Origin of the sequence: Phytoactinopolyspora mesophila, from assembly GCF_010122465.1 — a bacterium.
GTDB classification, from domain to species: Bacteria; Actinomycetota; Actinomycetes; order Jiangellales; family Jiangellaceae; genus Phytoactinopolyspora; species Phytoactinopolyspora mesophila.
In genome coordinates, this window is sequence record NZ_WLZY01000003.1 from 115,343 (window position 1) to 173,013 (window position 57,671).

50 protein-coding genes and 1 pseudogene (2 of these 51 running past the window's edge) are annotated in these 57,671 nt (G+C 68.0%); 25 read left to right on the forward strand and 26 right to left on the reverse strand.

Annotation, left to right across the window (positions count from 1 at the left end; genetic code table 11):
- A protein-coding gene (locus tag F7O44_RS10340; RefSeq protein ID WP_162450177.1) for a class I SAM-dependent methyltransferase crosses the window boundary here: on the reverse strand, window positions 1-577 show its 5' portion. The gene continues 86 nt to the left of window position 1, outside the view; only the first 577 of its 663 coding nucleotides appear in the window; it begins with the start codon at window positions 575-577; the stop codon falls past the left edge of the window.
- A gap of 1,016 nt (window positions 578-1,593) precedes the next feature.
- Between F7O44_RS10340 and F7O44_RS31725 the strand changes: the two are divergent.
- Window positions 1,594-2,028: pseudogene (locus tag F7O44_RS31725) on the forward strand (MFS transporter); the annotation flags it as partial.
- Between the two features lie 10 nt (window positions 2,029-2,038).
- Here F7O44_RS31725 and F7O44_RS31730 read toward each other — a convergent pair.
- The 4 genes from F7O44_RS31730 to F7O44_RS10365 form a co-directional block, all read right to left on the reverse strand.
- On the reverse strand, window positions 2,039-3,313 hold the full coding sequence (locus F7O44_RS31730) for an RNA polymerase sigma factor (RefSeq protein ID WP_343073858.1): 1,275 nt from the start codon (window positions 3,311-3,313) through the stop codon (window positions 2,039-2,041).
- A gap of 85 nt (window positions 3,314-3,398) precedes the next feature.
- Window positions 3,399-3,818 carry a YciI family protein gene (locus tag F7O44_RS10355; protein ID WP_162450179.1) on the reverse strand — a complete coding sequence of 140 codons (420 nt, stop codon included), beginning with the start codon at window positions 3,816-3,818 and terminating at the stop codon, window positions 3,399-3,401.
- Between the two features lie 22 nt (window positions 3,819-3,840).
- On the reverse strand, window positions 3,841-4,587 hold the full coding sequence (locus tag F7O44_RS10360; protein ID WP_162450180.1) for an SDR family NAD(P)-dependent oxidoreductase: 747 nt from the start codon (window positions 4,585-4,587) through the stop codon (window positions 3,841-3,843).
- Window positions 4,588-4,741: 154 nt separating this feature from the next.
- Window positions 4,742-5,068: an ArsR/SmtB family transcription factor gene (locus F7O44_RS10365; protein WP_162450181.1), complete on the reverse strand. Its 327-nt coding sequence runs from the start codon at window positions 5,066-5,068 to the stop codon at window positions 4,742-4,744.
- A 94-nt stretch (window positions 5,069-5,162) separates the two neighbouring features.
- Here F7O44_RS10365 and F7O44_RS10370 point away from each other — a divergent pair, with 94 nt between their 5' ends.
- Window positions 5,163-6,242 carry a flavin-containing monooxygenase gene (locus tag F7O44_RS10370; RefSeq protein WP_222851243.1) on the forward strand — a complete coding sequence of 360 codons (1,080 nt, stop codon included), beginning with the start codon at window positions 5,163-5,165 and terminating at the stop codon, window positions 6,240-6,242.
- Window positions 6,243-6,337: 95 nt separating this feature from the next.
- Entirely contained in the window at window positions 6,338-7,633 is a 1,296-nt protein-coding gene (locus tag F7O44_RS10375) for an MFS transporter (protein ID WP_162450505.1), read from the forward strand.
- Between the two features lie 42 nt (window positions 7,634-7,675).
- On the opposite strand, the gene F7O44_RS10380 is transcribed toward F7O44_RS10375, so the two are convergent.
- Window positions 7,676-8,470 (reverse strand): IclR family transcriptional regulator, encoded by a 795-nt coding sequence (locus tag F7O44_RS10380; RefSeq protein ID WP_162450183.1) that lies wholly within the window; start codon window positions 8,468-8,470, stop codon window positions 7,676-7,678.
- 94 nt (window positions 8,471-8,564) lie between these two features.
- Between F7O44_RS10380 and hutH the strand changes: the two genes are divergently transcribed.
- The 5 genes from hutH to hutI all read left to right on the forward strand — a co-directional run bounded on the left by hutH (window position 8,565) and on the right by hutI (window position 15,938).
- A complete protein-coding gene (gene hutH, locus F7O44_RS10385) occupies window positions 8,565-10,118 on the forward strand; it encodes a histidine ammonia-lyase (protein ID WP_162450184.1) in 1,554 nt (517 codons plus the stop codon).
- 232 nt (window positions 10,119-10,350) lie between these two features.
- A complete protein-coding gene (locus F7O44_RS10390) occupies window positions 10,351-12,003 on the forward strand; it encodes a urocanate hydratase (protein WP_162450185.1) in 1,653 nt (550 codons plus the stop codon).
- Window positions 12,000-13,208 carry an allantoate amidohydrolase gene (locus tag F7O44_RS10395; RefSeq protein ID WP_162450186.1) on the forward strand — a complete coding sequence of 403 codons (1,209 nt, stop codon included), beginning with the start codon at window positions 12,000-12,002 and terminating at the stop codon, window positions 13,206-13,208. Before F7O44_RS10390 ends, F7O44_RS10395 begins: the two co-directional genes overlap by 4 nt.
- Before the next feature lie 143 nt (window positions 13,209-13,351).
- Window positions 13,352-14,755 (forward strand): formimidoylglutamate deiminase, encoded by a 1,404-nt coding sequence (locus F7O44_RS10400; RefSeq protein WP_222851245.1) that lies wholly within the window; start codon window positions 13,352-13,354, stop codon window positions 14,753-14,755.
- Window positions 14,756-14,768: 13 nt separating this feature from the next.
- A complete protein-coding gene (hutI, locus tag F7O44_RS10405) occupies window positions 14,769-15,938 on the forward strand; it encodes an imidazolonepropionase (RefSeq protein ID WP_162450188.1) in 1,170 nt (389 codons plus the stop codon).
- Between the two features lie 102 nt (window positions 15,939-16,040).
- Here hutI and F7O44_RS31735 read toward each other — a convergent pair whose 3' ends face one another.
- Window positions 16,041-16,565: a CGNR zinc finger domain-containing protein gene (locus F7O44_RS31735; RefSeq protein ID WP_222851246.1), complete on the reverse strand. Its 525-nt coding sequence runs from the start codon at window positions 16,563-16,565 to the stop codon at window positions 16,041-16,043.
- Between the two features lie 29 nt (window positions 16,566-16,594).
- Here F7O44_RS31735 and F7O44_RS10415 point away from each other — a divergent pair, with 29 nt between their 5' ends.
- From F7O44_RS10415 to F7O44_RS10425, 3 genes are read left to right on the forward strand one after another with little or no spacing between them, the layout of a single operon-like run.
- On the forward strand, window positions 16,595-17,845 hold the full coding sequence (locus tag F7O44_RS10415) for an MFS transporter (RefSeq protein ID WP_162450189.1): 1,251 nt from the start codon (window positions 16,595-16,597) through the stop codon (window positions 17,843-17,845).
- On the forward strand, window positions 17,842-18,270 hold the full coding sequence (locus F7O44_RS10420; RefSeq protein ID WP_162450190.1) for a CoA-binding protein: 429 nt from the start codon (window positions 17,842-17,844) through the stop codon (window positions 18,268-18,270). Before F7O44_RS10415 ends, F7O44_RS10420 begins: the two co-directional genes overlap by 4 nt.
- 6 nt (window positions 18,271-18,276) lie before the next feature.
- Window positions 18,277-19,242, forward strand: a complete 966-nt coding sequence (locus F7O44_RS10425) for a DUF2332 domain-containing protein (protein WP_162450191.1) — start codon at window positions 18,277-18,279, stop codon at window positions 19,240-19,242.
- A gap of 28 nt (window positions 19,243-19,270) precedes the next feature.
- On the opposite strand, the gene F7O44_RS10430 is transcribed toward F7O44_RS10425, so the two are convergent.
- The 5 genes from F7O44_RS10430 to F7O44_RS10450 all read right to left on the reverse strand — a co-directional run bounded on the left by F7O44_RS10430 (window position 19,271) and on the right by F7O44_RS10450 (window position 24,980).
- On the reverse strand, window positions 19,271-21,343 hold the full coding sequence (locus tag F7O44_RS10430; protein ID WP_162450192.1) for an iron chelate uptake ABC transporter family permease subunit: 2,073 nt from the start codon (window positions 21,341-21,343) through the stop codon (window positions 19,271-19,273).
- A gap of 23 nt (window positions 21,344-21,366) precedes the next feature.
- Complete coding sequence (locus F7O44_RS10435; RefSeq protein WP_162450193.1) at window positions 21,367-22,413, reverse strand: ABC transporter substrate-binding protein; 1,047 nt, start codon at window positions 22,411-22,413, stop codon at window positions 21,367-21,369.
- Between the two features lie 14 nt (window positions 22,414-22,427).
- A complete protein-coding gene (locus F7O44_RS10440; RefSeq protein WP_162450194.1) occupies window positions 22,428-23,228 on the reverse strand; it encodes an ATP-binding cassette domain-containing protein in 801 nt (266 codons plus the stop codon).
- A 110-nt stretch (window positions 23,229-23,338) separates the two neighbouring features.
- Window positions 23,339-23,863 (reverse strand): 5-(carboxyamino)imidazole ribonucleotide mutase, encoded by a 525-nt coding sequence (purE, locus tag F7O44_RS10445; RefSeq protein ID WP_162450195.1) that lies wholly within the window; start codon window positions 23,861-23,863, stop codon window positions 23,339-23,341.
- Window positions 23,856-24,980: a 5-(carboxyamino)imidazole ribonucleotide synthase gene (locus tag F7O44_RS10450; protein WP_343073866.1), complete on the reverse strand. Its 1,125-nt coding sequence runs from the start codon at window positions 24,978-24,980 to the stop codon at window positions 23,856-23,858. The genes purE and F7O44_RS10450 overlap by 8 nt, the downstream gene beginning before the upstream one ends.
- Window positions 24,981-25,209: 229 nt before the next feature.
- Here F7O44_RS10450 and F7O44_RS10455 point away from each other — a divergent pair, with 229 nt between their 5' ends.
- Window positions 25,210-25,713 carry a GtrA family protein gene (locus tag F7O44_RS10455; RefSeq protein ID WP_162450196.1) on the forward strand — a complete coding sequence of 168 codons (504 nt, stop codon included), beginning with the start codon at window positions 25,210-25,212 and terminating at the stop codon, window positions 25,711-25,713.
- Between the two features lie 352 nt (window positions 25,714-26,065).
- Here F7O44_RS10455 and F7O44_RS10460 read toward each other — a convergent pair whose 3' ends face one another.
- The 4 genes from F7O44_RS10460 to guaB form a co-directional block, all read right to left on the reverse strand.
- Window positions 26,066-26,971: a hydroxymethylglutaryl-CoA lyase gene (locus F7O44_RS10460; RefSeq protein ID WP_174255908.1), complete on the reverse strand. Its 906-nt coding sequence runs from the start codon at window positions 26,969-26,971 to the stop codon at window positions 26,066-26,068.
- 77 nt (window positions 26,972-27,048) lie between these two features.
- Window positions 27,049-27,831 carry an enoyl-CoA hydratase/isomerase family protein gene (locus tag F7O44_RS10465; RefSeq protein ID WP_162450198.1) on the reverse strand — a complete coding sequence of 261 codons (783 nt, stop codon included), beginning with the start codon at window positions 27,829-27,831 and terminating at the stop codon, window positions 27,049-27,051.
- A gap of 138 nt (window positions 27,832-27,969) precedes the next feature.
- Entirely contained in the window at window positions 27,970-29,079 is a 1,110-nt protein-coding gene (locus F7O44_RS10470; protein WP_162450199.1) for a GuaB3 family IMP dehydrogenase-related protein, read from the reverse strand.
- 134 nt (window positions 29,080-29,213) lie between these two features.
- A complete protein-coding gene (guaB, locus tag F7O44_RS10475; protein ID WP_162450200.1) occupies window positions 29,214-30,737 on the reverse strand; it encodes an IMP dehydrogenase in 1,524 nt (507 codons plus the stop codon).
- A gap of 210 nt (window positions 30,738-30,947) precedes the next feature.
- Here guaB and F7O44_RS10480 point away from each other — a divergent pair, with 210 nt between their 5' ends.
- The 3 genes from F7O44_RS10480 (at window position 30,948) to F7O44_RS10490 (ending at window position 35,079) form a co-directional block, all read left to right on the forward strand.
- A complete protein-coding gene (locus F7O44_RS10480; RefSeq protein WP_162450201.1) occupies window positions 30,948-33,689 on the forward strand; it encodes an AAA family ATPase in 2,742 nt (913 codons plus the stop codon).
- Between the two features lie 92 nt (window positions 33,690-33,781).
- Window positions 33,782-34,396 carry a hypothetical protein gene (locus F7O44_RS10485; protein ID WP_162450202.1) on the forward strand — a complete coding sequence of 205 codons (615 nt, stop codon included), beginning with the start codon at window positions 33,782-33,784 and terminating at the stop codon, window positions 34,394-34,396.
- Between the two features lie 140 nt (window positions 34,397-34,536).
- On the forward strand, window positions 34,537-35,079 hold the full coding sequence (locus F7O44_RS10490; RefSeq protein WP_162450203.1) for a pyridoxamine 5'-phosphate oxidase family protein: 543 nt from the start codon (window positions 34,537-34,539) through the stop codon (window positions 35,077-35,079).
- A 27-nt stretch (window positions 35,080-35,106) separates the two neighbouring features.
- Here F7O44_RS10490 and F7O44_RS10495 read toward each other — a convergent pair whose 3' ends face one another.
- Window positions 35,107-36,309, reverse strand: coding sequence for a pyridoxal phosphate-dependent aminotransferase (locus F7O44_RS10495; protein WP_162450204.1), 1,203 nt, complete (start codon window positions 36,307-36,309; stop codon window positions 35,107-35,109).
- 268 nt (window positions 36,310-36,577) lie between these two features.
- On the opposite strand from F7O44_RS10495, the gene F7O44_RS10500 reads away from it, so the two are divergent.
- Genes F7O44_RS10500 through F7O44_RS10515 form a run of 4 tightly spaced genes read left to right on the forward strand, consistent with a single transcriptional unit; the run spans window position 36,578 to window position 40,600 of the window.
- Window positions 36,578-37,630 carry a putative F420-0 ABC transporter substrate-binding protein gene (locus F7O44_RS10500; protein ID WP_222851248.1) on the forward strand — a complete coding sequence of 351 codons (1,053 nt, stop codon included), beginning with the start codon at window positions 36,578-36,580 and terminating at the stop codon, window positions 37,628-37,630.
- Window positions 37,631-37,637: 7 nt separating this feature from the next.
- Complete coding sequence (locus F7O44_RS10505; RefSeq protein WP_162450205.1) at window positions 37,638-38,768, forward strand: putative F420-0 ABC transporter permease subunit; 1,131 nt, start codon at window positions 37,638-37,640, stop codon at window positions 38,766-38,768.
- Entirely contained in the window at window positions 38,765-39,598 is an 834-nt protein-coding gene (locus F7O44_RS10510) for an ABC transporter ATP-binding protein (protein ID WP_222851249.1), read from the forward strand. The genes F7O44_RS10505 and F7O44_RS10510 overlap by 4 nt, the downstream gene beginning before the upstream one ends.
- Before the next feature lie 12 nt (window positions 39,599-39,610).
- The gene (locus F7O44_RS10515; protein WP_162450206.1) at window positions 39,611-40,600 is read left to right on the forward strand and encodes a M28 family metallopeptidase; all 990 of its coding nucleotides are present in this window, start codon (window positions 39,611-39,613) and stop codon (window positions 40,598-40,600) included.
- Between the two features lie 18 nt (window positions 40,601-40,618).
- On the opposite strand, the gene F7O44_RS10520 is transcribed toward F7O44_RS10515, so the two are convergent.
- The 5 genes from F7O44_RS10520 to groES all read right to left on the reverse strand — a co-directional run bounded on the left by F7O44_RS10520 (window position 40,619) and on the right by groES (window position 46,359).
- Window positions 40,619-41,803: a CapA family protein gene (locus F7O44_RS10520; protein ID WP_162450207.1), complete on the reverse strand. Its 1,185-nt coding sequence runs from the start codon at window positions 41,801-41,803 to the stop codon at window positions 40,619-40,621.
- A gap of 72 nt (window positions 41,804-41,875) precedes the next feature.
- Window positions 41,876-42,871, reverse strand: a complete 996-nt coding sequence (locus tag F7O44_RS10525) for a TIGR03557 family F420-dependent LLM class oxidoreductase (RefSeq protein WP_162450208.1) — start codon at window positions 42,869-42,871, stop codon at window positions 41,876-41,878.
- Between the two features lie 184 nt (window positions 42,872-43,055).
- A complete protein-coding gene (locus F7O44_RS10530; protein WP_162450209.1) occupies window positions 43,056-44,162 on the reverse strand; it encodes a DUF2891 domain-containing protein in 1,107 nt (368 codons plus the stop codon).
- A gap of 145 nt (window positions 44,163-44,307) precedes the next feature.
- Window positions 44,308-45,930 carry a chaperonin GroEL gene (groL, locus tag F7O44_RS10535; RefSeq protein ID WP_162450210.1) on the reverse strand — a complete coding sequence of 541 codons (1,623 nt, stop codon included), beginning with the start codon at window positions 45,928-45,930 and terminating at the stop codon, window positions 44,308-44,310.
- A gap of 129 nt (window positions 45,931-46,059) precedes the next feature.
- Window positions 46,060-46,359, reverse strand: a complete 300-nt coding sequence (gene groES / locus F7O44_RS10540) for a co-chaperone GroES (protein ID WP_162450211.1) — start codon at window positions 46,357-46,359, stop codon at window positions 46,060-46,062.
- A gap of 246 nt (window positions 46,360-46,605) precedes the next feature.
- On the opposite strand from groES, the gene F7O44_RS10545 reads away from it, so the two are divergent.
- Window positions 46,606-47,052, forward strand: a complete 447-nt coding sequence (locus F7O44_RS10545) for a hypothetical protein (RefSeq protein WP_162450212.1) — start codon at window positions 46,606-46,608, stop codon at window positions 47,050-47,052.
- Between the two features lie 252 nt (window positions 47,053-47,304).
- Here the strand turns inward: F7O44_RS10545 and F7O44_RS10550 are convergent, their stop codons facing one another.
- Complete coding sequence (locus tag F7O44_RS10550) at window positions 47,305-48,249, reverse strand: hypothetical protein (RefSeq protein WP_162450213.1); 945 nt, start codon at window positions 48,247-48,249, stop codon at window positions 47,305-47,307.
- Window positions 48,250-48,399: 150 nt separating this feature from the next.
- Between F7O44_RS10550 and F7O44_RS10555 the strand changes: the two genes are divergently transcribed.
- The 3 genes from F7O44_RS10555 (at window position 48,400) to F7O44_RS10565 (ending at window position 53,253) form a co-directional block, all read left to right on the forward strand.
- Window positions 48,400-50,118 carry a serine/threonine-protein kinase gene (locus tag F7O44_RS10555; protein ID WP_162450214.1) on the forward strand — a complete coding sequence of 573 codons (1,719 nt, stop codon included), beginning with the start codon at window positions 48,400-48,402 and terminating at the stop codon, window positions 50,116-50,118.
- Between the two features lie 147 nt (window positions 50,119-50,265).
- The gene (locus tag F7O44_RS10560) at window positions 50,266-51,981 is read left to right on the forward strand and encodes a serine/threonine-protein kinase (RefSeq protein ID WP_162450215.1); all 1,716 of its coding nucleotides are present in this window, start codon (window positions 50,266-50,268) and stop codon (window positions 51,979-51,981) included.
- A 51-nt stretch (window positions 51,982-52,032) separates the two neighbouring features.
- The gene (locus F7O44_RS10565) at window positions 52,033-53,253 is read left to right on the forward strand and encodes a class I SAM-dependent methyltransferase (protein ID WP_162450216.1); all 1,221 of its coding nucleotides are present in this window, start codon (window positions 52,033-52,035) and stop codon (window positions 53,251-53,253) included.
- Here the strand turns inward: F7O44_RS10565 and F7O44_RS10570 are convergent.
- Window positions 53,234-53,986 (reverse strand): glycerophosphodiester phosphodiesterase, encoded by a 753-nt coding sequence (locus F7O44_RS10570; protein ID WP_162450217.1) that lies wholly within the window; start codon window positions 53,984-53,986, stop codon window positions 53,234-53,236. The genes F7O44_RS10565 and F7O44_RS10570 overlap by 20 nt on opposite strands.
- A 93-nt stretch (window positions 53,987-54,079) precedes the next feature.
- Here F7O44_RS10570 and F7O44_RS10575 point away from each other — a divergent pair, with 93 nt between their 5' ends.
- Both F7O44_RS10575 and F7O44_RS10580 read left to right on the forward strand, forming a co-directional pair.
- Window positions 54,080-55,294 carry a glutamate--cysteine ligase gene (locus F7O44_RS10575; RefSeq protein WP_162450218.1) on the forward strand — a complete coding sequence of 405 codons (1,215 nt, stop codon included), beginning with the start codon at window positions 54,080-54,082 and terminating at the stop codon, window positions 55,292-55,294.
- 102 nt (window positions 55,295-55,396) lie between these two features.
- On the forward strand, window positions 55,397-56,554 hold the full coding sequence (locus F7O44_RS10580; RefSeq protein WP_162450219.1) for an amidohydrolase: 1,158 nt from the start codon (window positions 55,397-55,399) through the stop codon (window positions 56,552-56,554).
- Between the two features lie 513 nt (window positions 56,555-57,067).
- On the opposite strand, the gene F7O44_RS10585 is transcribed toward F7O44_RS10580, so the two are convergent.
- Both F7O44_RS10585 and F7O44_RS10590 read right to left on the reverse strand, forming a co-directional pair.
- Complete coding sequence (locus F7O44_RS10585) at window positions 57,068-57,421, reverse strand: hypothetical protein (RefSeq protein WP_222851250.1); 354 nt, start codon at window positions 57,419-57,421, stop codon at window positions 57,068-57,070.
- Window positions 57,393-57,671: the 3' end of an ABC transporter ATP-binding protein gene (locus F7O44_RS10590; protein WP_162450221.1), read on the reverse strand. The gene runs 519 nt beyond the window's last position; only the last 279 of its 798 coding nucleotides appear in the window; its start codon lies off the right edge, out of view; the stop codon is at window positions 57,393-57,395. The genes F7O44_RS10585 and F7O44_RS10590 overlap by 29 nt, the downstream gene beginning before the upstream one ends.

The window sequence follows — 57,671 nt, forward strand, 5'->3', positions numbered from 1 at the left end:
CCGCGGCCATGGTGTCGTCATCCACGTGAACGGCGGAGAACCGCTGCTGCCAGGTACGGCCGGCCAGCGTGTACTCGGCAGTCGCGCTGAAACCGGCCGGCCCGGCCTCGTGGATTGTGACCGACACACCCACGGGCCCCTGAGAACCCACCGTGTCCCGGGGCCGGACCGCCCACGCCGGCGGGTACCGTTCGATCAAGACATCGCCGCCGGGTGCGATATGCCGGGCACACACGTCCAGCAACCTGGCCCGGTCAGCGGGGTCGGGGCGGTTGACCAAGTGGCTCGCCACCACCACTGCGCCGAACCTGCGCCGCAGGCTCAACCGGTAGATATCAGCGCAGACCGTCTGGGCACCGGTGACGTGTTCGAGCATCCGGGGGTCGTCGTCCACGGCGACGATTTCGTGGCCATAGGCAACGAGTACCCGGGTCAAGCGCCCCGCACCACAGCCGAGCTCGAGGATGTCCGCATCGGCCGCGATCGCCTCATGAACAGTGGTAGGAGCGGACCCGGCCGGCATCGCCAGGTACACCGGAACCGGACTGCCATCCGGGGCGACGTGTGAACGTGTCAACCGGCTTTCCCTTCTTCAGAAGCGCCACGCTGCCCAGGGATGTCACCCTACTGGCCAGGCAGCTTACCGACATCGGGCTGGGCACGGTTCCGCGCCCTGAAGCGGCAGCATGGCTCCGCCCCAGGGCTCGGAGTGCCCGGCGAGCCGGGACGTGCATTGGAGCCGGTCCGATCGGCCGAGCCGAGACTGCGGACTCACAACAGATTCGTTGTCAATCGCCGTCGAACAAGTGTTGGACGTCGGGCTTGCCACCCATCGAGACTCAGCCTATGAAGACCAACACTCTGAACGGCTGGCCGCGCCCAGCCACCCAGCGGAGCGTCGTCGGGATCCTCATGGCGGCCACAGCCGTCGGCAGCATGGGCCTGGCCGCCGGTGGCCTCGCGGGCGCCTTGCTGGCCACAGAGATGACCGGAAGCGAAGCCGCCGCCGGTCTGCCGATCGGCCTGCTCGTCGCCGGCTCAGCGGTGAGTGCCATAGCGATCTCAGCGCTGAGCTTACGGACCAGCCGTCAGGCCGGATTGGTAACGGGCTATGCGATCGGCATTGCCGGCGCTGTCTGTGTCATCGCCGCCGCGGCGGCCCACAGCTTCGTCGCGGTCCTCGCGGGCAGCGCCCTCCTCGGTGCGGCCAATATCGCCGTCTTCCTCGCACGCTACGCCGCCGCGGCGGCGTCGCGCCCCGCCGCCAGAGCGCGCAACCTCGGAGCGGTCTTGTTCGGCGCGGCCGTCGGCGCCGTCACCGGCCCGCTCTTGCTAGGTCCCAGCGAGCGTCTGGCCGCCGCTCTGGGCTTGCCGCGATACACGGGTCTGTACCTCGTAGCCGTACTCGCCTTCAGCGTCGCAGCGTGCCTGTGTGCCCTGATTCGGAGTTCCGGCGGCCGGGAAACAATTCGACGCCTGCCGGCGTCGTCGTGGCGCTCAGCGACCCGGACTCGCCCTGTGGGCGCCGCGTTGGCAACCCTGGCCGTCACCAATCTCGTGATGGTCGCGATTATGGCCATCGCCCCGGTGCACATGTCCGGGCATGGGCACGATCTCGATACCGTAGGTCTCGTCGTCGCAGCGCATGTGTTCTGCATGTTCGCGCCGGCGCCAGTGGCCGGGATGCTTACCGATCGGTTCGGTCCGGCGCGTGTAGCGGTGGCAGGCGGTGTCCTGCTCGTCGCGGCGGGCGGCGTCAGCGCGGCGGGAGACCCGCACAGTGCTATCGCTATCACAGCCGCGCTGGTTCTGCTGGGCACAGGGTGGAGTGCCGGCGTCGTCGCCGGGAGCATGCTTCTCGTCGCCTCGACGCCGGGGCGAGAACGGATGTGGACCGAAGGGCTGGGCGAGGCAGCCATGGGAGCTGCTGCCGCCGCGGGCGCGCCAGCCGCCGGTGCGATCGCCGCCGCCGGAGGGTTCGCGGCGTTGTCAGTCGCCGGTGCGTGTACCGCCGTCCTCATAGTCGCGATTCCCATGATCATGGAGCGGAGGCCCGCTCGCCGGCGGCGACAGTCCGATCCGCGAGAAGTGCCCGTTCGCGTTCATTGCCCGCAAGCTCCGCCGCGCGCCGGAACTCCCGCTGCGCCTCTTCATGACGTCCCAGCTTGACCAGCAGGTCGCCGCGCACGCTCGGCAGCAGGTGATACTTCGCCAGAGTGGGCTCCGCCATGAGTTCGTCGACCAGGTCCAGGCCCGTTTGGGGCCCGAACGCCATTCCCAGGGCAACCGCGCGGTTCAGTTCGACGACCGGTGACGGCGCCGCCTGCATCAGGGCCGCGTAGAGGGCCGCGATGCGTATCCAGTCGGTCTCTTCAGGCGACGGGGCGCGTGCATGACACGCCGCGATCGCCGCCTGCAGCGTATACGGGCCGCGTCGGTCGACAAGCGACTCCGCTCGCTGCAACGCCGCTAATCCCCGGTTGATCAGCAGGCGGTCCCAGAGCGCCCGATTCTGGTCGAGCAGCAGCACAGGCGCTCCCGTCTCGTCGGTCCGGGCGCGCAACCGCGACGCTTGGATCTCCATCAACGCGACCAGACCGTGGACTTCTGGTTCGTCCGGACTGAGCCCAGCCAGGATGCGGCCGAGCCGGAGTGCGTCTTCGCACAGGGCGGGCCGCATCCAATGGTCGCCGCGAGTAGCGGAGTATCCCTCATTGAAGATCAGGTAGATGACCTCCAGAACTGAGTCCAGCCGTTCGGCCCGCTCCGCACGCTCCGGCAGCTCGAAGCGCACCCGTTTGGCCGCCAGCGTGCGCTTCGCCCGGACTATGCGTTGCGCCACCGTCGATTCGGCGACGAGAAACCCACGGGCGATCTCTTCAGTTGTCAGGCCACCGAGCAGGCGAAGGGTGAGGGCGACTCGTGCTTGCGTCGACAGCACCGGATGGCACGCGGTGAAGATGAGGCGCAGCAGGTCGTCGCCGATGTCGTCATCGATCGCATCGTCGAGACCGTCGTCGTAGGTACCGGCCGTCTCGAACTCGCGCCCCAGCTCGGCGACTTTCCGGTCGAGGCGTTCCTGACGGCGGAAATGATCCATCGCGCGGCGCTTGGCAACGGCCATCAACCACGCTCCCGGGTTGTCCGGCAAGCCGGCCGACGCCCATTGCTCCAGCGCCGCGACCAGGGCATCTTGAGCGAGGTCTTCAGCCAGGCCGACGTCGCGCACCAGCCTGGCGAGAGCCGCGATGAGTTTCGCCGACTCGATTCGCCACACAGCGTCGATCGTCCGCTGCACATCCGTACCGGGCACGCTGACATCACAACAGCTCGGTGCCGCCCTCGACAAGGCGGCACCGAGATCCGGCCACCTTGTCGAGGGCGGACGGCGGAGCTGGTCAGCTCCCCTGCTGAGCCTCCATTCGCTGCCACTGTTCGTGGATCTCCGGCGTCAACGCGTCTCCGAAGTCCTCCGGTTCGAACACCGGCCGAATTTCGACGATGCCCTCCTTGCCGTGGGGGTTCGGGCAGCGGCGAAGCCACTCGATGGCTTCGTCCATCGACGAGACCTGCCACAGCCAGTACCCGGCCACCAGTTCCTTGGTCTCCGTGAACGGGCCGTCGACGACGGTGCGGCTGTCGCCGGAGAAATGGACCCGCGCTCCCTTCGAACTGGGATGCAGTCCGTCACCGGCCAGCATCACGCCGGCTTTCACGAGTTCCTCGTTGTACTTCATCATCGCCGCGAGCTCTTCTTCGCCGGGCATGACACCGGCCTCGGAGTCCGGGCTGGCCTTGACGAAAACCATGACACGCATGGCGGTTCCTCCTCCTGGTCAGTCAATCCATCATTGCGCCGCAAGAGATGTTGACCGCCGTAGCGGTCAACGTCCGCGCTTTGTCCGACGCGGCGAACGCCGCGACGTCTCCGACGTCGGCCAGCGTCGCGTGCCGGCCGACGAGAGTGGGTGGTAGTCCTTCAATGATCTTCTCCCGATTGGGGAAGTCAGCTGGGATCACCTCGGGCACGCCGGCCGACTTCAGGGTGACCACCCGGATTCCGTACGGACCGAGCTCGGTGGCCCATTGCCGCCGGAGCCCCTCGATGGCGTCTAGTGCTACAACGAAGCCCCCAAGCCCGGGCATCGTCGTGGCGCCGGAACCGCCGAAGGCGAGGACCACCCCGGATCCTTGTTTCTTCATGTGCCTCGCAGCCGCCCGGGTCGTCAGGAAGTGCGCCCGCATGGCGGTGGTGATCGGCTGCAGGAAGTCTTGCAGCGAGATCTCCGTCAGCGGCTGCTGAACGTCGCCCAGTCCTATGACGTTGACCGAGATGTCGATGCGCCCGGCCTGTTCGGCCACCTGGTCGACATATGCGTCGACCAACTGTTCGTCAAGCACATCGAGTTCGGCCGCATGCGCCCTTCCGCCGTCGGAGCGGATCTGGCTGGCCAGCACCTCCACTGTGGCTTTGCTTCGGCCGGCCAGGTGGGTGAGCGCACCTTCACGGGCGAACGCCCGCGCGATCGCACCGCCGATAGACCCACCGGCGCCATAGATCACTGCGATCTTGTTCTCCAGGAGCATCTGGGGCTTGTCCCTTCCGTCGTCGTGGTTCGGCTCGTGGAACCCTTTACGACGACGTCGCTCCGATCTACCGGATTTTCGACATCCACCGACTCACGATTGTGTGACCTGCATCACATGACTAGCACTTGAGAGGGGGCGGCGACTTCACGCCTCAGCAGCAGACTTCCAGATACGCCTGCAGGTCCGCCAGAGCACGCCGGATCCCATCCCGGTCGCCTCGGTAACGAATGACCTTGCCGTCCCGCCGCGCGATGACGATACCGCCGCGGCGCATCAACGCCAGCTGCTCCGAGGCCGTCGACTGCCCGATCTCGGCACGTTCGGCAACCTCCCCCACCGACAACTCCGCGCCGGCGAAGAACAACATCATGATGCGCTGCCGCGTGGGGCTGGCCAGCGCCTTCAAGAAGTCATGGGTCGACTCGGCGAGCGGCTCGGGCGCACCTGGACCGCCGCCGGCAATTGCCGGCTCCGCCATTGGTCGACCTCCCTCGCCTCCATGCCTACAGCTACCCACTCTAAGGCCATATCGTTATTTTGGTATTTCGCGAAATGACGATATGTTGACCGGCATGGCTTCCACCTCCTCCACATCCGTGATCATCATCGGAGCCGGTCAGTCCGGCTTGGCCGCGGCGCGCACCGCCGCCGACTCCGGCCTCACCCCCGTCGTTCTCGAAAGCAGCGACCGGCCCGCCGGCTCGTGGCCCCAGTACTACGAGAGCCTGAAACTGTTCTCGCCGGCCCAGTACAGTTCGTTCCCCGGCACCCCATTCCCGGGAGACCCAGACGGTTACCCAGTACGAGACCAGGTCGCTAGCTACATCGAGCGCTACGCCAACACCCTTGACGTCGAGATCCGGACGAACACCCGGGTCACGGCCGTCGAGACAGCCGGCGAAGGATTCGCCGTGCACACCGAGCACGGTGACACATTGTCAGCGGCCGGCGTCGTCGCCGCGAGTGGCTCCTTCTCGAACCCGTACCGCCCACAACTGCCCGGCCAGGAACGTTTCACCGGCGAAGTCCTGCATGTCGCGGATTACCGCAGTCCCGATCGCTACGCAGGCAAGCGGGTCATTGTGGTCGGCGCCGGAAACTCGGCCATCCAGGTCGGCTATGAGCTGGGCCAGGTCGCGTCCACGACGCTAGCCACAAGAGCGCCGATCACCTTCACTCCGCAGCGCAAACTCGGAAAAGACCTGCACTACTGGCTCAAGGTCACGAAGCTGGACCTCCTGCCTCCGGCCTGGCTGGCGCGGCTGTTCCACACCACGCTCGTCATCGACACCGGGAGGTACCAGAGCGCGGTCGAGGCCGGCCGCCCAGACCGCCGGCCCATGTTCAGCGCCCTGGACGGCTCGGACGTCATCTGGTCCGACGGCACCCGCGAGCCGGTCGACACCATCCTGCTCGCTACCGGTTACCGGCCCAGCCTCGGCTATCTTGCCGGCCTGGGCGCACTCGACGCCGATGGCATGCCCCGGCACGAAAGTGGCATCTCGACCACGCACCCCGGTCTCGTCTACCTCGGACTGGAGTTCCAGCGGTCGTTCTCCTCGAACACGCTGCGCGGTGTGCATCGAGATGCCGAATTCGTCATTCCGCCGCTGGCGGCCCACGTGAGCAAGGCGGCCACCACGATCGCCTGAACTCCACCGCCGGCCACACCGACGACCAACTCTGCGAGACTGTCAGCACCGTGAGGAACCCGCTACCAGAGCCGAGCGAAGCGGCCACGACGCCGATGCCGAGGCCGCTTTCGCCGGCCGGGTTACGCCGCGTTCTGATCACATTGTGCGCCACCGAAATTGTCAGCTGGGGCGTGCTGTACTACGCATTCCCGGTGTTGCTGACCACGATCAGCAACGACACGGGCTGGTCGCGCACGCTCATTACCGCGGCTTTCTCGGCCGGGCTGCTGGTCGCGGCGGTGGTGGGTATTCCCGTCGGCCGATGGCTGGACCGGCACGGCCCACGCTGGCTGATGACGGCCGGATCGGCGCTAGCGGTGCCATGCGTCGTACTGATCGCCGTCGCACCCAACCTCCTGGTATTCACCCTTGGGTGGCTGCTCGCCGGCATCGCGATGGCCGCCGTGTTGTATCCGCCCGCTTTCGCCGCGCTCACCCGCTGGTACGGGCCGCAAAGGGTGAAGGCCCTGACCATGCTGACTCTCGCAGCAGGGCTGGCCAGCACGGTGTTCGCGCCCTTCACGGCCTTCCTCCTGGACCGCCTGGATTGGCGCGGCACGTACCTGGTCCTGGCGGCGATTCTTGCCCTCATCACCATCCCTGGCCACTGGCTTGGGCTACGGGGCCCCTGGCCGAGCGCGAAGCACATCGCCGGGCTGGAGAAGACCGACCAGGAACGAGCCGCGGAATCTCCGCCGGCGCACGCCCGAACCGATGATGGGAGCACCCCGGCACAAGACCCCGGCGGCCTCGGCACCGGGACCCGGCCTAGGTCCGATCCCGCCCGGATTGTCCGGGGGCTTCCGTTCGTCGCACTGGTGTTCGCGCTCGGTTTGTCGTCGTTCACCGCGTTCGCCGTGGTGATCAACCTGGTGCCCCTGTTGATCGAGCACGGCATCGACACGGGGACAGCAGCTCTGGCACTGGGGCTCGGCGGCGCGGGCCAAGTGGTAGGGCGAGTGTGTTATCCGGCCCTGACGCGGCTGCTCGGAGTGCGCGCGCGCACCGCCTTGATCTTGCTTGCGACGGCCTTGACCACTGGGCTCCTCACCCTGCTGACCTCACCGGCAACGCTGATCACCGCCTCCGTGATCGCTGGGATGGCTCGTGGCCTGTTGACCCTGATCCAGGCCATGGCGGTCACCGATCGGTGGGGGACCGAACACTACGGCCGCCTGACCGGGATCCTCTCCGCACCGGTCACCGTGACGATCGCAGTGGCGCCATGGGCCGGCGCGGCGCTGGCGGACCTTCTCGGCAGCTACACCACGGCGTTCGTCGTGCTCACCGCCGTCGGTCTCGTCAGCGTGGTATTCGCGATGCTCAGCACCCCTCGTTCCACTTCTTAACCGTGAACGTTTATGGGCGATCACTCGGGGAGACGTTCCTGATCAGAGAACCGGGGGCTCAGATGGCGCAGGGTGACCGCCAACGCGGCGGGTCAGCTCATCAGTCGCTTGACGTATACGTGTAGCGAGCGTCGGCCACTCGCTGGCGCCCACCACGTCCTGGCGGAAGGTGACCGCGATCGCCGCCACCGGAAAGCCGGTGTGGTCGCGGGCCGCCACGCCGACGGAACCGAAGCCCGGCGTCACCTCCCCCTGCTCGGTCGCGTAGCCCTGCCGGCGCACGTCGACCAGGATCGGACGCAGCGCTGACAGGGCCCGCGGCCCAGAGCCGTGTCGATCTGTGAACGCCGACGGATCCGGAAACAGAGCTCGCACCTGCGCGGCCTCCAGCTGGGCGAGGATGGCGCGGCCACTCGCCGTCAGGTGAGCCGGCAACCGCACGCCGACGTCGGTGACCAGCGACGGACTGCCAGGTGCCCGTTCCTCCAGCAGGTAGAGCACCTCGCGCCCATGCAGGACCGCCAGATGTCCACCGTGGCCGACATCGTCCACCAGCCGGTGCAACAGCGGCCGCGCGAGCCTGGCCAGCGGTGCCTGCCTGGTGTAGGCCGTACCGAGTTCAAACGCCGCGAGACCGAGCCCGTACCGGCGTTCTTCCGGCAAGTGCACCACCATTCCGTCCCGTTCCAGCTCCGCGAGCAGGTGGTACACGGTGGATCGGGGCAGATCCAGCTCGGCGGCCACGGCCGCGGCCGGCATCGGGCCACCGTGTCGAGCCAAGTGACGAAGGATGCGCATGCCGTTCTGCAACGCCGGCACCCGGCTACTCGCCCCCATCCTGTTCACCTCCCGGCTCCGGTGTCTGGAATACCAGACAGTATCTCTCTTAATGGCATTCCGATGCGGACATCAGCACGATGCAATGGCTGCTATGAGCCCGCACCAATCACCGGTTGCTATCGGCACCGGTCCGGTTTCCGCACTCGACGTCGTCGCCGTCGCTCGTCACGATGCCCGCGTGGCTTTGTCCGACGACGCCCGGACCGCCATCGACAAGGGCCGAGCCGTCATCACCGAACTCGCCGGCGACGACGAAGCCCATTACGGCGTGTCGACCGGCTTCGGCGCGCTGGCCACCCGGCACATCCCCGTCGAGCGACGTGCTGCGCTCCAGCTCTCACTGATCCGCTCCCATGCCGCCGGTTCCGGTACCGAGGTCGAGCGCGAAGTGGTCCGCGCCATGATGCTGCTCCGGCTGTCGACGCTGGCCACCGGCCGGACCGGGATCCGCCTCGAGACCGCGCAGGCCTATGCCGAGCTGCTCAACCACGGCATCACACCGGTGGTGCACGAGTACGGATCGCTCGGCTGCTCCGGAGACCTGGCGCCGCTCTCGCACTGTGCGCTCGCACTGCTTGGCGAGGGTTGGGTACGCGACGCAAACGGCGACCGCCTACCTGCCGCCGACGCGCTGGCCAGCGCAGGACTACAGCCCGTCACACTGACGGAGAAGGAAGGCCTGGCCCTGATCAACGGCACCGACGGCATGCTCGGTCAGCTGATCCTGGCCTTGCACGATCTCGATGCCCTGATGGCCATCGCGGACATTGCCGCCGCGACGAGTGTGGAAGTACTGCTGGGTACCGACGCCGCCTTCGCCGCCGATCTCGTAGCGCTGCGCCCGCACCCCGGCCAGGCTGCCTCGGCCGCCAATCTGCGGGCTCTGTTGGCCGGCTCCGGCATCATGGCCAGCCATCGGGTGCCCGGAGCGTGTACCCGGGTCCAGGACGCCTACTCCCTGCGGTGCAGCCCTCAGGTACACGGCGCGGCCCGCGATACCTTTGCGCACGCCCGCACCGTCGCCGACCGGGAACTGACCGCCGCCATCGACAACCCCGTCGTCACCCCCGACGGCCGGGTCGAGTCGAACGGGAACTTTCACGGCGCTCCCGTCGGCTACGTACTGGACTTCGCCGCGATCGCGGTCGCCGACGTCGCCAGCATCGCCGAGCGCCGCACCGACCGGATGCTCGACGTCGCCCGCAACCAGGGCATGCCGGCATTCCTCGCGGCCGACCCAGGTGTGGACTCCGGGCACATGATCGCCCAATACACCGCCGCCGGGATTGTCTCCGAGCTGAAGCGCCTGGCCGCGCCGTCGTCGGTGGACTCGATTCCGTCGTCGGCGATGCAGGAAGACCATGTCTCGATGGGTTGGTCCGCGGCACACAAGCTCCGGCGCGCGGTCGATGGGCTCACCCGGGTCCTCGCCGTGGAGATCCTGACCGGTGTCCGCGCCATGGACCTGCGCGCACCCCTGACTCCCGCACCGGCGACGGCGGCCATCCGCGCGTCCGTACGACGCGATGTTCCCGCGCCCGGGCCCGATCGTTTCCTCACACCCGAGCTCGATGCCGTGGTCGATCAGATCCGGTCCGGAGCGCTCACCGCGACCGTGTCCGACGTCATCGGCGAGTTGCACTGACTGCCATGAGGAGCCCGGCCTATGGAACAACGCCGCCACACGTTACACGTGCCAATTCTCACCCGGCCGTCAACGGCGCTGCCGGTCCGTTGACGGGCACACCTTTCGTTCCCGCGTGGGTGACACACATGCCAACTGTTGGCGTCGGCGTCACACACATCACACCGATGTACGTCCAGTCCCACACCGGCTCAAATCAGCACTGAGGTTTCCGCCCGAACGAGGAGTTCGTATGACGCAGACCCGAATCATCCGGGCGCCGCGAGGCACCCAGCTGACCGCCCGCAGCTGGCAGACCGAGGCACCGCTGCGGATGCTGATGAACAACCTCGATCCCGAGGTAGCCGAGCGGCCCGAAGACCTTGTCGTGTACGGCGGGACGGGCAAGGCCGCGCGCGACTGGGCCAGCTACGACGCGCTCGTGCGCACGCTCGCCACCATCGACGACGACGAGACACTGCTGGTGCAGTCCGGCAAACCCGTCGGTGTGCTGCGCACCCACGAATGGGCCCCGCGAGTGCTCATCGCCAACTCCAACCTGGTCGGAGATTGGGCGACCTGGCCGGAGTTCCGCCGCCTGGAGCAGCTCGGGCTGACGATGTACGGGCAGATGACGGCCGGATCCTGGATCTACATCGGCACCCAGGGAATCGTGCAGGGCACGTACGAGACCTTCGCGGCGGTGGCGGCCAAGCGGTTCGGCGGTAGCCTGGCCGGCACTCTCACCGTCACCGGCGGCTGCGGCGGCATGGGTGGCGCGCAGCCGCTTGCCGTCACGCTGAACGGCGGCGCATGCCTGGTGGTGGATGTGGACGAGGCCCGGCTGGCCCGGCGCGCCGACCAGCCCTATCTCGACACGTACACCGCCGACCTCGACGCCGCACTCGATCAGCTTGAACGGGCGAAACGGGAACGCCGGGCGCTCTCGGTCGGGCTGGTCGGCAACTGCGCCACGGTGCTGCCGGAGCTGCTGCGCCGCGGCGTCGGGGTCGATATCGTCACCGACCAGACGTCGGCACACGATCCGCTGAGCTACCTGCCCGAAGGTGTCTCAGTCGACGACTGGCACGACTACGCCGCCAAGAAGCCCGCCGAGTTCACCGACCGGGCCCGAGCCTCGATGGCCAAGCATGTCGAGGCGATGGTCGGCTTCCTCGACGCCGGGGCGGAGGTCTTCGACTACGGCAACTCCATCCGCGACGAGGCCCGGACCGGCGGCTTCGCCCGCGCATTCGAGTTTCCCGGTTTCGTCCCCGCGTACATCCGCCCGCTGTTCTGTGCGGGCAAGGGGCCGTTCCGGTGGGCCGCGCTGTCGGGTGATCCTCGCGACATCGCCGCCACCGACGAGGCCGTGCTCGATCTTTTCGATGACGACCATCTGCATCGCTGGATCCGGGCAGCTCAGGAAAAGGTCCCGTTCCAAGGGCTACCGGCGCGGATCTGCTGGCTGGGACACGGCGAACGGCACCTCGCCGGGTTGCGGTTCAACGAGCTGGTGGCCGACGGCCGCGTGTCGGCCCCGATCGTCATCGGCCGGGACCACCTCGATGCCGGCTCCGTCGCCTCGCCGTACCGGGAAACCGAGGGGATGGCCGACGGGTCCGACGCGATAGCAGACTGGCCGCTGCTGAACGCACTGGTCAACACCGCATCAGGCGCCTCGTGGGTGTCGATTCACCACGGGGGCGGCGTAGGCATGGGCCGCTCCATCCACGCCGGTCAAGTGAGCGTCGCCGACGGCACCGAACTCGCCGCTGCCAAACTGGAACGGGTACTCACCAACGATCCGGGGCTCGGCGTTCTCCGGCATGTCGACGCCGGGTACCCCCGCGCCTCCGAGGTAGCGCGCGAGCACCACCTGCGCGTTCCCACGGCGGAAGCATGAGCGGCCTCCACGGTGTTGATCGGACGGGGCGCGAGTTCGACCGGATGTGGGGCGAGCTGGCTCCGGTGGGCCGTGGACGTGACGGTGGCTACCGGCGCTTCGCGTGGACCCGCGAGGACGCCACGTTGCGGGAGTGGTTCACCGCCGAGGCAACGCGGCGTGGTCTGACGCTGGTCACCGACCGTGCCGGAAATCAGTGGGCTTGGTGGGGAGATCCGGATACCGACGGGCCCGGGGTCGTCACCGGGAGCCACGTGGACTCGGTACCCAGCGGCGGCGCCTACGACGGTCCGCTGGGTGTGGTCTCCGCACTGCTGGCCGTCGACGTCCTGCGGGCGAACGGGTGGACGCCATCGCGCCCCATCGGCATCGCGTCGTTCGCCGACGAAGAAGGTGCCCGATTCGGGGTGGCATGCGCGGGATCCCGGCTACTGACCGGTGCGCTGCCACCCGGCCGGGCGCTGAGCCTCACCGACGAGAACGGCATCACCATGGCTGAGGCCATGCGCGCGGCGGGTCATGAGCCGGACCACGTCGATGGCGACGCCGAGGCGCTGAGCCGGGTCGCGACCTTCGTCGAACTCCACGTCGAGCAGGGGCGCGGGCTCGTCGACCTCGGTGAACCGGTGGGCGTGGCGAGCATGATCTGGCCGCACGGCCGCTGGCGGGTCACCCTCGCCGGGCAGGCGAACCATGCCGGAACCACCCCGCTGCCCGACCGGCTCGATCCCATGCTCACCCTGGCGACCCTGATCACCGCAGTGCGGGCGAGCGCCCTACGCCATGGCGCCCTCGCCACCGTGGGCAAGGTCAGCGTGGAACCGAACGGGGTCAACGCGATCCCTTCACAGGTCACCGCGTGGCTGGATTGCCGTGCCGCCGACGAGGAAGCGGTCCGGCATGTCTTGGACGACCTCTCGACCTTCGGTCCGGTCCAGGAATCATGGACACCGGCCACCGTCTTCGACACCGACCTGGCCACCCGGCTAAGCGACGCCGCCTCGGAGGGAGAACCAGTGCCTGTTCTCGGCACCGGCGCCGGCCACGACGCGGGCGTGCTCAGCACGGCGGGCATACCCACCGCGATGCTGTTCGTGCGCAACCCGACCGGTGTGTCGCATTCACCCGAGGAGTTCGCCGAACGGGCCGACTGCCTGGACGGGGTCCACGCCTTGACTCGCTGCCTGGCGGAGCTGACCCGATGACCGGCACACACCCCCCAACCAGCACCCACCCCCCAACCAGCACCCACCCCCCAACCAGTGTTGATCATGGGCACGTGACGCCTTCTGGGCCCAAGAAAGCGGATTCCGCCCATGATCAACTGGGGAGTAGGGAGGGCCGGGCCGTGCTAGGGCGCGCGGGGGCAGCGGGCGGGGCCGCGGACGAGGTGTTCTGGGCCGAGCAGGCGTGGGTCGCTCCGACGCCGGCCCACGGCGAATCTACGGATCTCGCCGGTCCGGCTCTGGCGGCGCGAGTGCGCATCGAGGTCGGCGAGGGCCGGATAACCAACGTCACGCCGGGCGTGGATCCGGAACCGGACGACGTCCGGCTGCCAGGCGTCGTCTTCCCCGGCTTCGCCAACGCGCACTCACACGCCTTCCACCGCGCACTACGGGGTCGCACCCACCGCGACGGCGGTTCGTTCTGGACCTGGCGCGAGGACATGTACACCTTGGCGGCGCGGCTCACGCCGGACAACTACTACGAGCTGGCCAAGGCGGCATACGCCGAGATGGCCCTGGCCGGAGTGACGGTGGTAGGCGAGTTCCACTACGTCCATCACATGCCGGACGGGACACCCTACGACGACCCGAACGCCATGGGTCTGGCGATCCAGCACGCTGCCGCGGACGCAGGGATCCGGCTGACGCTCCTGGACACCTGCTACTTACGCGGCGGAAGAGACACTGCGCTGGAAGACACCCAGGTCAGGTTCGGCGACGGCACGGCGCAGCGCTGGCGCGAGCGGGTGAATCGGCTGCGTGCCGACGTGGACTCCCCTGGTACGCGGGTCGGCGCCGCGATCCACTCGGTGCGCGCTGTGCCCGCGACCGCCATTCCGGTGATCGCCGCGTGGGCCCGTGACGCCTCAGCCCCGCTGCACGTCCACCTGTCCGAGCAGGTCGCCGAGAACACCGCCTGCTTGGCCGAGTACGGCCGCACGCCGACGCAGCTGCTCGCCGACTCCGGCGCGCTCGGTCCGACCACCACGGCCATCCATGCCACCCATCTGAGTACCGAAGACATCGAGCTGCTCGGCGACTCTGGGACATCGGTCTGCGCCTGCCCGTCCACCGAACAGGATCTGGCCGACGGACTGTCCCCCATGGGTGATCTGGCTGCCGCAGGGGCCGGCATCTGCCTGGGCAGCGATCAGCACGCCGTCGTCGACCTCTTGACCGAGGCCCGGCTACTGGAGATGCATGAACGGCTGGCCAGCGGCCGGCGCGGGCGGTTCGGTCCGCAAGACCTGGTCACCGCGCTGACCGCCCGCGGCCACGAAGCGCTGGGGTGGGCCGGGAATGGCCGTATCGCTCCTGGCGCTGCGGCGGATCTGGTGGCCGTACGCACCGACTCGACGCGAACCGCCGGTTCCGACGCTGCTCAGGTCATGTTCTCGGCCACCGCGTCCGATGTGGAGACCGTCGTCGCCGGCGGGCACGTCGTCGTCGACCGCGGCCAGCATCGCCTGGGCGACGTAGCCGCCCTGCTGCGGGCCAGCATCACGTCCCTATGGAATCCGTCCTGACAGTGGAGGCATTGTGAGCGCTACTCTCTTCACCGGCATCGGGGAGTTGGCGACCATGGACCCCGCCCACGGTCCTGGCGTCGGTCTCGTCGAACACGCTGCCCTCATCGCGGATCATGAGGCGGTGCTGTGGACCGGCCCGTCCTCAGCGGCCCCCGAGGCGGATCACCGGATCGATCTGGGCGGCCGGGCCGTCGTCCCCGGATTCGTCGACTCACACAGCCATGTCGTCTTCGCCGGGGACCGGGCTCGGGAGTTCGAGGCCAGAATGTCCGGAGAGCACTACGACGGCGGCGGGATCGCGACCACGATGGCAGCCACCCGCGCCGCCACCGATCACGCACTCGCCGACCAAGGCAGCCGGCTGATTCGCGAGATGCGCGGCCAAGGCACTACGACGGTCGAGATCAAAAGCGGTTACGGACTCACCGTGGAGGACGAGGCCCGGCTGCTGCGTGCGGCCGCCACGCTAACCCCGGAGACCACGTTTCTCGGCGCCCACGTGGTGCCTCCCGAATACCGGGACGACCGCGCCGGTTACATCGACCTGGTCGTCGGACCGATGCTCGACGCCTGCGCACCATATGCCCGGTGGGTCGATGTTTTCTGCGAACCCGGCGCTGCGTCGGCATTCGACGAGGACGAGTCGCGCACGGTGCTCGAGGCCGGGGCGCGGGCGGGCCTCGGCTTGCGGGTACACGCCGGACAGCTGGGCCCTGGGCCGGGGGTCGCACTCGGCGTGGAACTCGGTGCGGCCAGCGTCGACCATTGCACGTATCTGACCGATGCCGACGTTGACCTGCTGGCCGGGGCAGCGCGCGACGGCGGTCCAGTCGCCACGTTGCTGCCCGGCGTCGAGTTCTCCACCCGGTCCCCCTATCCCGATGCCCGACGGCTGCGGGCGGCCGGCGTGACCGTGGCCCTGGCCAGCGACTGCAACCCCGGCAGCTGCTTCACCTCGTCCATGCCGTTCTGCATCGCGCTGGCGGTCCGTGAGATGGGCATGTCGCCCGCCGAGGCATTGTGGTCGGCGACCGTGGGCGGTGCCCGGGCGCTGCGACGGGAGGATGTCGGACACCTACGGATCGGCGCCCGCCCGGATCTGTGTGTGCTCGACGCGCCGTCGTACCGGCACCTGGCCTATCGGCCCGGGGTCCCGATCGCGTCCACCCTCGCGTGGTGACATCCTGCCGTCCCCTAAATGATCATGTTTGGTGGGTTTTCTCGTGCGTCACCACGCCTGCAGGCCTGTCGACGCACGTGAAAACCCACCAAACATGATCATTTAGCGCTGGCGGCTGCGATGGCGGGCCACCCGGGATCGGCTGGCGCACCTGGCGGAGCAGTATCGTCGCGCGCCGCCGCGACCGTCACCGATGTAGTACCGCTCACAGCCTGCCGCCTCACATCGCCCCCACGTGCGACGCCCGTGTTCCTGGATCACCCCGGCCAATGCCAGCGCACTGCTGGCCAGCAGCCAGCTGCCCCAGCCCGCGTCCGCCGGGTCCACATGGATGTGCCACGGGCTGTCGTTGTGCCGCGACAGCCGCGGCCGGGCAGCTACCTCGTCGAAGATCACATTGATCTGTTGCGCCGCCCGGTCTACGTCGTCGATCAGCAACAGCTCCCGCAACCGGACCAGCGCCGCGGTCAGGTCGGCGGCCTCGTCGAGCTCGAGCCGCTCCAGTGTCTCGCCGTGCTCATGCAGGGCGCTGACCAGGCAAGCGGCGGTTTCCTCGTCCACCTGCCCGGCAGCAGGAGCGACGTTCACCAAGGCCTCGAGCCGGGCGAGCGGCCGGATTGTCTCCACCCGACCAGCGTACTGTAACGTCCTCCTTTATGAGCCCGTTACGTCCCGGGTGCGGCAAGAGACGGTCGCTCCCCGTCTCCTACCTCGGCGCGGCCTTCTTCGGGCGGCTCGCGGAAGAGGGCGCCCCGGTGGTCGTCGTCCTGCTCGCGCTGGACCGCACCGGAGACGTCTGGCTCGGCGGCCTGCTCGTCGCTGCCACCACGCTTCCGCACATCGTCACCGGTCCGCTGGCCGGTCATCTGCGAGACCGGACCGGGCGCCCGGTGGCAGTGACCGCACTCGCCGCAATGCTCGTCGCGGCCGCCTACACGACGCTGGCCGCCACGACCGGCCTGGTGCCCTGGCCGTTGGCGATACTGTCCGCGCTAGCTGCCGGAGCCGCCGGTCCGCTACTGCTGGGCGGGTTGTCCAGCCTCATCGGCGGACTGGTCACACCGGCAGGCAGGCCTGCCGCACATGCCGTCGATTCCGCCACATACAACGTCGCCGGGATCGCTGGTCCCGGGCTGGGCGCCACGGTGTCCGCGGTCGTTTCGCCGGCGGCCGGGCTCTACTGCCTCGCGGCGGCAGCAGCGGCGGGAGCCATCTGCGCCACTTCAATACCGCCAGGTCACGATAAGGCCCGGCAAACGCCCGGAACACCACCTGGCGGTATTGAAGTGGGGCCACGCTTGCTCGCCGGGTTCATCTGGATCTGGCGAGTACCGGTGCTTCGGACGACGACCGTGGTCACCACCCTGGCGCATGCCGGGCTCGGCGGGCTGGCCGTGATCGCACCGCTGCTGGCCGTCCATCTCGGCTCCTCGGAGAGCACCGGCGGGTACTTCCTGTCCGCATTCGCGGCGGGCGCGGGTGTTGGTTCGCTGCTCATGGCACACCGCAGAGCCAAAGGGCTGCCTCCGGTGCCCGTCGTTCTGGTGAGCCTGGCGCTGCTCTCCGCGGCGCTGGGACTCGGTGCGCTCGCGCCCACGCCGGCACTTGCGCTCTGTTGTTTCGCAATCGCCGGATTCGCCGACGGCCCGTTGCTGGCGATGACGCTGCTCGTACGCACCGAGGCCAGCCCGCCGACGGCTCGGACGCAGGTATTCATGGTCGGCGCCAGCCTGAAGCTGACCTTCGCCGCAGGCGGGGCCATCGCCTGTGGGTTCGCCGCCGGCGCCGGTGGGCCGACTCTGTTGTTGGCGGTAGCGGCCGTCGTCGCGGCGTCCATCCTGCCCGGCCTGCGGCATCGCGACCTACCCAGGAACAGTCGCCAGCGGCATGGAACAGTGTCCACATGAACCACGTCAACGATCACAGCGTCATCCGGCAGCTCATCACCACACACGCCACCTGGGCCGTGGTGGGCCTTTCCGCCAACACCGCGCGGACGGCGTACAGCGTCGCCCAGTACCTGCAGAAGGCACTAGGGATGCGCCTGGTGCCGGTCAATCCGCGTTCGGAGGACGCCCACGGCGAGAAGGGCTACGCCCGGTTGGCCGACGTTCCGGGGCAGGTCGACGTGGTCGACTGTTTCGTCAACAGTCAACGGGTCGGCGCTGTGGTCGACGACGCCATCGCCGAGAAAGATCGGCTGGGTATCAAGGCCGTCTGGCTCCAGCTCCGTGTCATCGACGAGGCCGCCGCGCAGCGCGCCAAGGACGCAGGGCTGCACGTGATCATGGACACCTGCCCCGCTATCGAGGGCCCGAAGCTGGGATACTGACAACTCATGACAGCAGACACCGCTGAGCAGTACCGCGTCTTCGGTGAGCGATACGCTCGTGGGACTTCACCGACATACGAGCGACTGGCCCTGGCTGTCGCCCGCAACCGCCAGCTGACCTCGCTGATCGACGAGCTACCGCCGCCCAAGCGGCAGCCCAATCTGCTGTTCGGGGCCACCCGGTACCTGGGCGGTCCGGTGGACGACGACGACGCGTTCCATACCTGGATTCAGGCGAACTGGACCGAGGTGGCCGGCGTCATACGCGAGCGGCGCACCCAAACCAACGAGGCCGCCCGCTGTGCCGTGCTCTTGCCGCTACTGGCCCAGCTGCCCCAGCCATTGGCGCTGCTGGAGGTCGGAGCGTCAGCGGGGCTGTGCCTCTACCCCGATGTGTATCGATACCGGTACGGCGACCACGTGGTGGGGTCCGAGACCAGTCCGGTCGAGATGAACTGCGCTCCGGCCGGGAATGTGCCGCTGCCCGAACGCGTGCCCGAAGTGGTGTGGCGCGCGGGCCTCGATCTCAACCCGGTGGATCTGACCGACGACGACGCACTGCGCTGGCTGGACGCGCTCATCTGGCCGGAACACCACGACCGTTCCGCCCGGCTCCACGCAGCGGCCACGGCGATCCGCGCCGACCCGCCGAATATTCAGGCCGGCGACCTGCTCACGGATCTGCCGGCACTCGCCGCCCAGGCACCCGCCGAGGCTACCCTCGTGGTGTTTCACAGCGCCGTGCTCACATACGTGCCGCCGGAGTCGCGCACGACGTTCGTGCAGACAGTCAGCGCCCTCCCCGGCCATTGGATCTCCAATGAAGGGCTGAACGTCTTCCCAGATATCCGGGCGGGTCTCGCCGCACCCGCGGAGCCCGATGGGATGTTCCTGCTCGCGCTGGACGGACATCCAGTGGCGCGGACCGAGCAGCACGGCCGGTCCATTACCTGGCTGGATTCGTCCCCCTGACGATGCACCGGTCCGGCGCGGGGTGCGCTCAGGATGCCCCGCGCCGGCTCGACCGTCGCAGCAGCCACGCCAGGTACGGAGCACCCACCAGCGCCACCACCAGGCCCACCGGGATCTCGCGGGGCGCCAGGACCGTCCGGCCGACGACGTCCGCGGCCACGACAAGTACGGCGCCGAACAGTGCGGCCACCGGGATCAGCCGCCGGTGCGACGGACCCACCAAGGCACGCGCGGAATGCGGCGCCACCAGCCCGACGAAGCCCACCGTGCCCACCACCGATGCCGCGCCGGCCGCCATCACCGCGCCACACATCAGCACGCTCAGCCGGGCCCGCCCCAAGCCCAGCCCCAGAGCCCGCGGGGTGTCCTCGCCGTAGGCCAGCAGGTCGAGCGACCGCCCGACGACGACGAGCACCACACCCACCGCCACCGGCACGATCAGCCACTGCAGGTCGTCGAGACCACGCCCATAGGTGCTGCCGGCTAGCCAGGTCAGCGCCCGGTTCACCGCGAGCTGCGCCTGCATCGCCAGCACGGCGACGATGGCCGTGCACAATGCGCCCACGCCGATCCCCACAAGCACGACGCGGGTGGGGTCGAGCGTCAAACCGGCCGGCGGCCAGGAAAGCCGCCGTGTCCGCCCGTCGCGCCGCCCACCCGACCCGCCCGTCCAGCGACCGGCAGCCAACAGGAGCAGCAGTGTGGCGGCGATCCCACCGGCCAGCGCCGCAAGGGGCAGCACCCAGCCCGGCGCATGCGGTGCGAGCATCAGGGACGCCACGGCACCGACGCTCGCACCGCCGGTCACGCCGATGATGGAGGGTTCGGCGATGGGATTGTGCACGACGGCCTGCACAGCTACCCCGGCCACCGCCAGACATGCACCGGCGACGGCCGCCACCGCCAGCCGCCCGAACCGGCGATCCACCACGGAGGTCTCCATGCCGCGCAGCCAGTTGCCGATCTCCGACCAGCTCACGGAGACGTCGCCGATCTTCAGTCCGGCCAGCACGGTGACGATCAGCAGCCCGACGCCGGCAGCGGCCACGACGGGAAACGGCAACCGGCGGCGCGCGCCGATGGCGGCCTGATCGTCGACGTTGCCGAAGCGGATCCTTCTGGCCAGCAGGATGAACACCGGCGCCCCCACCACGGCGGTGATCACTCCTGCCGGCAGCTCCCCAGCGCTGGCCGAGCGCAGGAACGAGCGAGCGACGACATCGGCGGCCAGCAACAGCGCGGCACCGATGATCATCGCTGATGGCAACAGCAGCGCATGACGGTGCACGCCCAGCATCCGTATGGTGACCGGAGACACCACCCCGACGAAGGCGATCGGACCGGCGACCGTGACGGCCGAAGCAGCCAGCAGGACGGCCAATCCGAGGGCGGCCAGTTTGACGACCGTGACGTTGGCACCGAGTGCGCGCGCCCCCTCGTCACCGATGGACAACACGTCCAACGGACGGATCAGGAAGGCGATCAGGACGCAGATGAACAGCACCGCGCCACCCATCTGGATCGCGCGGGTGGAGTCGATCGCGGCGATGGAACCGTTGCCCCAGAAGAACAACCCTTGGGTGCTGCGTTCGAACCACACGAGCATCAGGGTCGCCAGCGACATCAGGGCCATGGTGATCGCGGCGCCGGCCAGCAGGACACGACCCCCGACGACGAGTCCGCGGCGCCCGGCGAGCGCCCACACACCCACGGCAGCAATCAGCCCGCCGAGCGTGGCGAGCCCGGCGGAAGCGAATCCGCCGAGGTTGATCCCGAAGGCGGCGACGACCACCACGGCCAAGTAGCCCCCCGCGTTGACGCCCAGTGTTTCCGGGGCGGCGAGCGGGTTGCGGGTCACGGCTTGGGCGAGGGCGCCCGAAGCCGCCAGAGCCGCTCCGGCCACCAGGCCGGTCAGCAGCCGAGGAAGCCGCGAGCCGACAAAGATGTCTCGCACGCCGGCGTCGGCGTCACCGGTCAGAAGTGCGCCGAGCTCACCAAGGCCAATCCCGGAGCTGCCCTGCCCGACGTGCAGAACCACCACACCGCAGAGGAGAACGAGCGCACCGCCGAGTACCACCAGCCCGCGGAGATGCCAGCGCACGGCTGGCGTTGTCGTCTTGAGCACTACAAGCCGAGCGCGCTCTGTACCTCGTCGTACACCGTCACCGCCGTGACCGGGCCGCCCCAGAGCCAAGTGCCGGCGTCGATCGGGTGGACCCGGTCCTCCTCCACGAATTCGAGACCCCGATAGATCGGGTTGTCGGCGAGCTGACCGGTGAAGATGTTGTCTTCCTCCTGTGCCACGTAGATCATGGACGACGACGGGTCCGCCGTGGTCAAACCCTCGACGTCGGTGTCAGTCAAGCCGTAGGCGTCGGTCTCCCCGGACCAGCCGTTCTGCATGCCGGCCGCCTTCAGCAGCTCGGACGCGTAGGTCGGTTCGCCGAATACCCGCACCGTCGCCGATCCCTCGAAGGTGTAGCCCTGGGTCAACAGGAAGGTGGGGTTGCCGTCCGCATCTTCGAGCGCCTGACGGAACTCGTCAGCACCCGCGTCCAGGTCAGCGAGGACCTCGGCGGCGCGGTCTTCGGTGCCGGTCAGGACCGCAGTGTCAACGAACGTGTCGCGCATGGCTTCGAGCTGACCGCCTTCATGGCCATAAAAGTCAGACGAGTAGGTGGGGGCGATGTCCTGCAGCTCTGAAAGGTTGACGACGGAACGGTCGTCATCGGTGACGATGAGGTCCGGCTCCAGCGCTTCGATCTGTTCGAGACTGGGTTCCTGCCGGGTGCCGACGTCGACGACGTCCTCCCCCAGCTCCGGTCCCGCGGCGACCCACAGTTCGTATCCCTCCACGTCGGCGACGCCCACTGGGTGCACGCCGAGCGCGATCAGATTCTCCGCCGACGACCATTCAAGCGCGACCACCCTGGTAGCAGGCTCGTCCAGCTCGATCGGGCCGTGGGTGGTGTCGATGGAGACCGGGCCGCCAGCTTCCGCGTCGCCGTTCTCGGATGTATCCGGGTTGGACTCGGCATCGTCGGAGTTGCCGTTGTCGTCCGAGCCGCAAGCGGTGAGCAACCACACCGCCGAGGCCGTCAGAGCGACGGCCGTGCGGAATCCAGCCCGGCGGTGAGATGCTCCCGCGGGCGTTGTGACGACGTTTCGCATGTCAGATGTACTCCTCATAGGGTGCTGGCCGTAGCGCGCGCGTACGGCAGGCAGGTCGGATGACCGGTGAGTGGATGGGCGACGACGTGAACCGGCAGACCGAAGGCCGTCTCGATGGTGGCGCTGGTCAAGACCGTTCTGGGATCGCCGACGGCCAGCACCGATCCCTCTGCCAGCACGATGATGCGGTCGGCGTACGCGGCGGCCTGGTTCAGGTCATGCAGGACGAGCCCGACGGTGATGCCGTGCTCGTCGGCCAAGCTCCGCGCCAGACCGAGAATCTCCACCTGGTAACGCAGATCGAGATAGGTGGTCGGCTCGTCGAGCAGCAGGACGCCGGTCTGCTGGGCGAGGACCATCGCTACCCAGACCCGCTGCCGCTCCCCACCGGAGAGGCCGTCCACGTGCCGGTCGGCGAACGCTGCGGTCCCCGTCACCTCGAGGGCCCAGCTCACGGCGTCGCGATCGGCCTCGCGGAGGCGCCCGATGGCACCCCGGTGTGCGTAACGTCCATGCTCGACCAGCTCCCGCACCGTGATGCCGGCCGGTACTGGCGAGCTCTGCGGAAGGAAGGCCAGCCGCCGCGCCAGGTCACGCCCGCGCAGCTCAGCCGTGTCCACACCGTCGACGGTGACAACACCGGCATCCGGCGCGTGCAGCCTGGCCAGCGTGCGCAGCAGGGTGGATTTGCCAGAGCCGTTGGGCCCGACCAATACCGTGACCCCGCCGGTCAGGAAGGCGGCGTTGACGCCGTCGAGCACGGAACCGCTGTTGTAGCTGGCATGGATCTGCTCGGCTACGAGAGTAGAAGGCACGCTCCGCTCCTCCACCGATCAAGGTAGTTGATAAGGCATGCCTAATCTAACTTAGTCCGTGCGCATCGGCCCAATCCGCAGCTGTGGCCGTCGTCACCACCGAGCGGGCACTACGTCAGCTTGCGCTGAAGCGCTTCCCCCTTGGCCCGGGCCGTTGCCTCCAGCTCCGCCCGGAACGTGTCCATCCGGGCACGCAGCTCGTCGTCGGCGGCACCGAGAATCCGGGCCGCCAGCAGGCCTGCGTTGCGCGCCCCGCCCACCGAGACGGTGGCCACCGGCACCCCGGCCGGCATCTGCACGATCGAAAGCAGCGAGTCCATGCCGTCCAAGTACTTCAACGGCACCGGCACGCCGATCACCGGCAGCGACGTCACCGAGGCAAGCATCCCGGGCAGGTGTGCCGCGCCGCCGGCACCGGCAACCAGGACACGGAGGCCGCGCTCAGCCGCCGACGCACCGTAGTCCAGCATGGCCTGGGGCATGCGATGTGCGGAGACGACACCAACCTCGTGAGCCACCGCCAGCTCGTCCAGTGCCTCGCCGACGGCAGACATCACCGACCAGTCCGAATCGGACCCCATGACGATGCCTACCCGTGGCTCGCCCTGCCCGCGCCGGGTCACTAGCTCACTCATCGATATCCCCTCGGATGTAGTCCGCGGCGTGCCAAGCCCGCTCACGCAGTTCGGCCAGGTCGGAGCCATAGGCCGTGACGTGGCCGACCTTGCGGCCCGGCCGCACCTCTTTGCCGTACCAATGCACTTTGAGCCCGGGGTCGCGCGCCATGACGTGCCGATAGGCGGGGTAGATGTCCGGCAGCTCGCCACCGAGGATATTGACCATGACGGTGTACGGCGCCCGGGCGTCGGGAGAACCCAGCGGGAGATCCAGCACCGCCCGGAGGTGGTTCTCGAACTGGCTCGTGACGGCGCCGTCGATAGTCCAGTGCCCGGTGTTGTGTGGGCGCATTGCCAGCTCGTTGACCAGGAATTCGCCGCCCGTCGTCTCGAACATCTCGACGGCGAGCACACCGACGATGCCGAGCTCGGCGGCGATCGACAACGCGATCCGCTGAACCTCGACCGCTCGCGGACCCGGCATACCGGGCGCCGGCGCGACGGTCTCGACGCAGATGCCGTCACGCTGCACCGACTCGACCACGGGATAGACGACTGCCTGCCCGTGTGGTGATCGAGCTACCAGCGCGGACAGCTCCCGCGCATATTCCACTCGCTCCTCCGCGAGCACCGGCACGCCGGCCAGGAACGGTTCAGCGACGGTCTCTGCGGGTGTCTGCGTGTCCACGAGCCAGACGCCCTTGCCGTCGTAACCGCCGCGGGTGGTTTTGAGGACGGCACGGCCCCCGTGCTCGCCCAGGAACGCCGCGACGTCGTCCGCATCAACGACAATCCGATGCTCCGGGCACGGGATGCCGATAGCGGTCAGCCGCTCGCGCATCACACCTTTGTCCTGGGCGTGCAGCAGAGCTTCAGAGCCCGGACGCACCACCACTCCGGCCGCTTCCATGGCGCGCAGATGCTCCGGCGGAACATGCTCGTGATCGAATGTCAGAACGTCGCACCCTTTGGCGAACGTCATCAAGTCGGCGAGGGCTTTCTCGTCGGCGACGACCGGATCACGCACCACTTGCGCCGCGGACTCACGCTCCGACGCGGCCAGAACAGCCAGCCGCACACCCAACGCTGTCGCGGCAGGCTGAGTCATCCGCGCCAACTGCCCGCCACCGACCATGCCGACCACTGGCCACAAAGCATTCATCACAGGGTGTAAGGGTACGCGGCGTGGCACCAGCACCGCGCACGTACCGCGCGCAAACGACCTTCACACCCGGTGCGCCGGCCGGCTCGGATGCGTCCGAATGCAGCTAGACTGTCGATTTCGGCCCTTTGTGCCGTACCCTTGGCTGGTGCTCGAAACCCAGACGGTAGAGCGTCCTACGTCAAGATCTTGGCGTGCGGCCATGCTCCGGAGGGCGCTGCGCAGTTGGTACAGGCTACACCGGATCGTGCGCGAGGGCCTGAAGTTCGCGACGGTCGGCAGTGTCGGCTTCATCGTTGACATCGGCCTTTTCAATCTGCTGCTGTTCGCCGGCGGCCAGGGCCCACTGCACGACCAGCCGCTGCTGGCCAAGACGCTGTCCGTGACCGCCGCCACCATCGTCACCTATGCCGGACACCGCCTCTGGACCTTCCGGCACCGTGCTCGGGTGAAGCTAGCCCGTGGGTACCCGTTGTTCTTCCTCTTCAACGGCCTCGGGCTGGGCATCGCCCTCGCGTGCCTGGGAGTATCGCGCTACGTTCTGGGGCTGTCCGGCCCGCTGGCCGACAACATCTCGGCCAATGTGGTGGGCCTGGCGATCGGCACCCTGTTCCGGTACTGGGCGTATCGGACCTGGGTTTTCCCCGCTCACCCGGACGCTGATCCACGCCGGCGCGACCCCAAGGCCGAGCCCGTCCACGTATAACCGAGTCCGCGGGCAAGGCACGAGCGAGTCCGCGGGCGAAGAGAAACTCTGGCCCATGGAATCTCTCCATGGTGCGGCGGGCATCGGCGAGGGAGGCCGACGGCGAAGCCCCTCCCCGACCGAGTCCGCGGGCGAAGAGAAACTCTGGCCCATGGAATCTCTCCATGGTGCGGCGGGCATCGGCGAGCGAGGCCGACGGCGAAGCCCCTCCCCGACCGAGTCCGCGGGCGAAGAGAAACTCTGGCCCATGGAATCTCTCCATGGTGCGGCGGGCATCGGCGAGGGAGGCCGACGGCGAAGCCCCTCCCCGACCGAGTCCGCGGGCGAGGAGAGATTCCATGGGCCAGAGTCGCTAAGCCTGCACCGTCCGGCTCCGGGGCCCAGCTCGTAGGACCTGCGACGGCGCGGTGTGCCCGACGAAGCGTTCGGCCATCTCGGCTACCTCCAGCAGCGCGTCGAGGTCGACGCCGGTCTCCACCCCCATGTCTTCGAGCATGGACACGACTTCCTCGGTGGCGATGTTGCCGGAGGCGCCGGGCGCATAGGGGCACCCACCCAGGCCGGCCACCGCAGCGTCGAAGTCGTCGACACCGAGCTGGAGCGCCGCGTATAGGTTGGCCAGCCCGGTTCCCCGGGTGTTGTGAAAGTGCAGCCCCAGAGGCAGGTCCGGGACGGCCGAGCGGGTTTCGCCCACTAGCTGGACCACCCGCGTCGGCGTCGCCATGCCGGTGGTGTCGCCGTAGGCCAGCGAGTCGATGCCGGCAGCCATACCCTGGCGCGCCACCCAGACGACGCGCTCCACCGGAACCTCACCTTCGTACGGGCAGCCCCACGCGGTGGACACGATGAGCTGAAGCGTGGCCCCGCCCTCGTGAGCTTTGGCCGCGAGCTCCGGTAAGGCCGCAAGGGATTCCTGGGTGGTGCGGTTGATGTTCTGGCGGTTGTGAGTGTCCGATGCCGACACCACGACCTCGAGCTCGGTGAATCCGGCCGCGAGCGCTCGCTCCAAGCCTCGCTGGTTGGGCACCAGAGCGGAGTAGCTCACGTCGGGCGAGCGTCGTACCTGTGCCCATACCTCGTCAGCGTCGGCCATCTGCGGGATGGCTTTCGGATGGACGAAAGACACCGCTTCCACCCGGCGCAGACCGGTGGCGGACAACGCGTTGATCAGCTCGACCTTGGCCTGCGTGGAAATGGGCTCCTCGTTCTGGAGCCCGTCGCGGGGGCCGACCTCGCGCAGGCTCACTCGGCGTGGCAAGTCGTTCACAACACCATTCTCCTCGTCCCGTCCGAGTTCTCACACATCGCGGTCACGACGGCAGGTCTGGCGGGTGGCTAGTGCCCCGGCCAGTTCGGCCTACGTTTCTCGTTGAACGCCGCGATTCCTTCGGCCCGGTCACCGCTGAATGCGGTGGTGCGCCATGCGGCGTCTTCCACGTCGAGTCCGGCCGCTAACGGGGCGTCGAGCCCGAGCCGCATAGCTCGCTTGGCGCTGCGCACACCCACCGGCGAGTTCGAGGCGATCGCCTCAGCCATCTCGAGAGCGGTGTCGCGCGCTTGCCCGGTCATGACCAAGCGGTCGGCGATACCCAGCCGGTAGGCCTCTTCAGCGTCGACGCGTCGTCCGGTGAACACAAGGTCACTAGCCCGGCCCCACCCGATCCTGCGGGCCAGCAGCTGTGTCCCTCCTCCACCAGGCACCAGTCCCACGGTCACCTCGGGCAGCCCCAGCACGGCGGAGTCGTCGACGACGATGAGGTCACACGACAGCGCCAGCTCGAATCCGCCGCCGAGAGCAAAGCCATTGACCGCGGCGATGGTCGGCACCGGCAAGTTCAACAGCCCGTTGAAGGCGTCGCGCATCACCGGACGCTGCCGCCGGAGGTCGTTGTCAGTGAACGAGCGTCGCTCTTTCAGATCGGCACCGACGCAGAATGCCTTGTCGGACGCCGACGACACCACTGCCGCACGCATGGTGCTGTCCGCCGCGAGCCCCGCCCCCACGGCAGCGATGGCCCGAGCATGCTCGGTCGAGATCGCATTGAGAGCATCTGGCCTGTTCAGAACGATTTCGACGACACCCGACGGGTCGAGTCTCCGGACCTTCACAGTCTCCATCCGCCGACCTTACCGCCCCGCGACCCACCACGGTGATCGTCAGTGGGTTGTGGTTGCTCTGCGGTGATCGTCAGTGGGTTGTGGTGCCTGCACAGCGACCACAACCTACTGTCGATCACCGATAAGGAACGCGGTGAATCAGCGCAGGACGGTGACCTCGACCCGCTGGAATTCCTTGACCTCGGTGTAACCCGTGGTGGACATCGCCCGGCGCAGCGCCCCGACCAGGTTCATCGAACCGTCGGCGAGGAACGACGGACCACCCAGGATCTGTTCGAGCGGCGCGACCGTCCCGACCCACATCCGCTCGCCGCGGGGCAGGTCCGGATGATGGGCTTCGGAGCCCCAGTGCCAGCCCCGGCCAGGCGCCTCCGCGGCCCGGGCCAGCGGCGAGCCGACCATGACCGCGTCGGCGCCGCAGGCGATCGCCTTGGCGATATCGCCGGAGCGGCCGATCGAACCGTCGGCGACCACGTGCACGTAACGCCCGCCGGACTCGTCGAGGTAATCGCGGCGCGCGGCGGCCACGTCGGCTACCGCGCTGGCCATCGGCACGGTCACACCCAGCACCGAGCGGGTTGTGTGGGACGCGCCACCACCGAAGCCGACCAGCACACCCGCGGCACCGGTGCGCATCAGGTGCAGCGCGGCCTGGTAGGTGGCGCACCCTCCGACCAGCACCGGAACGTCGAGCTCGTAGATGAACTGCTTGAGGTTCAGCGGCTCGGCCTGACCGGACACGTGCTCGGCCGAAACCGTGGTGCCGCGAATGACGAAGAGGTCGACACCGCCCTCGATCACGGCCTGGTAGTGCCGTTTCACCCGCTGCGGCGACAGCGCTCCCGCGACGGTCACGCCGGCGTCGCGGATCTCGCTCAGGCGCTCGGCGATCAACTCTTCACGAACCGGCTGGTCGTAGATCTCCTGCAGCCGGTTGAGAGCTTTGCCTTCTTCGAGGTCGGCGATCTCGTCGAGCAGCGGCTGGGGGTCGTCGTAACGGGTCCACAGACCCTCGAGGTCCAGCACACCGAGCCCACCGGCTTTGCCCAGCGCGATCGCCGTCGACGGCGACATCACCGAATCCATGGGCGCCGCGATCAGCGGGATCTCGAACCGGTAGGCATCGATCTGCCAGTGGGTGGAGACTTCTTCGGGATCCCTGGTACGACGCGACGGCACCACCGCGACGTCGTCGAATGCATACGCTTGGCGGCCGCGTTTGCCTCGGCCGATCTCAACTTCTGCCACGCGACCAGGCTACCGGCAATCCGAGTGTGCACCAGCATCGCACCATCGGGGTGTCTGTCCCGGATGGCGGCTGCCGGTGGTTGAGGGATAAGTGTCGCCAGGGCAACACTTATCCCTCAACCACCTTCAACCGATCAGCGGCGCGAGGTGTAGTTGGGCGCCTCGACGGTCATCTGGATGTCGTGCGGGTGCGACTCTTTCAGCCCGGCCGAGGTGATGCGGACGAACCGGCCCCGCTCCTTGAGGTCCGGGATGGTCCGGGAACCGGTGTAGAACATCGATTGCCGCAACCCGCCGATGAGCTGGTGGGTGACGCCCGCGAGCGGGCCGCGGAACGGAACCTGCCCTTCGATGCCCTCTGGCACGAGTTTGTCCTCAGAGGCGACGTCGGCCTGGAAGTACCTGTCTCGTGAACCTGTGTCGGCCGAGCCGCGCTTGCGCAGCGCTCCAAGCGAACCCATACCGCGGTAGGACTTGTACTGCTTGCCGTTGACGAAAATCAGCTGACCAGGGCTTTCCTCGACGCCGGCCAGCAGCGAGCCCAGCATGACCGTGTCCGCACCGGCCACAATCGCCTTCGCGATATCGCCGGAGTACTGCAGCCCACCGTCACCGATCACCGGAACACCAGCCGGGCTGGCAGCCAACGACGCCTCGTAGATGGCCGTCACCTGAGGTACGCCGATGCCCGCGACGACGCGCGTCGTACAGATGGAGCCCGGGCCGATACCCACCTTGATGCCGTCCGCACCGGCGTCCACGAGCGCCTGCGCGCCTTCACGGGTAGCGACGTTACCGCCGATGACCTCGACGCCGGCCGCGGCCGGCTCGGCCTTGATCCGCTTGACCATGTCCAGCAGCGCGCTGGTGTGCCCGTGCGCGGTGTCGACCACCAGGACGTCGACGCCGGCCTCGACCAGCGCCATGGCGCGCTCCCAGGCTTCGCCGAAGAACCCGATGGCGGCGCCCACGACGAGACGGCCTTCCTCGTCCTTGGTGGCGTGCGGGAACTGCTCGGACTTGGCGAAGTCTTTGACCGTCACCAGGCCACGCAGCCGGTTGGCGTCATCAACCAGCGGCAGCTTCTCGATCTTATGCTTGGCGAGCAGCGCTATGGCGTCTTCGGGCTTGGTGCCAACGGGTGCGGTGACCAGCGGCATGGGCGTCATGGTCTCGCGGACCAGCCGCAAATGATGCTCGTCCTGCGGGACGAAACGCAGATCACGGTTGGTGACGATGCCCAGCAATACGCCGCCCTCGTCGACCACCGGCAGGCCGGAGATGCGGTAGTGACCGCACAGCGCGTCGACCTCCGCCAGCGTGGAGTCGGGGCCGGTGGTGACCGGATCGGTGACCATACCCGACTCGGACCGCTTGACCTGGTCCACGTGGCGGGCTTGATCGTCGATGGACAGGCTGCGGTGCAGCACACCCACACCGCCCTGGCGTGCCATCGCGATCGCCATCCGGGCTTCGGTGACGGTGTCCATGGCGCTCGAGAGCAGCGGGATGTGCACCTCGATGTTGCGGGTCAGCCTGGATCTGGTGTCGACTTCACTAGGGATCACGTCGGACTCGGCCGGCTGAAGCAGGACGTCGTCGAACGTCAGCCCAATCGGCGCGAACTTGTCAGGGACCTCATGCTGCCTGGACTCCATGGAAAAATGATCCTCTTACGTGATGGCGGGCCGGTGGCTCCTATGGTATGCCGTGATTCCCCATCCACCGTATGGGCTGTTCGTCTCTGAGTCGCGGCCCCGTACGGCTACCTCGTTTCACCGGATTCAACTGGCCAGTTTGGCTATGCTCGCCTGACATACATCTCGGCGCATCCGGGCTCGCCGCCCGAAGGAGTGGGGATCGCTGACATGGCAGAACCGGCGCTGGCGCCTTTACATGGCCGGACCCGCGAACTCACGCGGCTGGTCGAGGCGGTTTCGCGGGCAGCACACGGCAGCGCCTCAGCAACCGTCGTGCAGGGCGTCGCGGGGGTCGGTAAGTCATGGTTGCTCGAGCGCATTCACCACGAGTTGCCCACGCCGTTCCTCGTTTTGCGCTGCCAGGGCCACCCAGCCGAGCAGGATTTGCCTTTCGCGGGCCTGCACCAGTTGCTCGGCCCGGTGGTAACCGAAATCGACAGTCTTTCGAAGCCGCAACGCGAGGCACTCGCGGCGGCTCTCGCGCTGAGCCCGGCCGAGCCCGCGGAGCGCTTCGCCGCCGCGGCCGGGCTGCATGCGCTGCTGACCCGGCTCGCCGAGGTCCAGCCGGTCCTGGTGCTGGTCGACGACGCCCACGTGCTGGATCACTCCACGCTCGAAGCCGTCTCGTTCGCTGCCCGCCGCCTCGACGCCGACCGAGTGGCCGTCGTCTTGGCAACAGTTCCGGACGCTGCCTCGGAGATCGAACTCCCCGGCGGCGTCATCGATCTGGAGCCTCTCGACAGCACAGTCGCGCGGGCAATCTTGAGCAGCGCGTACCCCAAGCTGGCCAGGCCAGTGGCCGAGCGCATCCTCGAGGTGGCAGCGGGTCTACCGCTCGCCCTCCTGGAAATACCCGCAAGCCTGACACCGGAACAGTTGGCCGCCACGCAGCCGTTGGGTAGATCCCTGCCGCCCGGGCGTACTCTCGAGCGCCTTTACCGGCAACGGCTGGCGGAGCTGGGCGAGCAAGGTTGCCTCGCGCTCCTGGTGGCCAGCCTCGGTGAGTTGGATCCCGTAGTCGTCGAGCGGGCCCTGACCCAGCTGGGGCTGGGGTTCGAGGATCTCGAACGAGCGGAATCCACCGGCTTGATCTCGCTCCGCGAGGCGCGCGTTCGTTTCAACCATCCGACTCTCGTCTCCGCGCTGCACAATGCCGTCACCGAATCGGCGTGGCGGCGAGCTCACCGCGCTCTGGCCGCCGTGCTCACCGACGAGCCCGCCCGCCAAGCGTGGTATCTCGACGCCGTGACGAATGGTCCGGACGAACAGGTGGCCCGGGCCCTCGCCAGCAGCGCTGAGGAAGCCATGTCCCGAGGAGCGTACGCCGAGGCCGGTAAGGCACTCGAGTCGGCAGCGGCCCGAGCCGCGACGCCCTGCGCGCGCCACACGCACCTGGTGGCAGCCGCCGAGAGCTATGCCCGCTGCGGTGCCTACGCGCCGCTGGCTCAACTCCTGGAGGAACTCGCCGCGACCGCGGGCACCGCCCGCGAGCGGCTCCGCTGGGAGGAAGTCCTGCTCAGAACCCGGATCTGGACGACCACTGGAGTTCCCGACGCCGCCCCAGTCCTTGCCAGCGCGCTGGAGGCCGCGGCGGCAGCGCCGGCCGAGGCGAGCAGCCTCGTAACCACCCTGTCGCTGGCCTTACTCATCGCCGGCAGGCACGTCGAGGCTGCCAGCGCCATCGAACAGGCCCGCGGCATCGCGCGGGACGGGCACGTCGCCATCGTCACGCTGCGGCTCACGTGGGACATCGTGGAGGTTCTGACCGGCGTGCCGGGGGCCGGTGGAGTGCTTCAAGCACATCGACTCGACACTCTCCACGACGCCGAACTGGCCGCGCTCGACCTGCCCGTCGCGCTGGCAGCCTCCGCGCTGACACTGCTGGACGAGCCCGCCACCGCAAACGCCGTGATCGAGCGCCAGCTGGAGACCTTCCGTTCGGTGGGGGCGCTGGGACTGCTCGGCCTCTGCCTGGCTGTGAAGGGCGCCGTCGTGGCCCGGCAAGGCGACTGGGTGAGCGCTAGGGCCAGCTTCGCGACGGGGGCCCAACTGTGCGCCGACACCGGCTTTACCGGCCCGGCGCCCCACATCGATCTGCGCTACGCGTACTTCCAGGCCGCGCTCGGCGATGCCGGGAGCTGCCGTGCCCTTGTCACCCGTGCGACGGCCCACGAGCCGACCGTTCCGGCGGTGGCGGCACTGGCATGCTGTGTTCTCGGCCGGCTGGAGCTGACCAACGGCCACGCCGACGTCGCCGTCGAACACCTCGTCGAAGCTGGCTCGATCGAGCACTCGGCCGGACTCACCGAACCAGGGTTCTCCTCACGGGTAGGAGACCTGGTGGAGGCATTATGGCGGCTTCGCCGGGCGCGGGAGGCGCTGAAGGACGTCGAGCTCTTCGAAGGCCGGGCCGCGGCGGCAGGCCGCATCGCCGCGCGAGCGATCGCGGCACGATGCCGGGCGTTGCTCGCTGCCGATCACGAATTCGACAAGCTCTTCGCCGAAGCGGCCGCGTTACACCGGCGTTCGCCCGAGGTGTTCGAGCAGGCCCGTACCGAGCTGGTATGGGGCCAGCGGCTACGTCGGGCGCGCCGCAAGCGAGACGCCCGTGACCACCTGCACAACGCACTAGAAGAGTTCCAGCGTCTGGGAGCCGCGCCGTGGGCGGCGCTGGCCAAGGCGGAGCTCGCGGCGTGTGGTGAGCGTCGGCAACATGGTCTCGGCCCCGCCGCGGAACTGACCCCACGCGAGCTGGAGGTAGCCGTGACGGTGGCCAAAGGCGTCACCAATGCCGAGGCGGCCGCGGCTCTGTGTGTATCGGCACGGACCATCGAGTACCACTTGAGCAGCGTGTACCGGAAGCTCGGTGTCACGGACCGTGCGCATCTGCCCGCCACCCTCCTCAGCTGAGCGCCATTTGCGGCCACGTTGAGATCCGCTCCCGCACACACTGGGGTTCCTCCCTGATGCGATGCCGGCCACCCGCCGGTCACACTGCCCACATGCGAACTACACGCCTGCGACGCGCTCTGGCGACGGCCGCGATACCCGTGCTGATGACGGCCACCGCCGGCGGCTGCGGCAACGACGACGCGGCGGACAGCCCTGATCCGACGGACGAGGCCGCGGCTGACGCCGACCCCACCGAGGACGACCCGGACGAGCCCGCCGACGACGACGCTGATGCGGCCCCGGAAGACGAGCCCGCCGAGGACGACGCCACTGACGACGAACCCGACGCGGCGGGCGGCGGATCAGATTCGGGGGCCGCGTGTGCCGACATGATCCAAGCCCGCGAGATGGTCAACGACATCCAGGCCTTGTTCGATGCCGGTGATATGGACGCGGTGGCGAGCGGCTTCCACAATGCCCGTGAAAAACTCAACGCGGCAGACGTCCCGGAGGACATCCAAGCCGACTGGCAGCTGGCGACCGATCTGGTCGAGACGTTCGTCGCCGCGATCGAGGACGCCGGCGGAGACGTGGAAGAGGCGATGGCCACGCTCTTCGTCGAGCTTGATCTCGATGAGGTGGCGGAGCAAGAAGCCGCGGAGGACCGCGTCCATGACTACCTCGCGGACGAGTGTGGCGTAGACCTGCCCGTGGTCCGCGACTAATGTTCTCGGACCTGTTCGCCAGCGCCGAGGACTAACTCGCAGCCCAGGCAAAGTCCGGCGAGGACGTCGAGAACGCCGTGACGACTCCGTCCCAGGGGCAGGGCGACCACCGTGGCCGCTCTGCCCTCAGGAGGCGCATCATGACAAACGACCAGGTCACCGAGATCCTCAACCACCCGCTGAGCCAGGAGATGCTGGCTCGTGACCTCTGCCGCCTGGCCTATGTGGCCAAGGACGGGACACCGCGGAGCATCCCGATCGCCTTTGCCTGGAACGGCAAGGAAGCCGTGATGTGCACGTCGAGGAACGCTCCGAAGCTGGCTTCGCTCCGTCAGAACCCGGCCGTCGCCATCACTATCGACACCGAGGTGCACCCACCCAAGATCCTGCTCGTCCGCGGCACTGTTGAACTCGACGAGGTCGACGGCATCCCCAATGAGTACCTCGAGATGAACGGCACCTATCAGATGACGGCCGAGCAGCGGGTCGAGTGGGAGGCCGAGGTCCGCTCGCTCTACGACGGCATGGTCCGCATCGTGATGACGCCGACGTGGGCGAAGCTGATCGACTTCGAGACGACCCTGCCCAGCGCAGTCGAGGAACTCATCCAGCAGCGTGCGGAGCGTCAGCGGGAACGTGGGAACAGCGTGCGCTCCGACGAGCCAGGAACGTCGCAGTCATGACCATCCGGCGCCTTGGAGGGATGCACCTCAAGCGAGGCTGTGGCGCAGGCGCGAGAGCCGCTCAGCCGCCTCCCGCAAGACCTCGTCACGCTTGCAATAGGCAAATCGGACCAGCGACTTCGTCGACTCCTTGTCATCGCAGAAGACCGAGACGGGCACCGCCGCCACACCGATGAGGTCGGGAAGCTGCTGGCACAGTTCGATGCCGTCATCGAAACCGAGCGCAGCGGCGTCGGTGATCACGAAGTACGTGCCTGACGTCGGGAAGACATCCAGCCCGGCTGCCCGCAGCCCGTCGACCAACAGGTCCCGCTTACGCTGCATGCTCCCCGCCAGCTCGGTGTAGAACTCGTCACCAAGTCCTAGCGCGGCCGCCACGGCGGGCTGTAGAGGGCCGCCACTGACGAACGTCAGGAACTGCTTGACCGCCCGCGCCGCCGCGACCAGCTCCGGCCGGCCGTGCAGCCAGCCGATCTTCCATCCGGTCACGGAGAACGTCTTGCCCGCCGAAGAAATCGTGACCGTTCGATCAGCCATGCCGGGCAACGTCGACATCGGGATGTGTTTGAGATCGTCGAAGACCAGGTGTTCGTAGACCTCGTCGGTCACCACGATCGCGTCGTGCTCCACGGCCAGCTGTGCGATCAGTTCCAGTTCGGCGCGGCTGAAGACCTTGCCGGTGGGATTGTGCGGCGAGTTCAGCAGCACCACGCGCGTCCGCTCGCTGAAGGCGGCGCGAAGCTCATCGGCGTCGACGGTGAACGACGGGTGCCGCAACCGCACCGTACGTCGCCGGGCACCCGCGAGCGCGATCGAAGCGGCATACGAGTCGTAATACGGCTCGAAGGTGACGACCTCGTCGCCGGCCTCGCACAACGCCAGAATGGTGGCCGCGATGGCTTCGGTGGCCCCGGCGGTGACCAGCACCTCAGAATCGGCGTCGACGTCGAGGCCGTAGAACCGCTTCTGATGCTCGGCGACGGCCGCCCGCAGCTCGGGTACACCCGGACCCGGCGGGTACTGGTTGGCGCCGCCGTTGATCGCCCTGGTCGCCTCGTCGAGGATGAGCTGCGGGCCGTCGGTGTCGGGAAAACCCTGGCCGAGGTTGATGGCTCCCGTCCGCACGGCCAGTGCGGTGATCTCCGCGAAAATCGTCGATGTGAACGGACGCATCCGCGGGACCAGAGCAGAGTTCGCGACGGGCGGGGAAGGCGAGCGCGTCTCGGTCATGTCGCCACCCTAATGCCGCCCATCCAGCGCTCGGCTCCGCACCACCAACGCACCCTCGGTTGTGGACGGCAGGATTTCAGATCATCAGCGGCTCGCATATGATGACAAACGGCCCTGGAGCACAACTTGTGCTCTGCAGCGTCTGCCCGATGAGTGGGTAGTTGGTCCAACGGCTGACCTGGCCGTCTTGTGACAACACATCCTGCCCTGCCTTGGCCGCACATCACCGTGGAACACGCGGCCAGCGCTCCCCATCGCTGGAGGCCCCGTGGCTCGCCGCCCATTGATCACCAACCGACGCAGCCGGCTGCTGTTCTCACTCGCAGCAGCCGCCGTTGTGCTCGCCGGCTGCGGCTCCGACAACACATCATCCGACGACGAGGCCGCCGCCGGTGATACCACCGCCGCGCCAGATGCGGCCGCGGCACCACTCATGATCGACAACTGCGGTTTCGACGTGACCATCGACGCCCCGCCCGAGCGCGTCGTCACCATCAAATCCACGTCGACGGAGCTCATGCTGGCTCTCGGTCTCTCCGACCGGCTGATCGGCACCGCGTTCGGCGACGGCCCGGTCCCTGAGCAATACGCGGACGACGCCGCGGCCGTGCCGGTGCTGTCCGAGCAGGTCCCCGGCCACGAGGCGCTGCTGGCGGCCGAGCCAGACTTCGTTTACGGCGGCTGGGAGAGCAACTTCACCGTCGACACCGCCGGCGAGCGCGAGGCCCTGGCCGACTTCGGTGTCACCACCTACGTCTCGCCGTCGGCATGCAAGGACGCCCCGTACCAGCCGGATCCGATGACGTTCGAGCTGCTGTTCGAGCACATCCACGAGCTCGCCGCCATCTTCGACGTCACCGACCGGGCCGAGGAACTTGTGGCCGAGCAACAAACACTGCTGGACAGCGTGGACGCACCAGGCACCGGCTATACCGCCCTCTGGTACAGCTCCGGTGAGGACGCTCCGTACGTGGGCGGCGACATCGGTGCCCCGGCCATGATGATGCGCGAGCTCGGCTTCGAGAACATATTCGCCGACATCGACGACACCTGGTCCAACGTGGGCTGGGAACAGGTCATCGACCGCGACCCGGACGTCATCATCCTGGTCGACGCCGCCTGGAACACAGCCGAGAACAAGATCAACCTGCTGGAGTCCAACCCGGCCACGGCCGTGATGCCGGCCGTCGAAGAACAGCGCTATCTGACCTTGCCGTTCCCAGCGGCCGAAGCAGGTGTGCGCAACGCCCAGGCCGTCGTCGACCTCGCGGAACAACTCGACCAGATCGACTTGCCCGGCAGCGACTCGGACAGCGGATGAAGCCCCCATGACAGCGCCCCCGAACGTCACCAGAAACTCAACGCCGCCACCGGCCCACCCGGCCCAGCGCGGCCGGGCGACGCAGCGCACCGAGACACAACCGCGTCCCAAGCGGCCGGTCTCCATGGCGGTGTGGACGCCGGTGATGTCCGGCGTGCTGGTGCTCTCGGTCACGGTGGCGGTCACCATCGGCTCGGCCGACATCAGCATGCTGGATGTCTGGCGCTCGATCGGGGCGCACATCGGCCTGGACCGGCTGGGACTGGAACCGGCCGCGCTCTCCCGGCAACTCGACGGAATCGTCTGGGACGTCCGGCTGCCGCGGGTGCTCACGGCCGCGGCGGTCGGAGCCGCCCTCGCGTTGTGCGGTGCGGTCATGCAGACACTCACCCGCAACCCACTGGCCGACCCGTACTTATTGGGCCTGTCCTCTGGAGCGTCGGTGGGCGCGGTCATCGTGCTTGTCCTCGGAGTGAGCCAGTTCGCCCTGCCGGTCGCGGCGTTCGGCGGCGCGCTCCTGGCTCTGACGGCGACCTTGACGCTGGCGAACCGGCGCGGCGAACTTCCGCCGACCAGGACCGTGCTCGCCGGGCTCGCCGTGTCCTACCTGTGCTCGGCCATCACGTCGTTCGTGATCTTCTGGTCGGCCACCGGCGACTCCTACCGGGGCATCCTCAGCTGGTTGCTGGGCTCGCTCGGCGGCAAGAGCTGGGACGACGTCGCGATCGTCACCACGGCCGTCGTTGTCATCGGCGCAGCGTTGCTGACTCGCACCAGGACCCTGGACGCGTTCGCGTTCGGCGACGGCACCGCTTCAGCGCTCGGCGTCAACGTCAACGCAACGCGGTGGACCATGCTCTCCTTGGTTGCGCTGCTGACCGGAGCTGCCGTCGCGGTCAGCGGAGCGATCGGGTTCGTCGGGCTGATGATCCCGCATGCGGTCCGGCTGATGGCCGGGGCAGGACACAAACGGGTGCTGCCGCTCGCCGCCCTGGTCGGCGCCAGCTTCATGATCTGGGCCGACACGCTGGCGCGGACCATGTTCGACCCCCGGGAGCTTCCGGTGGGCGTTGTGACCGCGTTCCTGGGCGCTCCCGCCTTCGCGATTCTGCTACGCCGACGGAGGATGAGCCGATGACCGCCAGCATGACGACGACTATCGACCGCGCCCGCACCGGCGTCGACGGAGCCGGGTTGCGGGTCGGCGACGTGTCGTGGTCCGTGGAGGGCGCGCTCATCGTCGACGGCGTGAACGTCAGCGTCGCGCCGGGCACCGTCACCGGGCTGCTCGGTCCGAACGGGTCGGGAAAAAGCAGCTTGCTGCGGGCCATCGCCGGGATCAGCCGTCCGGACCGGGGCAGCGTCTCGCTCGGCGGCCAGGATTTGCTCACCATGCGGCGGCGGGACCGGGCGCGCCGAGTGGCCGTCGTCGAACAAGAGACCACCACCGACGTGCCGCTGCGGGTGTTCGACGTCGTCCTGCTGGGCCGCACTCCGCACAAACCGGCGGACAACGACGAGCAAACCGCCTTGGACGCCCTCGGCACGGTGGGGCTGCGGCATTTCGCCGAACGCGACTGGCACACGCTCTCCGGCGGTGAACGCCAACGTGTTCACCTGGCTCGAGCACTTGCTCAAGATCCGGAGTTACTCCTGCTCGACGAACCGACCAACCACTTGGACATCCACTACCAGCTGACGCTGTTGGCAAATGTGTCGAATCTGGGAGTAACGTCACTGGCAGCCTTGCACGACCTCAACCTGGCCGCGGCGTACTGCGATCAGGTGGTGCTGCTTGACGGCGGCCGGGTGGTCGCGTCCGGAACGCCAGAGGATGTCCTGGTTCCGGATACCATCCGGCGGGTGTTCGCCGTGGAGTGCGACGTCCACCGCCACCCCCGCACGGGACGCCCGGTCCTGATGTTCTCGCCGATCAGCGAAGAGGTCGCAGCGAAGCGTGAACCATAAGGGTGTTGCTCCATGCGACTGTCCAGTCTTTGCTTGCTGGTTGCCGCCGCCGCTGTGCTGACGGCGTGCGACGGCGACGATCCCGGCTCCGCACCCGCGCCCCGAGACACCATCACTCCGACGCCGGCGCAGCCAACCGTGCCGGAGCGTCCAACGCAGCCGGCACCCACGGCAACAGTCGAGCCCGTCCCAGAGCCAGTTGAGTTCGATACCGACGCCGCCTTCGAGTTCATCGAGCATCTCGCCGACGGCATCGGGCCACGCGAGGCCTCGTCGGACGCCTTCCACGAAGCTGCCGCGGACGTCGAGGACGAATTCACTGAACTCGGCTACGAGGTCACCCAGGTGCCCGTACCTGTGCCGGCGGGAGACTCGTGGGGTGTGGCAGTCCCCGAGGGCGAGTCCGCGAATGTCATCGCCGACCCGGCCGGCTTCGAACCCACCGAGGCCCACATCATCATCGGCGCACACCTCGACACCGTGCCGCAGGCGCCCGGCGCCGAAGACAACGCCTCCGGGGTGGCCGTCATGCTCGAACTGGCCCGGATGGCCGCGGCCGAGCCACCCGGAACTCCGGTCCGGTTCATCGCCTTCGGCGCTGAAGAACCTCGTGGTCCAGGCGACGACCTCCATCACTTCGGCTCGCAGCAGTACGTCGCGGACATGCCGTCCGCGGAGCAGGATGCGCTGGTGGCGATGGTCTCCCTGGACCGGGTGGGCGTGGCCGCGGACCAGGTACCTATCTGCACCGGCGGCACCGGGACGACATCGGTCATGGACGCGTTGATCGAAGCAGCCGACGTCGCCGGCGTGGCAGCGCAGACCTGTGAGAACCGGGCCAGCGACCATTGGTCGTTCGAGAAGGCCGACCTGCCGTCGGCCCGGCTCGGCAGCGTTCCCTACGCCGGGTATCACTCGCCCGACGACGTGCCATCGGTCGTCGATACTGATCAGCTGGACAAGGTCGGCCAGATCATGTGGTCCTGGTTGGCCGGGCTCTGATCCACCGCGCCAGGTGGATCAGAGTCGCGCACCGGGGTCCAGGTCGGTGCATTCCCGGAGTTCGGCGAAGTCACTGGTCATGTCCCGCGCTTCGGCCCCCTCGGTGAACTCGGGCAGGCCGTCGTCGCCGATCCGGGCCGGATCCCAGTTCTCGTCGATCACCCGACCGTCGTGCACCGTGAGGGTCAGCACACCGGTTGCGCTGGCGGCTTCCGAGCTCTGCGTGTACCAGACGGTGTTGCCGAGGCCGTAAGCCACGTAGGTCTCGTCGAGCAGTCCTGCGCCTTGAAGCCGGTGTGTGTGGCTTCCGACGACGACGTCCGCACCGGCCGTCGCGAGCTGCGTGGCCAGGGTGCGCTGGGAATCGCTCGGGCAGCGCTCGCCTTGCACACCCCAGTGCATGTAGACGACAACTACGTCGGCCTCGTCACGAGCCGCAGTGACCGCGTCCAGCAGCGGGTCCGGGTCCAGCGCGATCGCGACACCCGGCTCGTCGTCGCCGGCCGCCCAGTGCTCGGTGGGATCGGCGGTCGGGTCGTCCGGCGTGGACGCCCCCAGCACGGCGACCCGGTTGCCGCGGATCTCGTGGATGGCTGGAGCGAACGCGTCGTCGCGGTCGGCGCCGATGCCGATCACGGACAAGGGGTCGTCGGCCTCAGCAGCCTCCGACGCGGCCGCCAGTGTCTCGGCGAACCCGTCGGAACCGAAGTCCATCGCGTGGTTGTTGGCCATGGTCACGACATCGACACCGGCAGCGGCCAGCGCGTCGAACGCCGTCGGCGGCGCCTGGAAGGTAAACCTCTTGGGCTCCGGGGAACCACCGGTCCCGACCGCGGACTCGAGGTTGACCATCGCCAGGTCCGCCGCCGCCAGCACGGGAGCCAGTGGCGCGAGGGCGGTGTCCGGGTCGTCGAGCAACGACTCGAGGTGACCCTCGAAATGGATGTCTCCCGCGAAGGCGAGCGTCACCGGCCCGCGGGGGGTTTGGTGCGGTTCCTGCGTTGGTGAGTCACGGGGTGGTTCCGGTGAACGGTCTGGCGTCGGCGACGCCGGCGGTGGCGAAGCGTCGGCGCCGGGCGTCGTGGGGATCGGGACGGCGGGGGTCGGATCAGTGCCCGAGGCGTCGTCGTCGCCGGAACAACCGGCGATCCACGAGAAGACGACCAGAACCGCAAGCAGCCTGGCGCGGCTCAACACCTGCATGACCCTTCGACCCTACGCGCCTCCCATGATCATGAACACTAAGCGACCAATACGGTCATCTAGTGTTCATGATCATGGGGTCAGACGGGGCAGGACCTCGCGGCCGAACACCTTGATCCAGCCCTTCTGGTCAGCGCCCACATTGTGCAGATAGACATGGGTAGCGCCGACGTCGAGGTAACTCTGGATGTCCCGGCGGTGCTCGTCCGGGTCGGCCGAGATCAACAGTTGCCCGTCGAAGTCCTCCGGCCGCACCAGTCTGGCCATCTGGTCAATGTCGTGCGGCGAGCGGATGTCGGCCTTGGAGAAACGCATGGCGCCGTTCGGCCACTCGCGCACGGCTTGAGCGGCGGCCTCGTCGGCATCCGGCGCCCAGGAGAGATGCACCTGGAGGATCTTCGCCATCGAAGCCGGATCCTTTCCCACGGACCGGGCACCTTCGTCGAACTTCCCGAACAGCGAGGCGACCTTCTCCGGGCTGGTCGCGACGGTGATGATGCCGTCACACATCGCTCCGGCCCGGCGAGCAGTGACGGGCCCGGAGGTGGCGACGTAGACAGCCGGAGGCGCTTCGGGGCGGGTCCAGAGGCGGGTCCGTTCGAGGGTGAAGAAGCGGCCGTCGTGCCGGACGTCACGCCCGGTGAACAGCTTCTGAATGATCTCGATGGCCTCGAACATCCGGGCGATGCGCTGCGGCGCTTCTGGCCAGTAGCCGCCCACGACGTGTTCACTGATGGCCTCGCCGGAGCCGATCCCCAGCCAGTGCCGGCCCGGATACATCGACTCGAGCGTCGCCGCCGCCTGCGCGACGACGGCAGGGTGCCAGCGGAACGACGGGCAGGTGGCGCCGACGCCGACCGAACCGCTCGTGCGCTCCGCCATAGCCGTCATGACGTTCCATACGAAGCCGGCCTGGCCTTGGCGCGGCGTCCAAGGCTGGAAATGATCATCGGCCATGACGCCGTCGAATCCAGCTGCCTCCGCTTCGACCGCCAGGTCGACAACCTCGGCCGGCGGGAATCGCTCCAGCATGGCCGCATACCCGACGCGCGCCGTGGTGTCTGTCATGGCCCCTCTCCGCTCGCCGTCCGTCCGACGTGGTCAGTATCTCTCAGGGAGGCCGGCACGAACACAAGCCCGGCCTCTCGCTACCTAGATGATCATGTTTGGTGGGTTTCCTCGCGCGCCACCACCTCTGCAGGCATTGTGACGCGCGAGGAAACCCACCAAACATGATCATCTAGGTAGCGAATCAGGCGGTGAGGTAGCCGAGCGCGAAGGCGGCGAGCCAGTGCTCGACCATGTAGTCCCCGCCGACGACGAAGGGCAGCGACACCTCGGCGTGGCGAGCGGCCAAATCCCGTAACGCCGCCGGAGCGGAATCGGCGCGGTCTCCAGCAGGCGTGGCGCCCGAGACTCCCATGCCATCAACGCTGGCGGACGGATCACTGGCCGGCACCGCCTCGAGCGCGTCGGCGACGGCGACCATCGACCAGGCGCGGCTCAAGTTGAGCCCGGCCAGATGCGCCAGGTGACCGTCCGTGGTGTCGGGCACCACCACGGGTTCGAACCTGGCCGGGAGCTCACCAGCGGCGGCGCCCGGCAGGAACCGGCCGAACCAATCGGCGAATTCCGCCGCCGGCAGCACCCGGCTCATGAGCTCGGCCTCGGCCAGCGCCGGTGAGAGGAAATCGGTGCCGGACGGCTCGTAATGCGCCGGGTAATCGGTGTCGGCCAGATACCAGCGCCGCGCGGCATCGTCGATGGCGGTGAGCAGCTGGTCGTCCCCGCGGCCAGCCAGCCATTGGGCGTGGTCGAAAGAGCGCAGCAATCCGAAGGCACTGTTCTGATGTGTGCCGTGCCGCACCGGGTAGGCCTGGCCAGGCAGCCACGCCAGTATGTTGCCGACGAGCGTCCCGGCGAGCGGCTCCACGGCAGCGGCCCAGCGCAAACCTTCCTCGGGCCAGGTGTTCAGTTCATGGGCGAGCGTCAGGAGCCACCCCCAGCCATACGGCCGTTCCCGGTTCCGGCCGGGGCCTGATGCGAAGAACTCGGCCTCGGCGTGCAGGCTCGCCGAGCTCAGGTGATCGTCGAGGACATTGCGGGCCGTGTCACCCGGGACCTGATCTGGGACGAGCCGCAGCAAACGGGCCAGCACCCAGTGCATCTCGACGGCCGAGTGCCAGTCGAACGAGCCGTAGAACGCGGGGTGCTGTCGGCGGTGCTGACGGTATGGCCCGGGCTCGGTGGCGATGACGATAGGCGCATGCGGATACTCACGGATCACACACCGCAGGGCTGTTTCGGCGTATTCACGCGCATGACGATGGAGGAACTCCGAACGCGGGTCGTCCGTCATGCCTCTACCTTATGAGGCGAGGACCAGGCGCAGGGGCTCGCGGCGGCGGCCGGACATGGTTCGGGGGCTCATCCGCCGCACGTAGCTGATGAGCCCCCGATACCGCCCTAGAGTATTCAAGCAACTCCAGGGGTATACGCCTGGATCAGTGGCCGTGTCCGTGGCCGTGACCGTGGCCACTTGCCGGCTCTTCTTCCTCCGGCTTGTCGACGACGAGCACGTCCGTGGTGAGAAGCATCGCCGCGATGGACGCCGCGTTCGCGACGGCAGAGCGGGTGACCTTCACCGGGTCCAGCACACCGTCGAGCAGCACGTCGCCGTACTTGCCGCTCACCGCGTTGAAGCCGTGGCCGGGGGTGCCTTCTGCCACCTTCGACACGATGACGTAACCGTTCTCGCCGGCGTTCTCCGCGATCCAGCGCAACGGCTCGGACAGCGCGTCCCGGACGATGCTGACGCCGACCTTCTCGTCGCCGGTCAGTCCGAGGTCGCCCTCGAGCGACGCCCGGGCGTGCACCAGCGCAGAACCGCCGCCGGCCACGATGCCTTCCTCGATCGCCGCGCGGGTGGCCGAGACAGCGTCCTCGATCCGGTGCTTGCGCTCCTTGAGCTCCACCTCGGTGGCCGCACCAACCCGGATGACACCGACGCCACCGGCCAGCTTGGCCAGGCGCTCCTGCAGCTTCTCGCGGTCCCAGTCGGAGTCGCTGTTCTCGATCTCCGCGCGGATCTGGGCGACCCGGGCCTCGACGTCGGCGTGCGATCCGCCGCCGTCGACGACGGTGGTCTCGTCCTTGGTGACGACGACGCGCCGGGCGGTCCCGAGCACCTCGAGGCCTACCTGGTCGAGCTTGAGACCGACCTCTTCGGCGACGACCTGCGCACCCGTCAGAGTGGCCAGGTCCTGCAGGATGGCCTTGCGGCGGTCACCGAAGCCGGGCGCCTTGACGGCAACCGAGTTGAACGTGCCGCGGATCTTGTTGACGACGAGCGTGGCCAGGGCCTCGCCCTCGACGTCCTCGGCGACGATCAGCAGCGGCTTGCCGCTCTGGATGACCTTTTCCAGCAGCTGCACCATATCGGAGACAGCGGAGATCTTGCCCTGGGTGATGAGGATGTAGACATCCTCCAGGATGGTCTCCTGGCGTTCCTGGTCGGTGACGAAATGCGGGCTCAGGAAACCCTTGTCGAACTGCATACCCTCGGTGAACTCAAGCTCGGTACCGAAGGTCTGCGACTCGTCGACGGTGATGACACCGTCTTTGCCGACCTTGTCGAACGCCTCGGCGATGAGCTGGCCGATGGCGTGATCCTGGGCGGAGTTGGCCGCGACGTCGGCGATGGACGACTTCTCGTCCACCGGCTTGGCGCTTGCCAGCAGGTGGTCGGTGACCGCCTCGACAGCCGCGTCGATGCCGCGCTTGATGGACATCGGTCCAGCGCCAGCAGCAACCGCCCGCAACCCGCGATGCACCATGGCCTGGGCAAGCACGGTAGCGGTGGTGGTGCCGTCACCGGCGATGTCGTTGGTCTTGGTGGCGACCTCTTTGGCAAGCTGCGCGCCGAGGTCTTCGTAGGGGTCGTCCAGCTCGATCTCACGGGCGATGGTGACGCCGTCGTTGGTGATCGTGGGCGAGCCGTACTTCTTGTCGATGACGACATTGCGGCCTCGCGGGCCGAGCGTCACCTTGACGGTGTTCGCGAGAGCGTCGACACCGCGTTCAAGACTGCGGCGGGCGCTCTCGTCGAACTCGAGAATCTTGGGCATACTTCCTAACGTCCTTCCACGTCAAGGACGACGCCCCGGCACGGCGTCGGCGCCGCGGACCCGTATGGACCCGCTGGCCGCTCACGCCGTACCGGGGCGTCGCACTGTTGCGCTCTTGGGTTTAAGCCGTCACTTGTTGACGACGGCGAGCACGTCGCGGCCGGACAGAATGAGCAGCTCGTCGCCGCCGTACTTGACCTCGGTGCCGCCGTACTTCGAGTACAGAACGACATCGCCGACCTTGACGTCGACGGGGATCCGCTTGGAACCGGCTTCGTCCCACCGGCCTTCACCGACGGCGACGACCTCGCCCTCTTGGGGCTTCTCCTTGGCGGTGTCTGGGATAACGAGTCCGGATGCAGTGGTCTGCTCAGCCTCAAGCGGCTTGACCACGATGCGATCCTCGAGTGGCTTGATGGAGACCGACACTAGTCTGACCTCCCCTTTCGCGGGATGTCACGGATGCTTCGTATATGGACCGGTCGGATGCCGCCGTCGTCGCGGGTGCCAGCGGTATCGACCATTGGCACTCTCACTGTGAGTGTGCCAAGACTGAACTTAGCCAATGTCTTAGCACTCGGTCAAGGCGAGTGCTAGTCAGGCCCTTCCCGGCCCCCGATTCATGTGATCGAGACGCCTTCCTCAGCGTCCGTAGACGCGAGTAGCTTGAGCGGCATGTACACCCCGGCCGCAACCTTCCGTCGTACTCCTGCTGAACGCGCCGACCAACAGCTCGCCTGGGACCGCAGCGATCAAGCATTCTTCGCCGCTGGCGCATGTCATATCCTGGCTTGGGCGTTTGCCGCCAATCGGCCCACATTCCAGATCGTCGCACTCCGAAAAGTTGGCGAGAAGCACCCCAGCCATGTCATCGCCACCAACGGCATCTGGGCGTTCGATCACGACGGCTGGACGTTGGAGTCCGAGCTCATGGCCATGACCGCGGGCTTCGAGCCTAGTACGCCGTGGGAACGTTTCGTTGTCACCGAGGACCTGACGACGTTCTGTCAGAACCACGATCACCGGCCCCCGCACTTGTACGCGGAAGATCCGCGGCCGCGAGCAGTGGCCTACATCGCGACGTTCCCACCGACGCCCTTGTGGTCGCCCCAGCCACAATAAGCTTCCTTATGGCGCCAGCTAGTGACACCGCCGACACTACGAAAGGCGCGCGATCTGCCACCCATCGTTCCGCAACCGACCGCACGGGCTCACGCCCATGCTTCAGCTCAGGCTTGTGCTGCCAATATCTCGGAGAACCGGCCGCGCCGCCGCGCGGGGTGTGTTCGCACTGGGCGCCATCCGCGAGACGTCAACCAGGCCTGGCATCCGTTTGACATGTCAGCTGAAACCAACCGCCGCCCGGCGCCCCACTCAGCGCGAGCGCTCCAGCCATGTCTCAGCGCCCATGCCCTCGACCCCCGCGGGTGTGTGGCCCTCGCGGTCACACGGGCCGCGCCCCAGCCGATCCCAGCGCAGCCAGTCGGCATCGGTCCTGGCCAGTCGCCAGCAACTGGGCGGGCTCCCGTATTGCGAGCGCCCGCCACTCATGGTCACCAAGACCTCGTCATGAGAAACGTCGTACACCGTCGTAGCTCCGGTGAACCACCCGAGACGTTGGTCGACGATCGCTTCGGCTGCGATCAGGGCCACCGGATGCTCTGCGGTGTACTTGCCGGCCGACCAGCGATCGAGCGCCCGCTGGCGCATGTCTGCCTCGTTGTTCCACGTCAAGGCCAGCAGGACAATGGCCGTGACCAGGAAGATGGCCAACGCACCCGCGACGGAACGGCGGGCCCAGACGCGCCGGGGAGCGTCTGGGAAGTTGAGGTCCGCGCGGATGCTGGCGGTATCGAGTGCGCCCGCCAGCAGTCGCATCGCTGCTGAATGCGGGCCTTGGCGGATGGTCAGGCGGATCGTGCTGCCGTCCGCGTGCTGGATCCACCAGCGAGGAAACCAGCCGCGTGTCCTGAACGACATTATCGAATGCCACGGCAGCCACGTGGCGTACTCATCCGCGGCGGCTATGGCGGCGGCCCCGTCCGCGTCTATCGGCTGCGTCGTCCAGATGAGCCGCCGGTGCCGCTTCGGGACCTGGGCGCCAGAGTCGCCGTCCTCCCGGCCGAACTGCTGGATCGGGAGGTTGGCGCGGAGGATTCCCTCCTCGAGCAGCCACAGCTGCCGGTTGTCGCTGCCCCTGGAGTCTCCGGCCAGCGTCTGCTCCGCCAGCAGCACGGCGTGCCCCGGAGGCGGCCGCAGTCTCTCCCGCGGTTCAGGCCGCTCACGCCGCACGTTTCCCTCCCGAGCGCCTCTGCTCATCTGACCTGCATGCGACATCCTAGAAGGCGAGCCAGGCAACCCGGGCAAAAGCGACCACTAGACTCGATGGTCGCGGGACGTGGCAGTGGGGACGACCCGAGCTGTCCCAGCGCAATCCGGTCCCATGTCGCGAGGGATACTGACACCGAGATGACTGTCATAGCTGATCGATACGTGCTCGGCGACCTTCTGGGCACGGGTGGCATGGCTCGCGTCGTCGCCGCGTACGACCGTGCGCTCGACCGCGACGTCGCCATCAAGCTCGTCCACGACGCCTACGCCGGCGATCCGACCAGCAGAGAGCGCATGCTGCGCGAAGCTCGTGCGGCCGCCGGGCTGCACCACCCGAACATTGTCGCCGTGTTCGACGTCGGCGAGTCCGGCGGACGCCCGTTCATCGTCATGGAACGGGTCACCGGCGGCACCCTCACGGACCGGCTGCGGGACGGACGAGGGCTGAGCCTCGACGAGACGATCGCCATCGCAGACGCTACGCTGGCCGGTCTTCAGGCCGCTCATGCGCGCGGGCTGGCGCACCGCGACATCAAGCCGTCCAACATGCTGCTCCCCGACTCTGGGGGCGTCAAGATCGCCGACTTCGGCATCGCGAAAGCTCTCGCCGAAACCGCTGCCGGACTGACCGGAACCGGTCAGATCCTGGGCACGCCACGCTACCTGGCCCCGGAGCGCGCACTCGGCCAGCCCGCGACGCCCGCGACCGATCTCTACTCCTTGGGCGTTGTCCTCTACCAATGCCTGACCGGCGAGGTACCTTTCAAAGCCGATACCCCACTTGCCGAAGCCCTGGCCCACCAGCGCGACCCAGTGCCCTCCCTGACGCGGGCCGTGCCACATGTGCCGCTGGGCCTGGTGCGCGTCGTGGAACGGGCCCTCGCGAAGAACCCGGCCGAGCGGTTTCCCGACGCCGGGTCCATGAGGCGCGCGCTCAGCGACTCCCGGGTTGATTCCACTCGCGTTCTCGACCGTGCTGACGGCCAGAGCGCCCCTCCCTCCAGCTGGGATGCACCGCCGACGACGGTCCTCGCCCAATCAGCCGGGCCGCCGCGGCCAGAAGAGGCCGACGCTCGTTCTCGTCGCGGCCGGCGCGCACCGTCCGGTGGGCGGCGCTGGCTCGTCCTGGCATCCGTCGTCGGTGTCACAGCGGCGCTGATCGTCGTACTGCTCATCGCCAACCAGCCCGACGGCTCGAGCGAGCAGACCGCGACCGGCCCGGAACTACCCGCCGACGACACCGCTCACGAATCCGGTGACCCACCCGGTGACGACGATCCGGAGAACGCCGAGCCGGACGAAACCGACGGCGACGCGGACACGGACGAGGCGGACAGGGGCCAGGTTTCTGACGACGCCGGTGACGGGCCAACTGACCTCGACCAGCTGATCTCCGCGCTGGCACTCGACGCCGCGGAAGCTGGCGAGAAGGGCGAGGACCTGTTCGACGAGCTACGTAAACTCCGGGAGGAACGTAGCGGCCCGAAGCGTGCCGAAAAAGCCCGCAAGCTCATCGAGAAGACCGGCTCGTGGATGGTCGACGGGGAACTCGACAATCAGACGGGCCGCACGGCGGTGACCGTCTTGGAATTCGAGAGCCGGCCTGACGACCCCGCGCTAGCGGACATCAGCAACCTGCATGCCGAAGTCGCCGTCGACATGGGCCGCTGGGGTGACAAGGCGGACAACCTCGTGTCCAAGCTCGATGACGTGCTGGAGACACGCAATGCCCGCCAGCGTTCGGAGGAGGCCGAAGATCTGCTCGACGATCTCGCCAAGTGGATCGCCGACGACGAGATCGACGCCGAGCTCGGCCAGCACGCCAGAGCCGTCCTCCGCGCCGCCCGCTCGTCTTGATCGGGACCTGCTCAAGAGCCGCATAGCAGCCCGATTCGCGGAACTTCGGAAGTTGGCGCCCACATCATAGACTGTCTGACGGTCGAGCCCCGCCTTTTGAGCGCGATCCAACGGAGGAAGAAGTAATCCCAAACAGAGGTACGTTCAATGGCTGTGCTGGCTGATCGCTACGAACTCGGAGAGCCCCTGGGTGCCGGCGGGATGGCCCGAGTGGTCACCGCCTACGACCACGTGCTGCACCGCGACGTGGCCGTCAAACTGATCCACGACGCCTACGCCGGCGATCCCACGAGCCGCGAACGCATGCTACGCGAAGCCCGGGCGGCGGCTGGGCTGCAACATCCGAACACCGTGTCCGTTTTCGACGCCGGCGAAGCCGACGGCCGGCCGTTCATCGTGATGGAGCGCGTCATCGGGCGCAGCCTGGCCCACCGGCTCCACGACGAAGGCGCCCTCTCGGTGGCCGACACGATCTCGATCGCCGACGCGGTGTTGTCCGCGCTCGGCGCCGCTCATTCCCGTGGCTTGGTGCACCGCGACGTCAAACCCTCCAATATCCTGCTGCCGGACTCCGGCGGTGTGAAACTAGCGGACTTCGGTATCGCGAAGGCGCTTGCCGAGACCAGCGCGGGACTGACCAGCACCGGCCAGCTACTCGGAACCCCCCGGTACCTCTCGCCGGAACAAGTCGCGGGGCGCCCGGCCAGCCCAGCCAGCGACCTCTACGCCCTCGGGGTCGTGCTGTACGAATGCCTGACCGGTGAACCACCGTTCAAAGCCGAGACCCCGCTCGCCGAAGCCCTCGCCCACCAGCGCGAACCCGTGCCGGCCATCGCTCAGTCCGCACCACACGCCCCTGCCGCACTCGCTCGCACACTGGAACGGGCCTTGGCGAAGGAGCCCTCGGACCGATTCACCGACGCGGACGCCATGCGCCGCGCACTACACGACCCCGCGGCCACCCTGCCCCCGCCGCCTGCCGCGTCAACGTCGGCGGCTACTGCTCTGCTCGCACCCCGGGCCGCCACCACCGAGGGCCCGACGCAGGTCATGGGCGCAAACCCACCCGCACCACCGGAGACCGCGGCGATGGCGGCGAACCCACCTGCGCCGCCGGGCACTAAGGCGACCACGGCCATGGCCACGACCGAGCCGACCGCCGCGACCGAAGCGATGGCCGAGCACACCGCGGCTACGCACGTACTAACGTCGTCCACCGCCGTCGTCCCGCCGGCCGCCGGCGCGCAGACCCGCCTGCTGGGAGAAGGCGACTCTGGTGCGGACGACACCGCGGAAGAGCCCGCGCACGCCGAGTCACCGGACGGCAACCGATCGAAACGTCGCTGGCTCGTGATCGCCGCGGTAGCCGCCGTCGCCGTGCTGCTTGTCGTGGTACTTGTCATCGCCAACCGCGGCGGTGATCCCGAGGGTCCCACCGATCCGCCGCCCGCTGACAACGGCGGAGACCCTGCCGAGGAGGATCCGCAGGACAACCCTGGCAACAATCAAGACGACGGAGGCCAGCCCGGTGGCGGCCGCGACGAACCACGCGACTCCGACAACCAACAACCCGGCGACGACACCGACGAACCACGCGACTCCGACAACCAACAGCCGGGCGACGACACCGAGGAGCCGCGCGATCCCGACGAGGATGATCCGCCCGACGACCCGGACGAGGAAGAGCCCGGGGAAGAAGAAGACGACGCTACCGGAGACCAGGACGACGGCGAGGCCGAGGAAGACGAGGGCGACCCGGAACCTGAGGATCCTGAGCCACCCGAGGATGAATCGAACGATCCGGATGACGCCGAGAGCGACGGCTCCGCGGACGACCCAGCCGCCGGGGCACCCGCTAGCTAGGGTCCGGAAGGACTCGTACAAGCCACCCGCCACGTCAAGGGAGCAAGCCGGATGGATGTTGAAGCGCTACGCACGCTCGCATCGCCGGCGGGTGCCACGCTACTTACCGAAGCCAGCCGCTGGCACGGCATCGAGGACGAGTTCGCGCTGGGCACCAGGCTCCGCCGGGCGCATGAACCGGAACTGGTGGCCGCGGCCCTCACCCAGGCCGAGCTTCGCCGCCGCGCCGGCGCGAAGTTCGAACAGGCCGACGTCGCCCGCATGTACTTCACGATCAACGGATACGAGCAAGCCACCCGATCCAGCGTCGCCCGGCACCGTGCCGCCCGGATCGCCGCTGCCGGCCGCAATGGCCCCGTGCTGGACCTTTGTTGCGGGATCGGAGGCGACATGATGGCTCTGGCCCGTGCCGGGCTGGACGTCACCGGAGTGGAGTCCGACGAGCTGACCGCGGAGGTGGCCAGGCTCAACATCGCGGCTCTTGGCCTATCCGGACGCGCCCGCGTACTAACCGCCGACGCGACCACAACCGATCGCCGGGGGTACACGGCCGTGACGTGCGACCCCGCCCGCCGCACCTCGCGCGGGAGGGTGTTCGACACCGCCGCCTATCAACCGCCGTGGCCGTTCGTCCTGGAGCTGCTGCGGGAGACGGCCTGTGTGAAGGTCGCCCCCGGAATCCCGCACGACAAGATCCCCCCTGGCACGGAAGCCGAATGGGTATCTGACAACGGCGAGGTGAAGGAAGCGGCACTCTGGTCGCAGCCGCTGGCCGGTGCCGCCCGGAGGGCGACCCTGCTGCGTTACGTCCCCTCCGCGGACGACGGCGTGGACAGCGACGCGGTGCTGCAGAGCAACACTCTGACCGAGGCCGACGACCCTGGCGACACCGACGTGCGGGCGCCAGGTCGCTACATCTACGAGCCTGACGGAGCGGTCATCAGGGCGGGGCTCGTCACGGCCGCTGCCGCCGAGGTCGACGGTTGGCTGGTCGACCCTTCGATCGCGTATGTCAGCAGCGACACCTATGTTCCGACGCCGTTCGCCCGCGGCTACGAGGTGACCGAGGTGCTGCCTTACGACATGAAGTTGCTGCGCGGGTACGTTCGCGACAATCGGATCGGCACTCTGACCATCAAGAAGCGGGGAGTTGGAGTGGTGCCGGAGCAGTTGCGCCAAACTCTGCGCCCCAGAGGTGGCCGGAGCACCACGCTGATCATCACCCGGGTGCGCGGCAAAGCCACCGTGCTCGTCACGACCCCTCAGCGCTAGACGACGACGCCGTTCTCGACGTTTCGATCGCGTTCAACATGCGGTCCACATAGTCGCTGTACACGGCGTCCACGCCGGTGCCGATCAACCGGTTGAGCACGTCGGAGGTGTGTGCCTCGTAACCGAAGGCGAGCACGCCGCGCTGCTGGACCGAATCGACGCGTTCCGCGGTCCAGTCGGCCTGGTTCATGTTGAGTGCGTCGATGCCGTTGCTGGCCAGCGTCGTCGCACGCCGCTCGATGCCCTCGCCGATACGGTGCAGCCGGGTCGAGTCGACCAGACGTACGTCGTCGCTCACCGTCCGCCAGCCGCGGACGGTGCGCCAGTCCGGGTGGCACAGCCACAGCCGGGACACCGCATCCGGACCGGCTGCCTTCGCTATCCGCAGGATCGGCTCGAATGCGGATACATCGAGGACGTCGAGCGACAGTTCGAATCCCGTCCCGCACGTCGCGTACAACTCGTCCAGGGACGGGACGTGGCCAGGAAGCGCAGCGCGTGGCAGCTCCGCGGCGGTGCGCTGGGGTTCGTCGCCGAACACGCCGTCGTGGTCGAGTATCACCGCGCCGTCGGCGCTCAGCCACGCGTCGCTCTCCAGGCCTGTGGCCCCCATATCCAGCGCGAGCTGAAAAGCGTCGAGGGTGTTCTCGGGTGCATGTGCGCTGGCTCCCCGGTGCGCGAAGGCGATCGGGTCCGCTCGGCCGTTCGATGCCTCGAGGCGCGGCGTGGTCATGGCGCACACCGCCGGGGGCGAAGGGCGGGATGGAAAAGTAGCAGATTGCTACCATCCGTTCCATGTTTGGTCACTCTATGTCACACTCCATGGATGGAGATCCTTTTTGCTCCGTCTGATCGTTCCAGTCTCGGTGTGGAATGGGAACTCCAACTGATTGACCTGAACACGCGGGAACTCACGCCCGGCGCCATCGAGATCCTGGCCGATATCTGCCCACCCGGCGCCCCCGAACACCCGAAGGCCAAACACGAGCTCTTCCAGTCCACCGTCGAGATCATCACCGGCGTGTGCAGCAATGTCGCCGAGGCTCGCGCCGACCTTGCCGAGACCATGCGGACTGTCACCCAAGCCGCCGAACGGCGTGGAATGGGGGTCATCTGTGCCGGCAGCCACCCGTTCACCAGCTGGGCGGACCAGAAGATCAGCCCGAAGCCGCGTTACCAGCAACTGGTCGAACAGCTGCAGTGGCTGGCCAGGAGGTTGCAGATATTCGGCGTGCATATCCATGTCGGCATCCGCTCACCCCACAAAGCCATTCCCATCGTCAATGCTCTCACGTTCTACATGCCGCATTTCCTGGCGCTCTCGGCGTCGTCGCCCTATTGGGAAGGACACGATACGGGGCTGGCATCGGCCCGTTCGAAAGTCTTCGAGGCACTGCCCACCGCGGGGCTTCCGTACCAGCTTTCCGGCTGGGACCAATTCGAGAGCTTTATGGAGACGCTGATCTCCGCCCAGACGGTCGAGTCGGTCCGCGAGGTGTGGTGGGACGTCCGCCCGCACCCGGACTTCGGCACCGTCGAGCTCAGGGTGTGCGACGGCCTACCCACATTCGACGAGATCGGCATCATCGCCGCACTGGCCCAGTGCCTGGTGCACAAACTCGATCACGAATTGGACCGCGGCTATACCCTGCCCAATCCGCGCAGCTGGGTGGTGCGTGAGAACAAGTGGCGGGCGGCCCGTTTCGGGCTCGACGCGGAGATCATCGCCGACGATCGCGGAATCACGTTGCCGCTGCGGACGGCAATTCTGGATTTGGCCGACGATCTCATGCCTATTGCGCGTAGACTCGGCTGCGCTGATGAACTCGCGCAGGTCGAGCATCTATTGCGCGTGGGCGCGAGTTATCAGCGCCAGCGTGCAATCGCGGAGGCCAACGGCGGAGACCTGACCAAGGTCGTCGACGGTCTCCTCTACGAGATGAAGACAGGACTACTGGTGCCAACGGATCGCCAGCTACCCGGCATCCCGCAGCCGAGGTCCGCCACGAGCGACGACCTCGAGCCCGACGCAGTAATCTGATCCGGCGAAGCGGAGTCAGAACAGCTGGCACCAGACATCATCCGCAAGCCCGGTCCGCCCAATGCGGGCGTGTCCCGGCGATGACATAACGAGGCGCAGAACGTGACCACCGATTGGCTCGCGAGCTGGGTTGATGCTCATCACGACGAACTCATCACCGTGCGGCGGCAGATCCACGCCCACCCCGAGCTCGCCTTCGACGAACATGCCACCACCGATCTACTGGTTCAGCGGCTGACCAAGGCCGGCCTGAAACCGCGAGTGCTTCCACGGGGCACCGGCCTAGTTGTCGACGTCGGAGACGGCCCACGCACCGCGGCCATCCGCGCCGATATCGACGCGCTGCCTTTACAAGATCCGAAAGACGTGCCGTACCGGTCGACAGTTGACGGCGTTTGCCATGCGTGCGGGCACGACGCCCACGCCACCATCGCTCTCGGCGCCGCCATGGCGCTGGCTGAGAGGTCCGATCTGCCAGGGCGGATCCGGATCATCTTCCAGCCGGCCGAAGAGAAGATGGGCGGTGCGCGGGAGGTGATCGCCGCCGGCGAGCTCGAAGGAGTGGAGCGGCTATTCGCGCTGCACTGCGACCCGCGGCTTCAGGTCGGCAAGATCGGGGTCAAACTCGGCCCCATCACTGCGGCCTGCGACCTCATCGAAGTCCGGGTCACCGGTCCGGGCGGGCACACGGCACGCCCACATCTGACCGTCGACGTCGTGGACACCCTGGCCCGTATCGCCGTGGACGCTCCGGCGCTGCTGGCGCGGCGTGCGGATGTGCGCGCCAGGCTGCTTCTCGCCTGGGGCACCATCCAGGCCGGCCACGCCCCCAACGCGATTCCCGGCGAGGGTGTCCTGAAAGGCACGGTGCGAGTGCTCGACCATGCCGCGTGGGCCGAGGCGGAGAAGAACTTCCGATCCATCGTCTCCGATGTCGCTGCCGCCTGCGGCGCCGGCGTCGAGATCCACTACGAACGCGGCGTTCCTCCGGTGGTCAACGACGACGCCTGCGTAGAGCTGATGCGCTCGGCCATCTCCGCCGAACTAGGCCCGGAGTCGGTCGCCCGTACCAACACGAGTATGGGCGGCGAAGACTTCGCCTGGTACGGCGAACACGTTCCCCTGGCGATGGCCCGGCTCGGCGTCCACCACGGTGACGTGATGCACGACATCCACCAGGGCAGCTTCGACATCGACGAGCGGGCGCTCGGCATCGGCGTGCGCGTTCTTACTCGCGCCGTCCTCGACGCCCTCCGCTGATCTCCCCCTCCGTTCCTCCCCTCCGTTCCTCCCCTCCGTTCCTCCCCTCCCCTCCGTCCCTCCCATCCGTCCCTCCCCTCCCCTCCGCCCCTCCCATCCGCCCCTCCCCTCCCCTCCCCTCCGTTCCTCCCCTCCCAAGCACCCACCCTCATCCCCGGTGATCGTCAGTGGGTTGTGGCTGTCCCCTGGCACCTTTTGCCCCACTTTGCCCCTGCGAGCAGCAGCCACAACCCACTGACGATCACCGGACAGAGGTGTATGCGCCTCGACGCTGGAGCTGAGATCCGCCCCGCCCGCCGACGGAGGCCGAGCTCCCGCGAGGTGGATCCCGCCCATGGTGCGGTCGGGCATCGGAAGGTGTCGTCCGGCCCCTGCTGCCGCCCACTGGAACAGAGATCCCCCGGCCTACCGCGGCACCGAGCGTCGGTCCTGCGGGATCCCTCCATGGTGTGGCGGGCATCGGCGAGGAACGAGCCGCTGGGCGAGGAGGGAACCCGCAGGACCGACGCTCGTCTAACGAAGCGAGCGGCCGGGGCGGATCTCCTTGATCCAGTACTTACGCGCCATGGCGTCGACGTCCTCCTGCGTCACGTTGCGCAGGTGCAGCACGTTGTCCGTGGTGCCCTGGACCCGGCCGTACGCCTGGAGTTCGAGCATGTGGAAACGCTCGGGCGGAAACCCGAGTACGACGTCGACGGTGAACGTACCGCGGCGGTCGAGCTCCTCACCCACACCGTCGGCGACCTTGCTCATCGCAGTGACCCCGATCCAGACCTGGTAGGCGAGGATGAGCACGATCAGCATGGCGAGCGTCCGCCCGCCGATGGTGCTCAGGACCTTACGCAGGATCCAGGTCAGCCGGGACACCGGGCTCATCTCCTGCCAGCAGATCGGTGAGATAGGTGACCGTGTGCCGGAATTCCTGGCTGTCCAGCACTGACCGCCAGGTCCGCGGCCGCTCGAGCGGAACGGTGACGATCTCCCTCACCTGACTCGGGCGGGCGCCGAGCACGACGACCTTGTCGGCCAGGAAGACAGCCTCGTCGACGTCGTGAGTAACGAAGAAGACCGTGGGCCGTTTCGTCTCGAAGATGCCGGTGAGCTCCTCCTGGAGTTT

Coding starts and splice junctions, on each gene's coding strand:
- F7O44_RS10375 (WP_162450505.1), top strand. CDS start 6,338: ATGCCGAGGCCGCTTTCGCCGGCCGGGTTACGCCGCGTTCTGATCACA.
- F7O44_RS10360 (WP_162450180.1), bottom strand. CDS start 4,587: ATGCTCCTGGAGAACAAGATCGCAGTGATCTATGGCGCCGGTGGGTCT.
- F7O44_RS10525 (WP_162450208.1), bottom strand. CDS start 42,871: ATGACAGACACCACGGCGCGCGTCGGGTATGCGGCCATGCTGGAGCGA.
- F7O44_RS10450 (WP_343073866.1), bottom strand. CDS start 24,980: ATGGTCGGTGGCGGGCAGTTGGCGCGGATGACTCAGCCTGCCGCGACA.
- F7O44_RS10555 (WP_162450214.1), top strand. CDS start 48,400: ATGACTGTCATAGCTGATCGATACGTGCTCGGCGACCTTCTGGGCACG.
- F7O44_RS10545 (WP_162450212.1), top strand. CDS start 46,606: ATGTACACCCCGGCCGCAACCTTCCGTCGTACTCCTGCTGAACGCGCC.
- F7O44_RS10550 (WP_162450213.1), bottom strand. CDS start 48,249: ATGAGCAGAGGCGCTCGGGAGGGAAACGTGCGGCGTGAGCGGCCTGAA.
- F7O44_RS10465 (WP_162450198.1), bottom strand. CDS start 27,831: ATGGAGACTGTGAAGGTCCGGAGACTCGACCCGTCGGGTGTCGTCGAA.
- F7O44_RS10355 (WP_162450179.1), bottom strand. CDS start 3,818: ATGCGTGTCATGGTTTTCGTCAAGGCCAGCCCGGACTCCGAGGCCGGT.
- guaB (WP_162450200.1), bottom strand. CDS start 30,737: ATGGAGTCCAGGCAGCATGAGGTCCCTGACAAGTTCGCGCCGATTGGG.
- F7O44_RS10530 (WP_162450209.1), bottom strand. CDS start 44,162: ATGACGGACGACCCGCGTTCGGAGTTCCTCCATCGTCATGCGCGTGAA.
- F7O44_RS10560 (WP_162450215.1), top strand. CDS start 50,266: ATGGCTGTGCTGGCTGATCGCTACGAACTCGGAGAGCCCCTGGGTGCC.
- F7O44_RS10495 (WP_162450204.1), bottom strand. CDS start 36,309: ATGACCGAGACGCGCTCGCCTTCCCCGCCCGTCGCGAACTCTGCTCTG.
- F7O44_RS10480 (WP_162450201.1), top strand. CDS start 30,948: ATGGCAGAACCGGCGCTGGCGCCTTTACATGGCCGGACCCGCGAACTC.
- F7O44_RS10510 (WP_222851249.1), top strand. CDS start 38,765: ATGACCGCCAGCATGACGACGACTATCGACCGCGCCCGCACCGGCGTC.
- F7O44_RS10420 (WP_162450190.1), top strand. CDS start 17,842: ATGAACCACGTCAACGATCACAGCGTCATCCGGCAGCTCATCACCACA.
- hutH (WP_162450184.1), top strand. CDS start 8,565: ATGAGCCCGCACCAATCACCGGTTGCTATCGGCACCGGTCCGGTTTCC.
- F7O44_RS10520 (WP_162450207.1), bottom strand. CDS start 41,803: ATGCAGGTGTTGAGCCGCGCCAGGCTGCTTGCGGTTCTGGTCGTCTTC.
- F7O44_RS10435 (WP_162450193.1), bottom strand. CDS start 22,413: ATGCGAAACGTCGTCACAACGCCCGCGGGAGCATCTCACCGCCGGGCT.
- purE (WP_162450195.1), bottom strand. CDS start 23,863: ATGAGTGAGCTAGTGACCCGGCGCGGGCAGGGCGAGCCACGGGTAGGC.
- F7O44_RS10575 (WP_162450218.1), top strand. CDS start 54,080: ATGGAGATCCTTTTTGCTCCGTCTGATCGTTCCAGTCTCGGTGTGGAA.
- F7O44_RS10505 (WP_162450205.1), top strand. CDS start 37,638: ATGACAGCGCCCCCGAACGTCACCAGAAACTCAACGCCGCCACCGGCC.
- F7O44_RS10365 (WP_162450181.1), bottom strand. CDS start 5,068: ATGGCGGAGCCGGCAATTGCCGGCGGCGGTCCAGGTGCGCCCGAGCCG.
- F7O44_RS10380 (WP_162450183.1), bottom strand. CDS start 8,470: ATGGGGGCGAGTAGCCGGGTGCCGGCGTTGCAGAACGGCATGCGCATC.
- groL (WP_162450210.1), bottom strand. CDS start 45,930: ATGCCCAAGATTCTCGAGTTCGACGAGAGCGCCCGCCGCAGTCTTGAA.
- F7O44_RS10515 (WP_162450206.1), top strand. CDS start 39,611: ATGCGACTGTCCAGTCTTTGCTTGCTGGTTGCCGCCGCCGCTGTGCTG.
- F7O44_RS10485 (WP_162450202.1), top strand. CDS start 33,782: ATGCGAACTACACGCCTGCGACGCGCTCTGGCGACGGCCGCGATACCC.
- F7O44_RS10415 (WP_162450189.1), top strand. CDS start 16,595: ATGAGCCCGTTACGTCCCGGGTGCGGCAAGAGACGGTCGCTCCCCGTC.
- F7O44_RS10425 (WP_162450191.1), top strand. CDS start 18,277: ATGACAGCAGACACCGCTGAGCAGTACCGCGTCTTCGGTGAGCGATAC.
- F7O44_RS10455 (WP_162450196.1), top strand. CDS start 25,210: ATGCTCCGGAGGGCGCTGCGCAGTTGGTACAGGCTACACCGGATCGTG.
- F7O44_RS10395 (WP_162450186.1), top strand. CDS start 12,000: ATGAGCGGCCTCCACGGTGTTGATCGGACGGGGCGCGAGTTCGACCGG.
- F7O44_RS10565 (WP_162450216.1), top strand. CDS start 52,033: ATGGATGTTGAAGCGCTACGCACGCTCGCATCGCCGGCGGGTGCCACG.
- F7O44_RS10390 (WP_162450185.1), top strand. CDS start 10,351: ATGACGCAGACCCGAATCATCCGGGCGCCGCGAGGCACCCAGCTGACC.
- F7O44_RS10570 (WP_162450217.1), bottom strand. CDS start 53,986: ATGACCACGCCGCGCCTCGAGGCATCGAACGGCCGAGCGGACCCGATC.
- F7O44_RS10370 (WP_222851243.1), top strand. CDS start 5,163: ATGGCTTCCACCTCCTCCACATCCGTGATCATCATCGGAGCCGGTCAG.
- F7O44_RS10490 (WP_162450203.1), top strand. CDS start 34,537: ATGACAAACGACCAGGTCACCGAGATCCTCAACCACCCGCTGAGCCAG.